This is a genomic window from uncultured Thiohalocapsa sp. (genome assembly GCF_913062725.1).
Lineage (GTDB): Bacteria > Pseudomonadota > Gammaproteobacteria > Chromatiales > Chromatiaceae > Thiohalocapsa.
On the sequence record NZ_CAJXWY010000033.1, the window covers coordinates 1 to 45,922 of the forward strand.

Annotated in this window: 53 protein-coding genes and 1 pseudogene; 31 read left to right on the forward strand and 23 right to left on the reverse strand. The window is 68.0% G+C overall.

Features of this window, described 5'->3' with window-relative positions; all coding sequences use genetic code 11:
• Nucleotides 1-230 precede the first annotated feature (230 nt).
• Nucleotides 231-608 (reverse strand): hypothetical protein, encoded by a 378-nt coding sequence (locus QZ588_RS18120; protein ID WP_366929555.1) that lies wholly within the window; start codon nucleotides 606-608, stop codon nucleotides 231-233.
• A 25-nt stretch (nucleotides 609-633) separates the two neighbouring features.
• On the opposite strand from QZ588_RS18120, the gene QZ588_RS18125 reads away from it, so the two are divergent.
• Both QZ588_RS18125 and QZ588_RS10445 read left to right on the forward strand, forming a co-directional pair.
• Nucleotides 634-774: a transposase gene (locus tag QZ588_RS18125; RefSeq protein ID WP_366929556.1), complete on the forward strand. Its 141-nt coding sequence runs from the start codon at nucleotides 634-636 to the stop codon at nucleotides 772-774.
• A 168-nt stretch (nucleotides 775-942) separates the two neighbouring features.
• Nucleotides 943-1,248, forward strand: coding sequence for a hypothetical protein (locus tag QZ588_RS10445; protein WP_295542532.1), 306 nt, complete (start codon nucleotides 943-945; stop codon nucleotides 1,246-1,248).
• A gap of 267 nt (nucleotides 1,249-1,515) precedes the next feature.
• On the opposite strand, the gene QZ588_RS10450 is transcribed toward QZ588_RS10445, so the two are convergent.
• Nucleotides 1,516-1,950 (reverse strand): DUF86 domain-containing protein, encoded by a 435-nt coding sequence (locus tag QZ588_RS10450; RefSeq protein ID WP_295542446.1) that lies wholly within the window; start codon nucleotides 1,948-1,950, stop codon nucleotides 1,516-1,518.
• Nucleotides 1,934-2,374, reverse strand: a complete 441-nt coding sequence (locus QZ588_RS10455) for a nucleotidyltransferase domain-containing protein (protein ID WP_366929557.1) — start codon at nucleotides 2,372-2,374, stop codon at nucleotides 1,934-1,936. Before QZ588_RS10455 ends, QZ588_RS10450 begins: the two co-directional genes overlap by 17 nt.
• Before the next feature lie 413 nt (nucleotides 2,375-2,787).
• On the opposite strand from QZ588_RS10455, the gene QZ588_RS10460 reads away from it, so the two are divergent.
• Entirely contained in the window at nucleotides 2,788-3,123 is a 336-nt protein-coding gene (locus tag QZ588_RS10460) for a hypothetical protein (RefSeq protein ID WP_295542447.1), read from the forward strand.
• Between the two features lie 147 nt (nucleotides 3,124-3,270).
• Here QZ588_RS10460 and QZ588_RS10465 read toward each other — a convergent pair whose 3' ends face one another.
• Both QZ588_RS10465 and QZ588_RS10470 read right to left on the reverse strand, forming a co-directional pair.
• Nucleotides 3,271-3,630: a hypothetical protein gene (locus QZ588_RS10465; RefSeq protein WP_295542448.1), complete on the reverse strand. Its 360-nt coding sequence runs from the start codon at nucleotides 3,628-3,630 to the stop codon at nucleotides 3,271-3,273.
• Nucleotides 3,631-3,915: 285 nt separating this feature from the next.
• Nucleotides 3,916-4,536: a hypothetical protein gene (locus QZ588_RS10470; protein WP_295542450.1), complete on the reverse strand. Its 621-nt coding sequence runs from the start codon at nucleotides 4,534-4,536 to the stop codon at nucleotides 3,916-3,918.
• Nucleotides 4,537-4,595: 59 nt separating this feature from the next.
• Here QZ588_RS10470 and QZ588_RS10475 point away from each other — a divergent pair, with 59 nt between their 5' ends.
• The 7 genes from QZ588_RS10475 (at nucleotide 4,596) to QZ588_RS10505 (ending at nucleotide 10,730) form a co-directional block, all read left to right on the forward strand.
• Nucleotides 4,596-4,925, forward strand: a complete 330-nt coding sequence (locus QZ588_RS10475; protein WP_295542451.1) for a hypothetical protein — start codon at nucleotides 4,596-4,598, stop codon at nucleotides 4,923-4,925.
• A 126-nt stretch (nucleotides 4,926-5,051) separates the two neighbouring features.
• Complete coding sequence (locus QZ588_RS10480; protein ID WP_295542452.1) at nucleotides 5,052-6,734, forward strand: TonB-dependent receptor; 1,683 nt, start codon at nucleotides 5,052-5,054, stop codon at nucleotides 6,732-6,734.
• A gap of 94 nt (nucleotides 6,735-6,828) precedes the next feature.
• Nucleotides 6,829-7,713, forward strand: coding sequence for a zinc ABC transporter substrate-binding protein (locus QZ588_RS10485; protein ID WP_295542454.1), 885 nt, complete (start codon nucleotides 6,829-6,831; stop codon nucleotides 7,711-7,713).
• A 67-nt stretch (nucleotides 7,714-7,780) separates the two neighbouring features.
• Entirely contained in the window at nucleotides 7,781-8,422 is a 642-nt protein-coding gene (locus tag QZ588_RS10490) for an ATP-binding cassette domain-containing protein (protein WP_295542456.1), read from the forward strand.
• Nucleotides 8,413-9,231, forward strand: coding sequence for a metal ABC transporter permease (locus QZ588_RS10495; protein WP_295542458.1), 819 nt, complete (start codon nucleotides 8,413-8,415; stop codon nucleotides 9,229-9,231). Before QZ588_RS10490 ends, QZ588_RS10495 begins: the two co-directional genes overlap by 10 nt.
• Before the next feature lie 30 nt (nucleotides 9,232-9,261).
• A complete protein-coding gene (locus tag QZ588_RS10500) occupies nucleotides 9,262-9,705 on the forward strand; it encodes a DsrE family protein (protein WP_295542460.1) in 444 nt (147 codons plus the stop codon).
• Nucleotides 9,706-9,836: 131 nt separating this feature from the next.
• Nucleotides 9,837-10,730: a PfkB family carbohydrate kinase gene (locus tag QZ588_RS10505; protein WP_295542462.1), complete on the forward strand. Its 894-nt coding sequence runs from the start codon at nucleotides 9,837-9,839 to the stop codon at nucleotides 10,728-10,730.
• A 72-nt stretch (nucleotides 10,731-10,802) separates the two neighbouring features.
• Here QZ588_RS10505 and QZ588_RS10510 read toward each other — a convergent pair whose 3' ends face one another.
• Nucleotides 10,803-11,390, reverse strand: a complete 588-nt coding sequence (locus QZ588_RS10510; RefSeq protein WP_295542528.1) for an NUDIX hydrolase — start codon at nucleotides 11,388-11,390, stop codon at nucleotides 10,803-10,805.
• Between the two features lie 57 nt (nucleotides 11,391-11,447).
• Nucleotides 11,448-12,263: an MBL fold metallo-hydrolase gene (locus QZ588_RS10515; protein WP_295542463.1), complete on the reverse strand. Its 816-nt coding sequence runs from the start codon at nucleotides 12,261-12,263 to the stop codon at nucleotides 11,448-11,450.
• A 654-nt stretch (nucleotides 12,264-12,917) separates the two neighbouring features.
• Here QZ588_RS10515 and QZ588_RS10520 point away from each other — a divergent pair.
• From QZ588_RS10520 to phoR, 3 genes are all read left to right on the forward strand, one after another.
• Nucleotides 12,918-13,103 (forward strand): hypothetical protein, encoded by a 186-nt coding sequence (locus tag QZ588_RS10520; RefSeq protein WP_295542465.1) that lies wholly within the window; start codon nucleotides 12,918-12,920, stop codon nucleotides 13,101-13,103.
• A gap of 95 nt (nucleotides 13,104-13,198) precedes the next feature.
• Nucleotides 13,199-13,879 carry a phosphate regulon transcriptional regulator PhoB gene (gene phoB, locus QZ588_RS10525; protein ID WP_295542467.1) on the forward strand — a complete coding sequence of 227 codons (681 nt, stop codon included), beginning with the start codon at nucleotides 13,199-13,201 and terminating at the stop codon, nucleotides 13,877-13,879.
• Between the two features lie 75 nt (nucleotides 13,880-13,954).
• Nucleotides 13,955-15,298, forward strand: coding sequence for a phosphate regulon sensor histidine kinase PhoR (phoR, locus tag QZ588_RS10530; protein ID WP_295542468.1), 1,344 nt, complete (start codon nucleotides 13,955-13,957; stop codon nucleotides 15,296-15,298).
• An 83-nt stretch (nucleotides 15,299-15,381) separates the two neighbouring features.
• Here the strand turns inward: phoR and QZ588_RS10535 are convergent, their stop codons facing one another.
• The 15 genes from QZ588_RS10535 to QZ588_RS10605 all read right to left on the reverse strand — a co-directional run bounded on the left by QZ588_RS10535 (nucleotide 15,382) and on the right by QZ588_RS10605 (nucleotide 28,432).
• The gene (locus QZ588_RS10535; RefSeq protein ID WP_295542530.1) at nucleotides 15,382-15,615 is read right to left on the reverse strand and encodes a BolA/IbaG family iron-sulfur metabolism protein; all 234 of its coding nucleotides are present in this window, start codon (nucleotides 15,613-15,615) and stop codon (nucleotides 15,382-15,384) included.
• Between the two features lie 390 nt (nucleotides 15,616-16,005).
• Entirely contained in the window at nucleotides 16,006-16,404 is a 399-nt protein-coding gene (locus QZ588_RS10540) for an H-NS histone family protein (protein WP_295542469.1), read from the reverse strand.
• Between the two features lie 669 nt (nucleotides 16,405-17,073).
• Nucleotides 17,074-18,435: a magnesium transporter gene (gene mgtE, locus QZ588_RS10545; RefSeq protein WP_295542471.1), complete on the reverse strand. Its 1,362-nt coding sequence runs from the start codon at nucleotides 18,433-18,435 to the stop codon at nucleotides 17,074-17,076.
• 133 nt (nucleotides 18,436-18,568) lie between these two features.
• Entirely contained in the window at nucleotides 18,569-20,314 is a 1,746-nt protein-coding gene (ptsP, locus tag QZ588_RS10550) for a phosphoenolpyruvate--protein phosphotransferase (protein WP_295542473.1), read from the reverse strand.
• Complete coding sequence (locus tag QZ588_RS10555; RefSeq protein WP_295542475.1) at nucleotides 20,311-20,580, reverse strand: HPr family phosphocarrier protein; 270 nt, start codon at nucleotides 20,578-20,580, stop codon at nucleotides 20,311-20,313. The genes ptsP and QZ588_RS10555 overlap by 4 nt, the downstream gene beginning before the upstream one ends.
• A gap of 6 nt (nucleotides 20,581-20,586) precedes the next feature.
• A complete protein-coding gene (locus tag QZ588_RS10560; protein ID WP_295542477.1) occupies nucleotides 20,587-21,036 on the reverse strand; it encodes a PTS fructose transporter subunit IIA in 450 nt (149 codons plus the stop codon).
• Nucleotides 21,033-21,896: an RNase adapter RapZ gene (rapZ, locus tag QZ588_RS10565; protein ID WP_295542478.1), complete on the reverse strand. Its 864-nt coding sequence runs from the start codon at nucleotides 21,894-21,896 to the stop codon at nucleotides 21,033-21,035. The genes QZ588_RS10560 and rapZ overlap by 4 nt, the downstream gene beginning before the upstream one ends.
• 60 nt (nucleotides 21,897-21,956) lie before the next feature.
• The gene (gene hprK, locus QZ588_RS10570; RefSeq protein WP_295542481.1) at nucleotides 21,957-22,901 is read right to left on the reverse strand and encodes an HPr(Ser) kinase/phosphatase; all 945 of its coding nucleotides are present in this window, start codon (nucleotides 22,899-22,901) and stop codon (nucleotides 21,957-21,959) included.
• 34 nt (nucleotides 22,902-22,935) lie between these two features.
• Nucleotides 22,936-23,397: a PTS sugar transporter subunit IIA gene (locus tag QZ588_RS10575; protein ID WP_295542483.1), complete on the reverse strand. Its 462-nt coding sequence runs from the start codon at nucleotides 23,395-23,397 to the stop codon at nucleotides 22,936-22,938.
• Between the two features lie 186 nt (nucleotides 23,398-23,583).
• Nucleotides 23,584-23,931, reverse strand: coding sequence for a ribosome-associated translation inhibitor RaiA (gene raiA, locus QZ588_RS10580; protein ID WP_295542485.1), 348 nt, complete (start codon nucleotides 23,929-23,931; stop codon nucleotides 23,584-23,586).
• A gap of 360 nt (nucleotides 23,932-24,291) precedes the next feature.
• Nucleotides 24,292-25,782, reverse strand: coding sequence for an RNA polymerase factor sigma-54 (locus QZ588_RS10585; protein ID WP_295542487.1), 1,491 nt, complete (start codon nucleotides 25,780-25,782; stop codon nucleotides 24,292-24,294).
• Between the two features lie 193 nt (nucleotides 25,783-25,975).
• Complete coding sequence (gene lptB / locus QZ588_RS10590) at nucleotides 25,976-26,701, reverse strand: LPS export ABC transporter ATP-binding protein (RefSeq protein ID WP_295542489.1); 726 nt, start codon at nucleotides 26,699-26,701, stop codon at nucleotides 25,976-25,978.
• Nucleotides 26,701-27,282 carry a lipopolysaccharide transport periplasmic protein LptA gene (gene lptA, locus QZ588_RS10595; RefSeq protein WP_295542490.1) on the reverse strand — a complete coding sequence of 194 codons (582 nt, stop codon included), beginning with the start codon at nucleotides 27,280-27,282 and terminating at the stop codon, nucleotides 26,701-26,703. The genes lptB and lptA overlap by 1 nt, the downstream gene beginning before the upstream one ends.
• Nucleotides 27,279-27,893 (reverse strand): LPS export ABC transporter periplasmic protein LptC, encoded by a 615-nt coding sequence (gene lptC, locus QZ588_RS10600; RefSeq protein ID WP_295542492.1) that lies wholly within the window; start codon nucleotides 27,891-27,893, stop codon nucleotides 27,279-27,281. Before lptC ends, lptA begins: the two co-directional genes overlap by 4 nt.
• Complete coding sequence (locus QZ588_RS10605; protein WP_295542493.1) at nucleotides 27,890-28,432, reverse strand: HAD family hydrolase; 543 nt, start codon at nucleotides 28,430-28,432, stop codon at nucleotides 27,890-27,892. The genes lptC and QZ588_RS10605 overlap by 4 nt, the downstream gene beginning before the upstream one ends.
• 145 nt (nucleotides 28,433-28,577) lie before the next feature.
• Here QZ588_RS10605 and QZ588_RS10610 point away from each other — a divergent pair, with 145 nt between their 5' ends.
• The 10 genes from QZ588_RS10610 (at nucleotide 28,578) to hisC (ending at nucleotide 37,311) form a co-directional block, all read left to right on the forward strand.
• Entirely contained in the window at nucleotides 28,578-29,117 is a 540-nt protein-coding gene (locus QZ588_RS10610) for a hypothetical protein (RefSeq protein WP_295542495.1), read from the forward strand.
• 105 nt (nucleotides 29,118-29,222) lie between these two features.
• The gene (locus tag QZ588_RS10615) at nucleotides 29,223-30,113 is read left to right on the forward strand and encodes an ATP-binding cassette domain-containing protein (RefSeq protein WP_295542497.1); all 891 of its coding nucleotides are present in this window, start codon (nucleotides 29,223-29,225) and stop codon (nucleotides 30,111-30,113) included.
• Nucleotides 30,107-30,889 (forward strand): lipid asymmetry maintenance ABC transporter permease subunit MlaE, encoded by a 783-nt coding sequence (gene mlaE / locus QZ588_RS10620; RefSeq protein WP_295542499.1) that lies wholly within the window; start codon nucleotides 30,107-30,109, stop codon nucleotides 30,887-30,889. Before QZ588_RS10615 ends, mlaE begins: the two co-directional genes overlap by 7 nt.
• Before the next feature lie 3 nt (nucleotides 30,890-30,892).
• On the forward strand, nucleotides 30,893-31,363 hold the full coding sequence (mlaD, locus tag QZ588_RS10625; protein ID WP_295542500.1) for an outer membrane lipid asymmetry maintenance protein MlaD: 471 nt from the start codon (nucleotides 30,893-30,895) through the stop codon (nucleotides 31,361-31,363).
• Between the two features lie 80 nt (nucleotides 31,364-31,443).
• A complete protein-coding gene (locus QZ588_RS10630; protein WP_295542501.1) occupies nucleotides 31,444-32,079 on the forward strand; it encodes a phospholipid-binding protein MlaC in 636 nt (211 codons plus the stop codon).
• A 1-nt stretch (nucleotide 32,080) separates the two neighbouring features.
• Complete coding sequence (locus tag QZ588_RS10635) at nucleotides 32,081-32,443, forward strand: STAS domain-containing protein (protein ID WP_295542502.1); 363 nt, start codon at nucleotides 32,081-32,083, stop codon at nucleotides 32,441-32,443.
• 217 nt (nucleotides 32,444-32,660) lie between these two features.
• Nucleotides 32,661-33,923: a UDP-N-acetylglucosamine 1-carboxyvinyltransferase gene (gene murA, locus QZ588_RS10640; RefSeq protein ID WP_295542503.1), complete on the forward strand. Its 1,263-nt coding sequence runs from the start codon at nucleotides 32,661-32,663 to the stop codon at nucleotides 33,921-33,923.
• Nucleotides 33,924-34,016: 93 nt separating this feature from the next.
• Nucleotides 34,017-34,670 carry an ATP phosphoribosyltransferase gene (gene hisG / locus QZ588_RS10645; protein WP_295542504.1) on the forward strand — a complete coding sequence of 218 codons (654 nt, stop codon included), beginning with the start codon at nucleotides 34,017-34,019 and terminating at the stop codon, nucleotides 34,668-34,670.
• Nucleotides 34,671-34,783: 113 nt separating this feature from the next.
• Nucleotides 34,784-36,082 carry a histidinol dehydrogenase gene (hisD, locus tag QZ588_RS10650; RefSeq protein WP_295542506.1) on the forward strand — a complete coding sequence of 433 codons (1,299 nt, stop codon included), beginning with the start codon at nucleotides 34,784-34,786 and terminating at the stop codon, nucleotides 36,080-36,082.
• A 149-nt stretch (nucleotides 36,083-36,231) separates the two neighbouring features.
• Entirely contained in the window at nucleotides 36,232-37,311 is a 1,080-nt protein-coding gene (gene hisC, locus QZ588_RS10655; RefSeq protein WP_295542508.1) for a histidinol-phosphate transaminase, read from the forward strand.
• A 110-nt stretch (nucleotides 37,312-37,421) separates the two neighbouring features.
• Here hisC and QZ588_RS10660 read toward each other — a convergent pair whose 3' ends face one another.
• Nucleotides 37,422-38,306 carry a DUF1295 domain-containing protein gene (locus QZ588_RS10660; RefSeq protein ID WP_295542510.1) on the reverse strand — a complete coding sequence of 295 codons (885 nt, stop codon included), beginning with the start codon at nucleotides 38,304-38,306 and terminating at the stop codon, nucleotides 37,422-37,424.
• 374 nt (nucleotides 38,307-38,680) lie between these two features.
• On the opposite strand from QZ588_RS10660, the gene QZ588_RS10665 reads away from it, so the two are divergent.
• From QZ588_RS10665 to QZ588_RS10700, 8 genes and pseudogenes are all read left to right on the forward strand, one after another.
• A complete protein-coding gene (locus QZ588_RS10665; RefSeq protein ID WP_295542512.1) occupies nucleotides 38,681-39,220 on the forward strand; it encodes a Na+/H+ antiporter subunit E in 540 nt (179 codons plus the stop codon).
• Nucleotides 39,217-39,501, forward strand: coding sequence for a monovalent cation/H+ antiporter complex subunit F (locus QZ588_RS10670; protein ID WP_295542514.1), 285 nt, complete (start codon nucleotides 39,217-39,219; stop codon nucleotides 39,499-39,501). The genes QZ588_RS10665 and QZ588_RS10670 overlap by 4 nt, the downstream gene beginning before the upstream one ends.
• Nucleotides 39,491-39,784 (forward strand): monovalent cation/H(+) antiporter subunit G, encoded by a 294-nt coding sequence (gene mnhG / locus QZ588_RS10675; protein ID WP_295542516.1) that lies wholly within the window; start codon nucleotides 39,491-39,493, stop codon nucleotides 39,782-39,784. Before QZ588_RS10670 ends, mnhG begins: the two co-directional genes overlap by 11 nt.
• Nucleotides 39,772-40,808, forward strand: a pseudogene (locus tag QZ588_RS10680) (hydrogenase subunit MbhD domain-containing protein). The gene mnhG and the pseudogene QZ588_RS10680 overlap by 13 nt, the downstream one beginning before the upstream one ends.
• Nucleotides 40,809-40,837: 29 nt before the next feature.
• The gene (locus QZ588_RS10685; protein ID WP_366929558.1) at nucleotides 40,838-41,125 is read left to right on the forward strand and encodes a cation:proton antiporter subunit C; all 288 of its coding nucleotides are present in this window, start codon (nucleotides 40,838-40,840) and stop codon (nucleotides 41,123-41,125) included.
• A complete protein-coding gene (locus QZ588_RS10690) occupies nucleotides 41,126-42,619 on the forward strand; it encodes a proton-conducting transporter membrane subunit (RefSeq protein ID WP_295542520.1) in 1,494 nt (497 codons plus the stop codon).
• The gene (locus tag QZ588_RS10695; protein WP_295542522.1) at nucleotides 42,616-44,166 is read left to right on the forward strand and encodes a proton-conducting transporter membrane subunit; all 1,551 of its coding nucleotides are present in this window, start codon (nucleotides 42,616-42,618) and stop codon (nucleotides 44,164-44,166) included. Before QZ588_RS10690 ends, QZ588_RS10695 begins: the two co-directional genes overlap by 4 nt.
• The gene (locus tag QZ588_RS10700) at nucleotides 44,163-45,851 is read left to right on the forward strand and encodes a proton-conducting transporter membrane subunit (RefSeq protein WP_295542524.1); all 1,689 of its coding nucleotides are present in this window, start codon (nucleotides 44,163-44,165) and stop codon (nucleotides 45,849-45,851) included. Before QZ588_RS10695 ends, QZ588_RS10700 begins: the two co-directional genes overlap by 4 nt.
• Nucleotides 45,852-45,922: the final 71 nt, after the last annotated feature.

Below are 45,922 nucleotides of genomic sequence, written 5' to 3' on the forward strand. Positions count from 1 at the left end.
CGCGCGTTTTCGCGAAAAAAGCCCGAATTTTCGCCCCAAATAAACCGATTCGTATATTTTTTGGCAGTAGCACACGGGTTAGACCGAATCCTGAGCCTAAGTCGGACAGGCTCCTAGGGCTCGGTGCTGCGTCTGTGCTCTCGTTCCCACGCTCCCGCGTGGGAATGCATACAGGATACAAAACCATGACTGATGATGAGTTGCGGGAACTGGTGGCCGCGCTGGCTGTTTCACAGGCCAAGACAGACGCCCAGTTGGCCAAGACCGACGCGCAGTTGGCCAAGACCGACGCCAAGTTGAACAAATTGGCGGAGATGTACGGTGGTGTAGGCAACAACCAGGGTAAGGTGGCCGAAGAATTTTACTACAATTCGCTCAAACATCGACCGGTACTGAAGGGTATCAGTTTTGACTTTCTGGAAAAGAATGTCACGCGCAGCAAAGGGGAACTGGAGGAAGAATACGATCTTCTGTTGGTCAATGGGACGGATGTGTTTATTATCGAGGTAAAATATCGCCTGCATCCCAAGGATATCAATCGCCTGCAGGGGCGCAAGTTGACGAACTTCCGCAAACTGTTTCCCGAGTATCGGGACTACCGTATTCACCTGGCGCTGGCGACTTTCTCGGCGGATGACGAGGTCAAGCCTGCGCTACTGTGCCCGCCCGCCGTTCGCCCTCGAACGCCTGGAGCTGCTCGACGCCGAGCACGTCGTCTATCGGTTACCCAAGCCCCAGCGTGATGGCACCACGGCGCTGAGGCTCACACCATGAGCGCTGATCGATCATCTCGCGGCACTCATCCCGCCGCCCCGGCGCCACCGCCATCGCTACCATGGCGTGCTCGCGCCCAACGCGCCGCTGCGTGCCGCTGCCATCGCTTTCGGCCGTGAGGTGGCGGATGCAACAGACTCACCGGCCGCGGTCAGTTCGTCGCCTCCAATGCCGGCCGCCAATGCCCGCTCCCCGGCGCGTTATCTCTGGGTCATGCTGCTGGCCCGGCTGTTCGAGTCGCTGCCCCTGACCTGCCCCAACTGCGGCGCGAACATGCGCCTGATTGCTTTCATCACCGCGGCCGCGCCCGTCGAGCGGATTCTTACTCACATCGGTGAGCCGCCGCGTCCACCGCTGATCACGCCCGCACGCGGACCGCCCGCCTGGGACGATGCTCCCGAGCCGATGCCGGACTGGCATCTGCTCCAACAGCCCGACCCGGACGTCGAGTTCGATCAGCGCATTGTGTGGTAGCCGCCGTCTCTCGCAGGAGACGGCGCAGCCCCACTCGTGTTCCGGCAGCCACGCTGCACCGCAGCTGCGAGCCCTCGCACCCCTCAACGTCCGTGCCTGCACCGCCCCCGACGCCGGTCAGCCCCGCTGTTCGATGTTGACCGCACATCCCGCCCCCGCTATCGTCCTGTTCCGTGCGCACCTGGACGATCAGGGTCGCTTGGATTTCCTATCCGTATCCGTTATCCGTTTTCCTATCCGTCGGTCAACTTCGTGCACGCGCCCGGGCTAGTGGCCGGCCGACGCACCGGTCTCCAGCCGCTCGATGGCCCAAGCCGCAAACGCCCGATACAGCTCCACCGCGGGCTCCACGGCCGCGATGACGCGGTCGGTGTCGATCTCGTCGTACAGATGCGTCAGCACATTACGCATGCCGCAGGCCGCAATCAGGTCACGCGCCATCGCCTCGGGCAGCATGTCCAGCCGCTGCAGCGCGGCGAACACCTCCCGGTAGCTGGCCGGCAAGGTGTCCCCCTGCGCCTTCAGAAACTGCAACGCGATGTCCGAGGCCGTCTCGCACAGTAACTGCAGCAGTCGCTCGATGGCGTAGTGCGCCTGACGCCGGCCCGCATCGTCCAGCAGCACATGCTGTGACAGATCGCGCACGTAGCGGTTGAGATAGCCGAGCTTGCGTTCGACAACCGCCCTATCCAGTTTCGCCAAGAAGCGCCTCCCCCTGCTGCCGCCGGAACCACTCGCTGTCGGCGTACAGGAAGAACGACCGGTCCCGCTCGCGCTCGAACAGCCCCGCCTCCGCCTCCACCAGGCAGCGACCGGCACGGAGAACCTCGAACCGCGTCACCGGCGAGAGTGTCGGGCCGAGCAACAGCAGATCCACCGGCCAGGGCGCCAGCAGCCCCTCCAACTCCGCCTGCCAGCGACCGTGCTCCAGCAGGTCCGGGATTGCCGCCGGCAACACCGCAAGGTCGATGTCCCGGCCATTGGCACCGTCCGCGGTGGAGCCGAACAGCACCACCAGCCGCCAGCCGTGCCGGGCGGCCAGCGCCGGCCAGTCGACGGCGGCGAGCACGTGCTCGGCATCGCCTTGCCGCCCTGAGTCCAAGCCTATTGCATCACTGCTGTTCATGCGCTGATGGTGGACCCTCGTACCGGGCGGGCGTGCACGCGCAGCGGCCTGCGCCAACTATGGCTCCCGCATCCCGGCGCTGAGGCAGGAACTTAGTCGAGCCTGGATAGAAGGTCAATGCCGGGAAACATGGCGGAGCGACCTCGCGCAACGCTCGTTGCAGGCCGACCAGGCGAGGCCCGCACCCGGCAGAACACGCGGCCTTGCCGGGCCGCACGGACCCTGTTTCAGCGCGCCGTTGTTTTCCCGCGTTGAATAAATCGAAGGATGCTCGCACCGAGGCGATGTATCGTCCCGTTGCGAAGCATCGCCGCCCGGCCCAATTGCTCACCGGCGCCACGCTGCATGCGTGGCCCTGGCAGCACCTCGGGGGGTGCACGCAGTTTGTTTTACAGTCTTCGGGAGGTATGGTGATGACCCATCCTGCTCATCACGACAAAGACCGCTATGCGATGGTCATCGGAGGCGCTGGCGCCGTGCTCGGCGCCGTGCTCTTGGCTGCGGGGGGCCTCGCGCAGGCCGATCGCAGCGGCGCCTTCGAGGGTACCGTCGAGCGCGTCTGGGACGACGGCTTCCGGCTCAACGCCGGCTCGCGGCAGGTGACCGTGGACGCCTATGATCTTTGCGGCGACTTTACCCATCGACACGTCGCCGCTGGCGACAGACTCAAGATCACCGGCGAGTTCGATGGCGGCGAGCTCGACGTCTTCACGATGGTGCGTGAGGACGGCGGCAAGGTCTGCGGCTAGCGCAGCCCGGCAGGACGCCCGGGAGCGGGTTTCCCGCTCCCGTCATCGCATTCATCATCGTCTTCGAGGACAACGGGCCAGTTCACCGACGCCGCTCTTCGCCGATTTGGCTCGGGCGGGGGCGGCGACGCCGCGCGGTCAGTGCGCTTAGACCAGCGTCACAGGCCCGTGATCGTCGCAATGGTCGCCGTGCGGGTGATGCAGCCGGCCGTCGACGATGTAGTCGAGGTGATCGCCATGCGGGACGGCCTCGTGGCCGCAGCCGGGGCCGTGGACATGGCCGCTCTCGCAGCAGGCGGTGATGCGGTGGTCACAGCCATCAGGATTGGTCGCGCTCACCTCGATGACGTGCTCGTCGTAGTGCGTCTTGCCGCCCACCTCGTGCGGATGATGCAGGTGGCCATCGTGCAGGTAGTCCACGTGGTCGCCGTGGCGGACGGCCTGGTGGCCGCAGCCGGGGCCGTGCTCGTGGTCGTGATGCGGATGGGTCTTGCAGGGCTCGGTCATCGTTCAGGTTTCCAGGGTCTGGTGCTTGGACAGGTGTGTAGCCGGGGCCGGATGCTGGCGTTGGGCGCCGGTGTTGGGCTCAGCGGTGGCCCCTGATGAACCCCCGATGAACAGGCCCGTGGAGACCCGTTGCGATCAGCGCCCGCGGGGTAACGGCCCCGGTATCCGCAGGCCGGCGCCCACACGTCGGCACGGGCCGGCCCGACATAGCTCAATACTTAAGCTTAGACCAGGACGTCGACGGCTGCGCTGTCTGCGGTCAAGTCGGTCAGCAACCGTTCAGGATCAACCGCCTCGCAGACGCTCGATGCGCGGCTCCAGCGCCTCGATGGCCGCGTCCCGCTCGCCACGCAGTGCCTCCAGGTCCCGCCGCAGCTGGCCGGGGTCAAGATCCCCCGAGTCTCTATCGCCGGCGTCTGTGTCGCCGGGCGCATCTGCGGCGAGGGCACAAGTCGCCCGCGCGCGCATGGCCCGTGCACCTTCGGCGTCGCCGCGGGCATCGGCGAGGCGGGCCGCAAAGATGTCGAGCCCGGCGGGAATCGCCCGACGTTCCTGCGACCCGAGGCGGGCAAGATAGGGGTCGTCGGCGATGGGCGCCGCCGCCAGCAGGCTGCGGAAGAAGTCGATCAGCGGCTCGCCGACGAGGTCGAGCCCTGCCAACCATGGGATGGCGTACCAGAGGCCGAGCCATTCGAGCGGCAGGAAGCCCGCGGCCGGCGAGCCCAGGATCGTGCCCAGCGTGCTCACGCCATAGAGCAGCGGCACCAAGCGTCCGGGTGCCGCCGGGTGTCGCACCAGCCAGCTGCTCAGCACCGCCCGGATGCCCACCCGTAAAAAAGCGGCCGGCGACAACAACACCAGTGCCAGCAACAGCCTGATGGCCAACAGCAAGACCGGCGCCGGCATTTCGATCTGATATGATATAACATCATATCAAGACTTCGGCCTCAGCGATCCCCCGACGCGTGTTCCAAGGCGCCACCTCCGCCCTCCTGTCCAACTTTCGGCATCGCAAGCAGCCGCTCGCGAGCCTGGTGCTGGCCTGTGCCTTGCTGCTGGCACAGACGCTGCTGGCCGCCCATACCTTTGAGCACCCGGCGCATGCGCACGAGGATCTGTGCGAGGTCTGTCTGGCCGGTGCGCCCTTGGGTGCCGCACTCGACGCAGCCCTGCCTGACATTGCGCCCGACGCCACACCAGCCGCGCCGCGGGCGAGCAAGCTCACCCGCCCTGCACTGCCCAGCCCCTTCAATCCGCACCCCGCCCGGGCGCCGCCGCAAGTCGATCCGCGCTGAGCCCAGTCTGCGGCGGCGCTGAGCCGTTGCCGCAGGCCCGCCGAGACCCGTCGAACACCATCGTGCCGGCGCCCGAAGGCGCTGTGGCGGCGCGGTGGGCGGCTTCTTTTCCATCGGAGTGCACACATGAATCAGTCCCTGACGCGGGGCGCCCTGCTCGGCGCCCTGCTTACCCCGGCCACCGCGGTCACCGCCGACGATGCCGACATCGATGCGCTGCGCGCAGAGCTGGCGGCCATGCGCAGCCAGTACGAAAGCCGTATCCAGGCGTTGGAGTCGCGCCTGCACGACACCGAGCAAGCCGCCGAGGCGGCGCGCCGGGCGGCGAACGCCGATGCCCTGTCGCTGCCCATGACGGCGCCCCGGGTGCTGCGCAGCCAAGGCCAGGCGTCCGCGCAGGTGCCCGCCGGCAGCCGCAGCGCCGGGCTGTTCGACGCCGTCACCGCAGGCGCCGCCTTCAATCCGCAGATCTCCGTGATCCTGGACGGCAATTACTATCAGGACGACACCAAGGACGGAAATGGCGCCGCACTGGTGGGGGAGGCGTTCCAGGCCGGCGGTGGCCACGGGCATGACCACGGCCATGACCATGGCGGCGGTGATGACGGCCATGACCATGGCGGCCACGCCCATGCCGTCGCCGAAAACGGCTTCAATTTCCGCGAGGCCGAGATCTCCTTCAGCGCCACGGTGGACCCCTATTTCGACGCGGCCACCTACATCTCCATCGACGGCGATGGCAACGTCGAGCTGGAGGAGGCCTACTTCCAGACCCGCTCCCTGCCCTACGGGCTCCGGGTCAAGGGCGGTAAGTTCCTGAGCGGCTTCGGCTACGCCAACAGTCAGCACCCGCACCAGTGGGATTTCGTGGACCAGAACCTGCCCTACCTGAACCTGCTCGGCTTCCACGGGCTGCAGGACACCGGCGTGCAGGTCACGTGGCTGCCCGAGCTGCCCATCTACACCCTGCTCGGCGCCGAAGCGCTACAGGGTAATCAGGAGGTCTTCGGCGCCACCCTGGACGCGACCGAGCAGGCCGAGCTGAACCTGGGTGATACCGATTCGGGGCCGCGGCTGTTCACGGCCTTCGCCAAGATCGCGCCGGAGATCGGCCGCAACCATGCGCTGCAGCTCGGCATCTCGTACGCCCATGCGACCCAGCAGCAGGCCGTGCAAGAGCACACCCATGCAGTGCATGAGCATGATCACGAGCACGAGGCTGAGCATGGTGCCGAGCATGCCCACGCAGACGAGCATGCCCACGCCGAGCATCACGACGACGTGCATGACCACGGTGACGGCATCACTGAGGAGTTACACCGGGCAGGCCTCGCCGGCGACGCCGATCTGTGGGGCATCGACCTGGTTTATAAATACGACGCCCCCGGCGCCGACGGCCGAGGTGACATCACCGTCCAAACCGAGTATCTGCGCTCCAGCAAGGATCTGACCGTGCGCTCCAGCGCGCATCCCGAGCGCATCGGCAGCAATCGCACCTTCACCACCGACGGCCTCTACGCCCAGGCCACCTATGGCTTCCTGCCGAAGTGGAAGGCGGGGCTGCGCTACGACGTGCTCGGCCTCACCAACAAGGTGAGCGGTGGGCGCAGCGACAGCTTCGGCAGCTCGGAGCGCTGGACGGCCGATGTCACCTGGAGCCTGTCTGAGTTCTCGCAGCTACGCGCCCAATACGCCTACAACGACATCCTGATCGGCGAAGACGATCACGGCGAAGCGCGCGAGCGCTTCAGCGCCTTCTATCTGCAGTTCCTGATGAGCCTGGGGAGCCATGGGGCGCATGAATTCTAAGTACCAAGTGCGGCCTGTGGGGCGTGTCTCTGTGGGGTTGAGGCCGGGCGCTGGTGCTTGGCCTGATGCGGCGGTGATGTGACGGAGGTAACTGATGAAAAGACGATTGACGCGCATGCTGGCGGGGGCAATGGCGCTGCTGGCGGCGCCGGTGCTGGCCCTGGACGTGGTGGCGACGAGCCCGAGCATGGGCGCGTTGGTGCGGGCGGTGGCGCCGGATGCGCAGCTGACGGTGCTGGCGGGACCCGATCGGGACCTGCACAGCCTGCAGGCCAAGCCGAGCATGATCCGGGCGCTGCGCGGCGCGGACCTGCTGGTGGCCGTGGGCGCCGAGCTGGAAATGGGCTGGCTGCCGGCGGCGTCGGCGAGTGCCGCCAATGCGCGCATCCTGCCGGGGCGTGAGGGCTACTTCGAGGCGGCGGCCCAGGTGCCGCTGCTGGACGTCGGCGGCCCGGCGGATCGGGCCATGGGCGACGTCCATCCGGCGGGTAACCCCCATGTGGACCTTGACCCGGTGCGCATGGCGCAGGTGGCCGAGGCGCTGGGCGCGCGGATGGCCCGGCTGGATGCGGCCAATGCCGCACGCTATCGCGCCAATGCGGAGCGCTTCGGCGCGGCCGTCGGGCAGCGCCTGCCGCAATGGCAGGCCGAGCTCGCCAACGCCCCCGGCGCCGTGCTCTATCACCGCGATGCCGTCTATCTGCTGGATCGCTTTGGCGTGCCGCTGCTCGGCACCCTCGAGCCGGTGCCCGGCGTGCCGCCGAGCGGGCGCGACCTGCGCGCGCTGGCCGGCAAGCTCGGCGGGCGCGAGGGCGTCATCATCCACGCGCCCTACCAGTCGCCGAAGGGCCCGCGCAAGCTCGGGCAGGCACTGGGCTGGCCGGTGGAGACCCTGCCGCTGTCGCCGCCGGAGGATGCCGACGGCGACGGCTACCTACGCCACATTGACCGCTGGGTGAGCGCCCTTGGCAAGGCATAATGTTCCAGCGCGTCAGGCCCCGACGCTGGACGCGGTGGCGTCGCCGGGGCCGCCACGCACCGACGGCATGCCGTCCGGCACCGTGCTGGAGCTGGCGGGCCTGATCGCCGGCTGGCGCCGGCCCGTGGTGGGTCCGGTATCGTTGGCGCTGGCGCGCGGTGACGTGGTTGGTGTTTGGGGTGCCAACGGCAGCGGCAAGTCCACGCTGCTCGCGGCCGTGGCCGGGCAGGCGCGCCGCTTCGACGGGCGCCTGCGGCTGGCGCCCGGCGTCGGCCTCGCGGTGCAGCCGCAGGCGCCGGTTCGGCTCGACCCGCTGCCGGTGACGGGCCGGGAGCTCCTCGCCGTCGCCGGCGCCGACCCGAACGCCTGCGACCTGCCCGCGACATTGGCGGCGCTTCTGCCGCAGCGCCTCGACCGCATCAGCGGCGGCCAGCACCAGCTGCTTTGTGTCTGGGCGGCGCTCGCCGGCACCGCAGACCTGGTGCTGCTGGACGAGCCCACCAACAACCTGGATCCGACCCATACCGCCGTGCTGGCCGACATGCTCGCCGAACGGCGCGCCGACCGCGCGGTGCTGCTGGTGAGCCACGAGCGCGCCTTCCTGCAGGCCCATTGCGGCCGCATCCTGGCCCTGGACGCCGCCGGCGCGCTAGCAACGGACCACAGGCCAGCACCGCCGCCGACGGCAGACGATACCGCATGGACCTGAGTACACTCGCCGACCCGCTCTTCCGCCTGCCCTTCGCGGTGGGCCTGCTGCTGGCGGTGGTCCTGCCGCTGCTGGGGGCTCTGCTGATGCTGCGGGACGAATGGCTGGCGGCGCTGGGTTACGCCCACCTGGCCGCGGCGGGGGCTCTGCTCGGGCTCGCCGCGGGCCTGCCTGCCGTGGTGGGCGGGCTCGCGGCGGCGGCCGGCGGCGGCGCTGTCAAGGGGGCGGGCGGCGGCCGCGGCAATGCCGTCTACGGCTTCATGATCCTCGGCGGCTGGGCCGCGCTGCTGCTCATCGGCGCCAACACGGCCCTGGGCGAGCAGCTGGGTCATGCCCTCGTCGAGGGCCAGCTCTACTTCGCCGGCCCCGTCGATCTGGCGGCGGCGCTGGCGCTGGCGCTAACGGCGGCCGTCGCACTGCCCTGGCTGATCCCGCGCCTATTGCGCGCCCGCCTGCTGCCGCAGCACGACACGGCCAATCGCTTGCCGGCCCGGCGCTGGCACCTGGGCTTCGATCTGCTGGCGGCCGCGGGCATGGCGGCGGGCACCGCCAGCATGGGGCTCATGGGTGCCTTCGCGCTGGTGCTGGTGCCCGCCTGGATCAGCTTTCGCGTCGCGGCGAGCTGGCGCTGGAGCCTGATGTGGTGCGCGGTGGTCGGCGCGCTCGGCTATGTCGTCGCTTTCGGGGCCGCGCTGGTGCTGGATCAACCCTTCTCGCCGGTGCTCGTGGCGGTATTGTTGGCCGCCGCCGCAGGTGTCGCCGCCCAACCCGGCGGCCCGCGCCCACGGCGCGAGACACCCGCCCCTTGAGCCAACCGTGACAACGGAGATCGCCAGACCATGACCTCACAGACCTTGCGCATCCGCGGCCTACTGCTTCTGCTGGCCGCAGCCTTGATGCTCGCCTCCGCCACCGTCGGCGCCGCCGACGCGGAAGCCGACGCCGCACCACTGTTCATCAACCTGATCACCGATGATCCGCATCGGGCGCACATGGCCCTGAGCTTCGGCCAAAAGCAGCTGGCGCTCGGGCATCCGCTGACGGTATTCCTGAATGACCGTGGCGTGCTCATCGCGGCCAAGCAGGGCGCCGAGCGTTTCGGGCTGCACCAGGAGATCATCGCCGAGCTGCTCACCGCCGGCGCCAAGGTGATTGTCTGCCCCATGTGCATGCAGCATTACGGCGTCGCCGAGGCGGATCTGCTGGACGGGCTGGCCGTGGGCAATCCCAAGCTCACCGGCGGCGCACTCTTCGCACCCGATACGCGCACCCTCACCTGGTGAGTCTGAGCTGCGAGTACAGTCGCCCGGCGCCGCTGCGGAGACTGCAAGCCCGCGGCGGTATCGCCGGCCCCTTGCAGCACCCGGGCGGCGTCTCTAGCATGCGCCGCTGACCCGCCACCCGAGGTAGCCCCATGCCCTTCGACCCGACCCAGGCACCCGTCGTCTTCGGCGAGGCGCTGTTCGATTGTTTCCCCGACGGCAGCGAGGTGCTCGGCGGCGCACCGTTCAATGTCGCCTGGCACTTGCGCGCCTTCGGTGCGGCGCCGGTCTTCGTCAGCCGTGTGGGCGCAGACGCCTTCGGCGCCCGTATCGAGACGGCCATGCGGCAGCTCGGCATGACCACCGTCGGTCTGCAGCGCGATGCCGCGCACGCCACGGGGACTGTTCAGGTCAAGCTCGAGGCCGGGGAGCCCAGCTACGACATCGTCGCCGGCAGCGCCTACGACTTCATCGATGCCGACGCGCTGCCGCCGCCGCCGCTCGGCGGGCTGCTCTACCACGGCACCCTGGCGCTGCGGAGCACCGACTCCGCGGCGGCGCTGGCGGGCTTGCGCGCCCACACCGATGCGGTGTTCCTGGATGTCAATCTGCGCCCGCCCTGGTGGTCCGCTGAGCAGGTGCGGGCCTTGCTGGACGGCGCGCGCTGGGTGAAGCTGAACGCCGATGAGCTGGCGTTGCTCGCACCCGCGGGCGACAGTCCGGAATCCCATGCCGAAGCGCTGATGGAGCGGCACGACCTCGCGCGAGTCTACGGCACCCTGGGGGCGGCCGGTGCCTTTGCGCTCACCGCCGGGGGTCTCCTGGAGCGGGTCAGCCCCAGGGCCGGCATCGAGGTGGTGGACGCGGTGGGTGCCGGTGATGGCTTCGCGGCCGTGCTCATCCTGGGGCTGCTGCGGGGCTGGGCCTTGGGCGAGACCCTGGAGCGCGCCCAGCATTTCGCATCCGCCATCGTCGCCCGCCGCGGCGCCACCATTGCTGATCCCGACTTTTACGCCGGCTTCACGGAGCTTTGGGGCACGGCTTAGCACCGCCTTGCGGGCCGGCTTTGTCGAAGACACCGCGGCGACTGCGGGTGATGGACCGCGCGGCGAATCACCTCAGCCCGGCTCTGCGGCCTCCGGTGCCCGCGAGCGCAGCAGGGCATCAGCACGGTACAGGCCGACCAGCGTCTTGGCGTCGGTGATGGTGCCATCGCCGCAGCGGGCCAGCGCATCGCTGAGCGGCAGCCAGTGCACCTCGATCACCTCGTCCGCCTCATGGCCCAAGTCCACCTCGCTGAGGCCGCGGGCCAGGAACAGATGAATGACCTCGGCGAAGACACCGGGCGAGGAGTGCATGCGCCCGAGCCCCGTCCAGCTCGCCGCCACCAGTCCAGCCTCTTCCGCCAGCTCGCGCTCGGCGGTGGCCGCCGGCGGCTCGCCCACATCGATCTTGCCCGCCGGTAATTCCCACAACCAGCCACCGGCCACGTGCCGGTACTGGCGCAGTAGGCAGACCCGATTGCGGTCATCGATGGCCACGGCCGCCGCACCGCCGGGATGGCGGATGACTTCCAGCTCGACATCGCGGCCGGTGGGCAGGCGCACCCGCTCCAAGCCGACATCCACGATTTTGCCCTGGAACACCGTACGGCGCTCATCGTCTGCGGCGAGATCGGCGGTGACTGGTGTATCGATGGGCGCCATGGGCATCTCCTGCGTGCCGTGGAAGACGCGTGCGAGTCGGTGCGCCATGCTACCAGCCTACGGCGTCTGGCAAAGGCGCGGTTGGGGTGGCGCCGGCGTGGTCTCGGGTGGGTCGTCGATGACTGCGCCCACGCACTGAGGACGATGGTCCAATGCGAAGCGCTCGCCGGGTCGGGCGACGCGCAGGCCTTGGCCGGCGAGCTGATGACCAGCGTCCGGTGACTCGTAATGATAGAGCACCATACGGGCGATTTGCTCTGGCTTATACTCGCGTCGCAGATCATCGAGCCCGGTGTGGGACGGGTTGCCGTGCAAGGCACAGTCATGAAAGATCCATTCCCCGCGGGCGGCGTGGCGGTTCAGGATCTCGGGAATGGGGCGGGTATCGCCACTGTAAAGAAAGCGTCCCTCCAACGCGAGCCCGAATGCCGACAGGTGCTGGTGGTGGCGCACCGGGAACACCGTGAGCTGCAGCTGATGGTGCCAGAAACACTCCGAGACCGGCACCAGCTGGAACACGTCCCAAAAGTTGCTGCCCCCTTCGGCGAGCAAGTTCGGATAGTCCGCCAGGCGGCGCTGCAGCGTCGGGATCAGCGCCACCGGCACGTACAGCTTGACCGGCACAGCCGCAGGTCCGGTGGCGAGCTTGTAGTAAAGACCTTCGAGACCACCGATGTGATCGAGGTGCGCATGGGTGATGAACACCGCAGGCGGCAGCTGCGGGTAGGCCGCAACGAAGGCGTCGAGCGTCGCCGGGCCGCAGTCGATGAGCAGCACCGGCGCGCCGTCCGTTTCCAGCACAGCGGCGGAAGAGCCGAGGGAGAGGGCGCGGGCATTACCCACACCGAGAAAACGTAGTGCGAGCTCCATCATGGATTCAAACTGCTTGCGGCGCGGGCCGCGGTTGTCCGCATCGGTGGCGCCTCGCCCCCGGCGGGGCGCAGGGCGCGGGCGACGGCAGCGGTGCCCGGATGCGGAGACACCTGTCGCCGATGCATTTTCGGTTGTCGCGGATCATTGGCGCCCGCCGGGGAACGCCGGGCAAACGCCGTAGCAGGCTCGCGGGTGCCTGCCGGCGGTCGCGGGACACCGCCGCCGGCACCAGGACATTGCCATGCATCCAGCAGAGATGGGGGCGACTACCGTGCTTTAACCGATGCCCAGCGCCGAGATCACCAGGGCGCACGTGACTGTCCGTTCGACAGGCAGATGCCTCGGGCTGCGGACGGCCGCCGATGCGCTGGCATGCCCCACGCCAGTTGGCGCCGCACGATTGATCTGCCGCAGATCGTTCTCGACACGGCACACCGGTAGCGCTCATCATGGCGCTGCCGCCAGCATCTGCCCGTCGCATCCGGGTTTGCGGCGTTTGCGGCGTTTGCGGGCCCGAGCGTTGCTGCCGGATATCGATCGACGCCAGGCGTATTACCGTGGCACAGGATGGCACCATCGGTTCGCGCCCGTCATCGTCCGGAACCGCATCGCGGCTCTCTCATCACACCGAACCCTGCGCCAGGAGCCGATACCGTGTCCGACAGTCACACAAGCCAGCGCGCCTGGCACGGCCTCAGCGAGGACGAGCAAACGCGACTGCGCATCGCCTTCGGCCACTACCTGGACCGTCTGCCACCCACATGCTCGCTGCAGACGAAGATCGAGCGCTTTCGCCACTGGCTCGCCGAGCGGGACATCGATTATCCCGACCCCCATTGAGGCAGCAGGTCTCGCTGGCCGTGGCCAGTAACCTATCCGTAACCGCCCGGCAATAAAATCTGCAGTCGGTATGGTATCAGCTGGGCGGGAGTGATATGGCTACGGTACTCATTGTCGATGACGAGCCCGACATCCGGGAAGTCATCCGGTTCGCGCTGGAAGAGAGCGGCTTTCGCGTGCTCGAGGCCGGGCATGCCGACGAGGCGCGCAAGCTGCTCGTCGAGCAGCCGGATCTGGTGCTGCTGGACTGGATGCTGCCGGGGCGCTCCGGGCTGGAACTGGCCGAACAGCTCAAGCAGAGCCCGAAGACACGCAGCATGCCCATCATCATGGTCTCCGCCCGCGGCGAGGAAGAAGATCGTGTCAAAGGCCTGGATACCGGGGCCGATGACTATATCACCAAGCCCTTTTCACCGCGGGAGATGGTCGCTCGGGTCAATGCCGTGCTGCGACGCGCCAAGCCCGGCGAAATCGCCGACGAGATCGAGATCGCCGGCCTGACCATCGACAACGTCAGCCACCGCGTCAGCGCCCACGGTAAGCCCATCGACATCGCCCCCACGGAGTATCGCTTGCTGCACTTCTTTATGACCCATACCGATCGCGCCTTCAGCCGCTCGCAGTTGCTGGACCAGGTTTGGGGCGACCGAGTGTATGTGGAGGAGCGCACGGTAGACGTCCATGTGCGACGGCTGCGCAAGGCGTTGGAGCAGAGCGGACATGAGCATCTGCTGCAAACGGTGCGCGGCGTCGGCTACCGGTTCTCTGGCAAGTGACGACGGCGCGCTGTCAGCTGCTGGCGGCGTCAGACGCTCAGCCATCCAGAGCGCGGGCAGGCTGCGGGGACCGCTGTGACCACGCGCTCTGACGCCGTGGGCTTCGAGCTCGCCGTGCTCTGCGCCGGCGGCGCGCTCGCCGGGCTGCTCCACCTGACGGGGTTACCACTGGCGCAAGCCCTGCTGCTCGTGCTGGCGACCTATCTGCTGCGCCATCTTTACCTGCTATGGCGACTCGCACGCCTGATCCAACGCCAGCACCGACTCGTGCCGCCATTCCCGTTCGGGCTTTGGGGCGAGCTCTACCGCACCGTGGGCCGCTACCAACAACGCTCGCGCAAGAGCCGGAAGCGTCAGCTGCGCTTTCAGCGCCGCTTCCGCGAGGCGGCCAATTCAGTGCCGGACGCCCTCGTCGTGCTGAGCAAGAGCCAGCGTGTCGAGTGGGCGAACCCCGCCGCTGCAGGCCTGTTGGGCGTCCATTGGCCCGCCCACGAGGGCCGGTGCCTCAGCGAGGTCTGTGCGCAAAGCGGTCTTGGCGACTATCTGGATGCCGGCGACTATGCGCGCCCGCTCGAGGTTGCCGCCGAGCATGATCAATCCATCATGCTGTCCGTGCGGGTAGCCCCCTTCGGTGAGCGCAAGCGACAGCGTTTGGTGGTGGGCAGAGACATCACCAAGATCTACCACCTCAACATGATTCGGCGTGATTTCGTGGCCAATGCCTCCCATGAGCTGCGAACACCGTTAACGGTGATCGCCGGCTTCGTCGAGAATCTCTCGAGATCCGCGTCGACGCCGGACTCGCATAAGCGCCCGTTGTCGCTCATGGAGCATCAGACCAACCGCATGCGCAGCATCATCGAAGACCTGCTGACGCTCTCGCGACTGGAACTCGAGGATACGGCGCACAACCTGACCCCGGTGAACATGCCGCAGGAGATCGATCAAGTCGTCGCGGATGCGCGCGCCTTGAGCGCGGGCGACCATCGGATCGTACTCGAGCTCGACCGCGACCTGCTGCTGATCGGCAACCAATCCGAGCTGCGCAGCGCCATATCGAACCTGGTATTCAACGCCGTCAAGCACACGCCACCGGGCAGCCGGGTGCGGCTCGTCTGGCAGAGCGACCCAGGTGGCCCCGTGCTCCAGGTCAGCGATGATGGGCCAGGTATTGCCCCTGAGCACATTCCGCGCATTACCGAGCGGTTCTACCGCGTCGACAAGGCCCGCTCGCGAGCCTCCGGGGGCACCGGACTCGGCCTCGCCATTGTCAAGCATGTCCTGAGCCACCACGATGCGGTGCTCAGCGTCGCCAGCGCGCCCGGGTGCGGCGCGACCTTCACCTGCCGATTCCCGCGCGCGAGCGGGCTGTCACGCCAGAGTCGAGCACGACAGGCATCGCCACTGCCGCCACAGTGACGCCCGCCGGGATCACCGGGCCACAACAAAGCAGCGGTAACCGCCGGCGCAGGGCGATCACCGCCGGCCCTGTGTGTGTGGCATCAATCAGTGGCTTGGGTGGGCGACAGGGTCTTGATGGAGAGCGCATGCAGTTCGCCACTGGCGATCTGCGGCTTCACGGTGTCCATCACCATGCGCTGCTTCTTGATGGGGGTCAAACCGTCGAAGGCCGTACTGACCACGACGGCTTCGAAATGGGCACCGTCACCGGTGACCGTGACCTCCGCGCCCGGCAGGCCGGCTCGGATAAGGTCTGCAACTGCTTCTGGCTCCATCGAATCGATCTCGCGTTGTCGTTTGGGCAGTGCGGCGCACGCCGTCACCGTCAGAGCCTCAACATGGGGCAACACCGGCGATGCTCCAACCGAGTGCGGGGGGCAACTTGTCAGACATCGCCGACACGCGTGGCGCTCGCAACGATCGTACGGTCCCTCTGTCCGACGATGACCCGTCGTGCCAGTTGGGCGTTCGCAGTCGTCGCCGGCTCACCCGTTGGGTGCGGGCCGTGATTCGATCAAGGTCGCGTTGGCACGCGGGGCAGATGCCCGGGTGGCGAGAAAGGCGTATGCGGACGCTTGGGCAGCCCCCCGGAGCCGCCAGTGGCGCCTCGGGGGCGTGACCGCGGCCGTGAGCCGCGCCGGCGCGGCCGGCGCGGCCTTAGCCGATTAGTCCATCGTGGGCTGCAGATAGTTGGCCTTGAACGCTTCCCGATCCTCTCTCAAGGACGGATCGTACCCCTGTGCGGTCATCTTCTCTTTCATCCATTTTGGCAGAACGCCGCGGATGTAGACATTGTTCGGGTTCTCGGGGTCTGCATATCGCGTATAGCTGCGATTGCCTTTCTTGGCGCCTGTGCTAGCGCGCCGGCGCTTGGGCGCCACGAGCTCCAGAATTTCCTCGGGATCGTAGCCGCGGCTGTCGATCATTTCCCGGATCTCGTGCGCGAGCTCGGTTTTGGCCTCGTGCCAGCGCTGATACAAGGTCTTCTCCAAGTCCGCTTTGCTCTGCTCGAGCTGCTGCAACTGTGCCTTCAGCTCATCGAGACTCAGATCGTGATAGTCCAAAATTAACCTCCGACTTCAACAATGAAGGCCTCGAACGAGGCCTGGATGGGCTCAATGCGTCGCACGCCTTCGGCGGGTGCAATGCCAAGCCTTGGTACGTAGCCCGATCGATCACATCACCGCACACCGTCCGCTGCGCCATCGGCGCCGACGGGCCACTGCGGCACTTGCTCGACGCCCGCCCCTGCTCGCCCGTCCCTGCTCGCACATCCCTGCTCGCACATCCAAGCAGACAGGAACGGACGAAAACGATCGGCTGCAATCGGTACCGACCGATGGCGGGCGGGCGATGCTGCCATTGGCTGGGGCTGTGGGTGTCGCTGGGGCTGGGGCTGATGGGCATGACGGTTAGCACGACGGTTAGATGTGCCGGTTAGACCTACCGGACGCAGCCAGGCCGACACAGCGTCGGCGTTGGTACAGTCCACTGCGATCCCGGCATGAGTAGGCACCCGGCACATCGCTCACTCGCCCCGACTTTATAGCAAGGTATAAAAAAGTCAATAGCAAGCGCGCAGATTAGGCGTGACCCGGCACAGTGCGCGCGCTCACTCACTTCGATACGATTGGCTATACGCGACCTACGACACGTTCCAGCGAGGCGTTCGTACAGGGTTTGCGAGCGCACCCATCGGTGCCGCGCGGTGGCGCACGCGCGCGGCTTGAGCCTTAGATCAGAAACAGCGTCGCCAGTCCGAGAAAGGCCAGGAAGCCGACGACATCCGTGACCGTCGTCAGGATGACGCCGCCCGCCAACGCCGGATCGATGCCCAGGCGGTGCAATAGCAGTGGCAGCAAGGCGCCGGAGACGGTGGCAGCCAACAGGTTGATGCTGATGGCGACGGCGATGATCAAGGCGATATCGGTGCTACCGAACCACAGCCACGCGATGGCGGCCACCACCAAGGCCCACACGGCGCTATTGATGAGGGAGACTGCGACCTCCTTGCCCAAGAGCCAACGCATGTTCTTGCCGCTGAGATGCCCGAGGGCGATGCCGCGAATGGCGAGCGTCAACGTCTGCGTGCCAGCGATGCCGCCCATGCTCGCCACCACCGGCATCAGCACCGCCAGCGCGACCACCTGCTGAATGGTCGCCTCGAAGCGGCCGATCACCCAGGCTGCGAGAAAGGCCGTCAGCAGATTGACGCCGAGCCAAAGCGCGCGGCGACGGGCGCTCAGGAGCACGGGCGCGAACATATCTTCGGTCTCGCTCAGGCCCGCCTGGCCCATGAACTGATGCTCGGCCTCCTCACGAATGAGGTCCATGACGTCATCCACGGTCACGCGTCCGAGCACCTGGCCGTCTTCGTCCACCACCGGTGCCGAGACCAGATCCAGATGCTCGAAGCGACTCGCCACATCGCGCGCATCGAGTGTTGCCGTCATGGGTTGCACCTGCAACGTCATCACTTCGGCGACCGAATCGTCCGGGTCATTGGTGAGCAGATCCGCCAGGTACAGCACGCCGAGGTAGCGGCCTTGGCGATTGACGACGATGAGATTGTCGGTGAGATCGGGCAGGCCACCCTTCAGCCGGCGCAGGTAGCGCATCACCACATCCAGGGTCACCTCCGGGCGGACGGTGACCATATCGGTGTTCATCAAGCCGCCGGCGGTGTCTTCCGGGAAGGCCAGCGCCGTTTCCAAGCGCTCGCGGCGCTGCTCGTCCAGTGAATTCAGCACCTCGCGGGTGATGGTGGCGGGCAGATCCTGCACCAGATCGGCGAGGTCATCCGTCTCCAGGCCCTCGAGTGCGGCGAGGATCCGGCTCGGGGCCATATCGCGCAGCAGCTCGTCGCGCAGGTCGTCATTGAGGTGGAGCAGCACCTCACCCTCCACCTCGGCCTCTACCATGCCCCAGACCACCTTGCGTTGCTGCGGCGGCAGCGATTGCAGCACATGCGCCATTTCCGACGGGTGCAGGGCATTCAGCATGCGCGTGGCCTTGACCACAGAGCCGGACTCCAGCACCGCATGCAGGGCATCGAGGCGATCCGCCTCTTGGACGGGCATGGCTTGCGCGTTCATGGTGGCTCCGACGAGGGCGGCGATGGGTGCTGCGGTTGCGCCCGCAGCCGAGCCGGACAGTGTAGCAGCCGGGCTGTCGCTGCCACGGGCTGTCGTGGATGTCCGGACGCCGACGTCGAAGCCCTATGGTGGGTTATGGCTGAATGCAGGCCTCCAACTGCTCCAGCAGGATCTGAGCGGGCATTTCATCGAGCTGATCCAGCAGGCCGTCCACCACTTGCGTCAGCGCACCGACGTCACAACGGCGCACGCGGTCTTTGACCTCCAGCAGCGATCCCGGCTGCATGCTGAGCTCGCGCAGCCCGAGCCCCAGCAGCAACGGCGTGAAACGGGGATCGCCGGCCATCTCGCCGCACATGCTGACCTGGGTCCTGGTACTGGCCGCGGCGTCGATGATGTGCTTGATGAGCCGGACCACCGCAGGATGCAAAGGGTCGTAGAGGTAGCTGACGGTATCGTCGACACGGTCGATGGCCAGGGTGTACTGGATGAGATCGTTGGTGCCAATGGACAGGAAGTCGAGACGCCGTGCCAGCGCGCCCGCCATGAGCGCCGCCGCCGGCACCTCGATCATGCCGCCCACGGGCATCAGGGGATCGTAGGCGAGACCGTCCTGGCGCATCTGGCGGCGGGCTTCGTTGACCAGCCCAAGCACGGCGTTGACCTCCCCCATGCCCGAGATCATGGGGATCATGAGCCGCACCGGGCCGTGCGCGGAAGCCCGCAGAATGGCCCGCAACTGCGGCAGGAAGAGCGCCGGCTCCTGCAGGCACAAGCGGATGGCCCGTAATCCGAGCGCGGGGTTACTGCGCGCGGGATGAAAGCTCGTATCCGGGATCTGCTTGTCCGCGCCCAGATCCAGGGTGCGTATGGTGAGTGGAATGCCGCCCAGGCCTCGGATGATGCCGAGATAGGTGTCGAGATGCTCCTCCTCGTCCGGCAGCGCTTCGCGGTTCATGTACAGGAATTCGGTGCGGTACAGACCGACACCGGCGGCGCCGTTGTCACGGGCGACGCTGACATCTTCCGGCAGCTCCAGGTTCGCCAGCAGCACCACCGGTACACCATCCCGGCTCGCGGAGGGCTTGCGCACCAGCCGGCGCAGCTCACGGCGATGGGCATCGAAGCGCGCAAGCCGGCCGCGGTAGTGCTCCAGCAGCGCACGTTCCACCTCCATCAGCACGGTGCCGGTTTCGGCGTCCACCACCAGGAGCTCGCCGTGGCGAAGGCGCTGCACCGCATGGTGCACGCCCATCACGGCCGGAATGTCGAGACTACGCGCGAGTATGGCCGTATGAGACATCGGGCCACCATGCTCGACGATGAAGGCTGCCACATCCCGGTGGCGCAGCAGGATGGTATCGGCGGGGGTGAGATCCTCGGCGACGATAATGCGCCCGGCGATGTCGGCATCCGCGAGGACATCCGTATCGGCCTCAGCCCCCAGGAACACCTGGATCTGACGCACCACGTGATCGACGTCGTCCCGACGCGTGCGCAGATAGGCGTCCTCCATCCGGTCGAAAATCGCCACCAGCGTATCGCGCTGTGACTGCAGCGCCCAGCTGGCATTCACGGAGCGCTCCTTGATGAGGTCTCGGGTGGCGTCCACCAGCGCCGAGTCGGTCATCATGAGCAGATGCGCATCGACGAGCTCGGCGATGTGCTTGGGCGTGTCCGCCGGGATCTGCCCTCGGATCTCTTCCATGTGGCGACGCGCGCAGGCCAGCGCCGCATCCAAGCGCTCCAGCTCGTTGGATACTTCGTGAGCCGGAATCGCCGCCGGCGGCAGGGACGGCTCGCGACTGAGCAGGAAGGCATCGCCAATGGCCACCTGCCGCGATCCATCGATGCCGACACCGTGCAGCGAGAGCGTCATTCCGCCTCTCCGAAGCGCTCGGCTATCAGCTGCGTCAAGGCTGCCAGCGCAGCCGCTTCGTCGGCGCCGTCCGCCTCCAGGCGAATACTGGTGCCGCAGGCGGCCGCCAGGGTCATGATACCCATGATGCTCTTGCCGTTGACCCGGCGGCCGTTGCGCTCGACCGCAATCTCGCTCTCGAAAGCCCCCGCGCATTTGACGAACTTCGCCGCTGCCCGCGCGTGCAGACCCAGGCGGTTGATGATGTTGAGCTCTTTGCTGACCATAGTGCCTCAGGTGTGGCCGGGGGCATCACGCCCATCCGCCGCGCGCTGCAATGGTGCCATGCAGCCTGCGGCGGGGCACTCCAAGACGCCGTCACGGGCGCCACTCAGGGCTTTGGCGACCATGGCATCGAGTGAGAGCTCGGAGTAGTTCAGCACGCGCACCAGCATCGGCAGATTCACCCCGCTCAGGATCCGCGTACGACCCTGATCGCACAAGCCCGTTGCGATATTCGCGGGCGTTGAGCCGAACAGATCCGTCAGCACCAGTACGCCGTCACCGACATCCAACGCCTTGGCCCAACGACGGGCCTGTGCGCCCATACGCTCGGGGTCATCGCCGTTGCCAATGGCCAAAGCCTCGGCCCGCAGCGGACAGCAGCCGAGCATGCGCGTGGCGGCGGCGAGCAGTTCTGCCCCGATACCGTCGTGGGTGATGATCAGCAGGCCGACGCTCACGGCAGCTCCCGGTGGCGCACCAGCACGCGGTGACCCTGGGCCTGCAAATGCCGGCTCAGGGACTCGACCACATAGACCGAGCGATGCTGGCCACCGGTGCAGCCCACGGCGATGGTGAGATAGCTGCGCCCGTCGGTTTCGAAGCGCGGGATCCAGCGGTCCAGAAACCCTTGCATATCCGCGCACATCTCACCGACCTCGGGGCTGCGCTCCAAAAACGCGATCACCGGTGTATCGCGTCCGCTCAGGCGACGCAGGTCTTCCTGCCAATGGGGATTCGGCAGGCAGCGCACATCGAAGACGAAGTCGACCCCTTCCGGCACGCCGTTCTTGAAGCCGAACGACTGCAGCAGCACCGCGGCCTGCACCGCACCGCCCAGGCGCTCGCGCACGAGATCGCGCAGCTCGTGCACGTTGGTGTGAGTGGTGTCGATGCGGATTTCGGCGATGCGGCCCAGTGGCTCGAGCAGCTCACATTCGCGCTCGATGGCTTCGGCCAGCGACAGCCCGCCCCCGGTGAGTGGATGCTTACGCCGGGTCTCGCTGAAACGCCTGATGAGTGTATGGGTATCCGCGTGGAGAAAGATGATGCGGCAAGCGATCCCCTGCTCACGCAGCTCGTCACTGAGTCTGGGCAGATCCGCCAGGACATCGGGCTGGTTGCGGGCATCGATGCCGACGGCCGCGCCCTGGCGCGTCTCTGTGCCTGCGTTGAGGTGGGTCCGCCGCAGCCCTAACGCCAGCTCACGCAGCAAAAACAGCGGCAGGTTGTCGATACAGTAGTAGCCGATGTCTTCCAGCGTGCGTAGGGCGACGGTCTTGCCGGCACCCGACAGGCCACTGACGATCAGTAGATCCATGATTGCGCACAGGGTGCTCGTAGTGACAAGTGACGGGTCGCCAACATCGAATAGCCGCACTCACCGGCTACCGGCGAGGGCTCGCGCCTGGCGGTCTTCAAGATCGACGCCCGCATCGTAGCCACGGAGGCGCAGAATCTGATTGCGCACCGCGGTCTCCAACAGCACGGCGAGGTTACGTCCAGGCGCCACCGGCAGGGTGATCTCAGGCACCGCAACACCGAGAATGGTCCGCGTTGAGAGGCTACCCCGTAGGCGGTCGATGCTCGCCAACCCTTGATTATCGAAAGACAGCATCTGCACGACGAGGTTCAGTGTCTCGTGCTGACGTACGGCACCCTCGCCGAACATGGCTCGCACGTTCAGCACGCCGAGCCCCCGTACCTCCAGAAAGTCCCGCAGCAGCGCCGGGCAGCTGCCTTCGAGCACCTCAGGCGCAATCCGCGCCAGCTCCGGTGCGTCGTCGGCGATGAGTCGATGACCGCGTGCGATCATCTCCAATGCCAGCTCGCTCTTGCCGATGCCGGCGTCACCGGTGAGCAGGACACCGAGACCGAGCACCTCCAGCAATACCCCGTGCACCGTGACGCGCTCGGCGAGGGCATGGGTCAGAAAGTACTGCAACCGGTCGACGATTTCCGCATCACAGGCCGCAGCGCCCAATAGCGGGGTGCCGGTGTGCTCGGCATATTGAAAATACACAGGCTCCGGCGCGATGTCCGCGGCGAAGATCACCGCCGCCGGTCGTGCCGAAAAGAGCCGCTCGATGGTTTCCTCGTAGGCGGGCGTGCTGAGATCCGCCAAGTGGGCGATTTCCGCCCCGCCGAGCACTTGCAGACGATTGGGGTGGATGCAGTTGAGCGAGCCCACCAGACGCTGGGCGCTCTGCTCGCCCGGCTCGCTCAGCAGCGGGTGCGGCTGGGCCGGCGGCGGTGTCAGCCACCGCAGCTTGAGGCGTGGGCCGATCTGCTCGACCAATCCTTGCAGGGAGAGTACAGGAGTCATCGCACCGACCGCCGCGCTGAGAGGCTGCCATCGGTCAGGGCGCGAAGACGCGCTCGCGAAACACGGCGAGCACCTCGCCACGGCCTTCGGCGGTGCGAAGCGCTGCGCGCACGGCGGCGTCGTTGAACGCGGAGGCCAGCGAGGCCAGCAGCTGCAGGTGCTGCTCGTCGGTGGCGTCCGGCACGAGCAAGCCGAAAGCGAGATCCACTGGCCGGTCGTCGATGGCATCGAAAGCGACGCTGTCGCGCAGTTGCACGAAAGCACCGATGGGCGCCTGGATGCCGTGCATGCGCGCATGCGGCAGCGCGATGCCCTGGCCCAGGCCAGTGCTGCCGAGACGCTCGCGCTCCAGCAGCCGATCGAACACCTGCGTGCCCGACAGGAGACTGTCGCCGTGCGCAAGCAGTGCCGCGAGGGTCTCGAGCAGGCGTTTCTTGCTCGTGACCTCGCAGTGGCTGAGTACCCTCGACTCGGTGATCAGATCGGCAGGCGCCATGGCCCCGAAACCCCGCGCGTGATCGTTGTCTGATTGTTTATGGTCACCATCGCAACGCTGCGACTTCGCAGACCCTTGCATGGCGTCGCCGCAGCAGCCCGCCATTGTCGCGGCAAAAAACCGGAGCAGGCAACGCCTGGCTCCGGTGCATTCGACCCTGCGACGGGATGGTTGGCGGCGCGACGATCAGCTTGGCTGCTCATCCGCCGGCGGCTCCGCCGCCGGCGCAGACTTTGTGTTGTTGCCCCGATGATTCTGTCGCTTCTCTTTATATTTGATCACCTGCCGGTCGAGCTTGTCGATCAGCCCATCGATGGCTGCATACATGTCTTCGTGTACGGCGTCGGCGAAGACATTGCCGCCGTTGACATGGATGGTCGCTTCCGCCTTCTGCCGCAGCTTCTCGACACTGAGGATGACATGGACATTGATCACGTCGTCGAAATGCCGGGCCAGACGGTCGAACTTGGTGTCGACATAGTCTTTGAGGGGCTCGGTGATGTCGACATGATGGCCAGTCAGGTTGATTTGCATAGCGTCACTCCAGTGTTACATGCGCCACTCTCAGGAGGGTCATGAGCGCGTTCCCTGACCTGAGGGGATGCGCAGCGTCATCGGCGTTGTCTGTGCGGGCCAAGAAGACCCACCCTGCTGTGTGGCGTCAGCGGTTGCAAGCGGCTGGGTCCGGCGCCGGTTCTGCCGGTATCCGTCCCATGCCCGAGCCGGATGGGCGACACCTCGGCATATTCCCGGCGGGCTGTGCTGCGCCGTCATCGGCGGCAACCAACACTGCGCACGAGGCACCGTAAGCCTGGGGTCGCCGGCGAATCGCAGCGGCGAGTACCGTGCCATATCACCACCCCGGATGCTCACGCCGGATATGCAGCCGGGCGCTCATGCCAGGCGCTTGCGCTCGTTGGACGGTGGGATACCCATCGCCTCTCGATACTTGGCAACGGTCCGCCGTGCGACATTGATGCCCTGCTCGGTGAGAATGCCGGCGATCTTGTTGTCGCTGAGCGGCTTGCTCGGCGTCTCGGCGGCGACGAGCTTACGGATGAAGGCGCGGATGGCCGTCGACGAGCACTCGCCGCCCGAGGCCGTGTTGACGTGGCTCGAAAAAAAGTACTTGAACTCGAAAGTCCCGCGCGGGGTATGCATGTACTTTTGCGTCGTCACCCGCGACACCGTGGATTCGTGCAGCTCCAGAGAATCTGCCACATCCCGCAACACCAGCGGTTTCATGGCCTCTTCCCCATAGTCGAAGAAGTTTTGCTGTAATTCCACGATTTTCGTCGCTACCCGCAAGACCGTGTCGTTACGGCTCGCCAAGCTTTTGATGAACCATCGGGCCTCCTGGAGGTGCGTCTTCAGGCAGCTGTTGTCCGGACCGTCGTCCGCCCGGCGGATCAGTTTCAGGTAGCCCGGGTTCACCCTTAGTCTAGGCGTTGTTTCCGGATTCAGCTCGACCGTCCAGCTGCCGTTGCGCTTTTGCACCATCACATCCGGAATCACATACTCCGGCCGCACATCCGCCACCAGCGAGCCGGGGCGCGGATGCAGGGACCGGATCAGCGCCAGCGCCTCGCGCAACGTCTCTAACGTGAGCTTGGTATGCCGGCGCAGCTCGTCCAAGTCGTTGCGCGACAAGGCATTGAAGTGAGCGTCACAGATGACGATGGCCTCGCCGCGATAGGGCTGCTCGGGCGGCAGGTAGTGCAGCTGCAGCAGCAGGCACTCACGCAGGGAGCGTGCGCCGACACCGGGGGGATCCAAGGCTTGGATGCGGTGCAGGACCGCTTCCACCTCGTCCGCCTCCACCGCCTCATCGCCGATGTCCTCGGGATCGGCGATGGCGTCGACCACGTCGTCGATGTTTGCACGCAGGTAGCCGTTCGCATCGATCGCATCCAGCAACGCGTCGGCGATGACGCGGTCCCGGGGCTCGAGACGCGAGAGGTTCAGCTGCCACTGCAGATGATCGTGCAGGGTCTGCGGGCGCGAATGTTGGGCGAAGGGGTCGAGCTCGGCGCCGCCGTCGGCGCCCGACCCGCCGCCCGTGCCGCCGGCGCCGGCCGCCATGTAGCCGTCGTAGGTATCGCTCCAGGAACTGTCCACGGGCAAGTCCTCCGGCATGGAGGACTGCTCGGGACGCACTTCGCGCTCCAGCTGCGCATCCTGACTGCGACGCTCAGTCTCCAGCCCGGTGGCCTCGACTTCGGCGTCCGCTTCGTCGGCGGCCTCGAGCATGAGGTTGGATTCCAGGGCCTCCTGAATCTCACGCTGCAGATCGAGGGTGGACAGTTGCAGCAGCTTGATCGCCTGTTGCAGCTGCGGCGTCATCGTCAGCTGCTGCCCCAGGCGGAGTTGAATGGTCTGTTTCATCGCACCCGAAAATGGGGTGGTACGGGAAGTGACTGTCGTTTTGCGTCTAGCCGAACCGGCGGCCATCGATCTTGGCCCAAGGCCGCCACAGCGTCCAGCACCAAGGCACCGCTCCAATGACGCCTATCAGCCCTTGCGCGCAAAGGGGCGCCATCCGTCGGCTCGTGTCGCACACTCACGGCCCCGACTGTGCTCACAGCCGGAAATCTTCGCCCAGATAGACGGCGCGGACGCGGTCGTTCTGCAACAGCTCGTCAGGGGTGCCATCGGCGATGACCGTTCCTTCACTGATGATGTACGCACGATCGCAAATGTCCAGGGTCTCGCGCACATTGTGGTCGGTGATCAGCACGCCGATGTTGCGCCGGCGCAGATGGGTGATGATGGCCTTGATATCGCCGACGGCGATGGGATCGACGCCGGCGAAGGGCTCGTCGAGCAGCATGACCTTCGGCTCGACGGCCAAGGCGCGGGCGATCTCCAGGCGCCGGCGCTCACCACCGGAAAGGCTGATGGCGAGGGCGTCGGCGACGTGGGCGATACCGAGCTCGTCGAGCAGCTGGTCGCAGCGCGCGCGCCGGGCATCGCGACCGAGGTCGCCACGAATCTCCAGTACGGCGAGCAGGTTGTCGCGGGCGGTGAGCTTTCGAAAGACCGATGGCTCCTGCGCGAGGTAACTGAGGCCACGACGGGCACGGGCATGCATGGGTCGCAGGGTGATATCCTCGCCATCGAGCATGATACGCCCGGCATCCACCGGCACCAAGCCCACCAGCATATAGAAGCTGGTGGTCTTGCCGGCGCCGTTTGGGCCGAGCAGCCCCACGACACCGCCGGCCTCCAGCTCCAGACTCACATCATTGACCACACGGCGGCGCCGGTAGCGCTTCGCCAAACCTTGCGCGCGCAGCATGCTCATCAGCCGCCGCCCTCGCCTGCCGTGGCAGCATCGGTCTGCGGCTGCGGCTGCGGCTCGATGCGGATTTTCACGCGCTCGCGTCCGCGGGCGCTCGTGCCCGCCGTCAGCCGCTCGGTGATGCGGTTGTAGATGATCCGGTCGCTCCGGAAGCGATCCTCGCCCTGGATCAGCTCGGCGTCGTCGATCAGCGTAATCTCCTCGCGCTCGGCCTCGTACTCCATGCGCTGCGCCCGCGCCCGCACCGCGTCGGGATCATCCTCCAGCAGCTGACGGTAACGGACAGGGTTGCCGATGGCGATGATCTTGCGTGGCTGGCGATTCGGTTTGTGGTGCACCAGGACCTCATCGGCGCGGATGCGCATGCTGCCCTGCTGCACCTCGACATTACCAAGGTAGAGGCTGATGGCTTGCTTCTCGTCGAATTCTGCCGCGTCCGCTTCGATCAGCATGGGCTGCTCGCTGTCGGCGTCGAGGGCGAGCAGTGGTGGCGTCATGAGCACGCCGATGGCGATCGCCAGCAGCCCCGTCGCCAAGCCCGCCTGCCCCGCGCTCCCGGCACGCCGCCCGCCAGGTCCGCTCATGGCGCGCCAAACGCCTGCGAGCTGCCCTGTGCGGACGCTTCGGCGAACGCCAGATGCTGTCGCACCCGACCGAAGAAACGACTGCGTGCGGGCGTCTCGAGCCAAAGCTGCATGCCATTCGCCGCGGTGAGCCAATCGTCGCCGCGCTCCAGCTCGACGAAGCGGTCCGTCTCGGCGTAGCCAGTCGCCTCCAGCAGCAACAGCTCGCTGGTCAGTATGCGCATGGACGGCTGCTCGATGCTCGCGGCTCGCTCGGCGATGACCCGGCCCTCCAGCAGAACCTCTTCACCCGTGGCCGAGACCCAAGCCTGCTCGGCGCGGATCACCCACTCCGGCTGGCCCGGCTCCAACAGGCGCAGCACCGGCGCATCGAGCTCACTGCCACCGTCCTGCGCATAGTGGCGCAGCTGCGGTGCGCGCAGCCGTCGCAGCGGCTCGCCGTCGGCGGACATGGTCACAGCCGCCACCTGCTCCACCAGATAATCCGGGCGTCCTTGCTGCGGCACCGATGGCACCACCTCCGGCGGCCCGCCTGCGCGATACCACCAGGCGACGAGCCCGGCGGCGGCGAGCGCGACGGCGACGACAAGCTCGCGGCTGGAGAGCATCATCGCAGATCAACAGGGGCGTCGAGGTAGGCATCGACCAAGGCCGCCAGCTTACCCTGCGCGCGCAGGATGAGCTCGCACAGATCCCGGGCTGCACCGCGTCCGCCGGGGCTCGGTGCACACCAGTGGGCGTGCTCGCGCACCAGCGGATGTGCATCCGCCACGGTTGCGGCGAAGCCGACCTGGCGCATCACCGGCAAATCCATCAGGTCGTCGCCCATGTAGGCGCACGCCGGGGGCTCCACGCCGAGCTGCTCGGCGAGGGCCAGAAATGTCGGCAGCTTGTCCTTGCATCCCTGGTGGACGTGCTCGATGCCAAGGCTTTGCATGCGAATCCGCACCACCTCGGAGCGGCGTCCGGTGATCACTGCGAGGGTCACGCCGCTGTCGCGCAACATGGCCATGCCGTGGCCGTCGCGGGAATTGAAGGCCTTGTACTCCTGCCCGTCGTCGCCGAGGTAGAGGCTGCCGTCGGTGAGCACACCGTCGACGTCGAAGATGACGAGCCGAATGCGGCTTGCGCGTTCAAGAAGATCCTGCATATCGGTGGCACCCGCAATGGGTCAGGTCGCACAGTGTCAGGAGGAAAGCGTACCATAGGCACCGACGACGGCCAGCCACAGACAGCCCGGAGCCACCCGCAGCATCGTGCCAAGCACAGGTCAGTCAGGTCCCGCAGCCCCGGTGGTGACCATCGCAGCCGCAGGCTGGTGGGCGCTCACCGACGCCGATACCTACTACCCGGATGACCTCCCCGAGGACTGGCGTCTCGGCTACTTCGCCAATGACTATGCCGCGGTCTATCTGCCGGCATGCGCCTGGGGCAATCAGCGCATCGAGACCATCGGGCAATGGGCCGGGGACGTCAACGAGGCCTTCCGCTTCTTCCTGGAGCAGCCGCAGGCCGATGCGCCGGCGGGGATGACGTCGGCGGGGATGACGCCGCCGGCCATGGCCGCAGCGCTCGGCCAGCGGCTCGGCGGCTGGGTGCGCTGGCACGCCGAGGGGATCGGCACGCTGCTGCGACCAGACGCGGCTACCAGCGCACCTGCGGGGCGTGCCGTGGCCTGCCCGCAGGCGCTTGTGCCGGATCTGCGCGCCGGCGCACGCTGGCTGCGTGCGCAAGCGGCGGCGGCGTTCACTCTGGTCATTTTGACCCGCCCCACCAGCACACAATTGGCGAATTGGCGCCAGATGCAGCAACTGCTCGGGCTTGCGGAGCGCTAGCAGTCCCACTTTTTGCGTCGGGCACAGGCCGATGGGCTTGACGCCCACCGGTGCGCTCCAGACAATGCCGGGCTGTTTCCGCCACCCGCCCTAGGGGGTCACCGTATGGGGAATGGCGTCCCCGACCACCCGGCCACGACCGCTTCCAGTCCCGAGCCACCAGCAGCAGCCACCGCCGGCGGTGCCGAGCCACTGGTGCGCGTTCGCGGCTTGCACTTCAGCCGCGGCGACACCGTGGTGTTCGACGGCGTGGACATGGACATTCCGCGAGGCGCCGTCACCGCCATCATGGGCCCCTCCGGCACCGGCAAGACGACGCTGCTGAAGCTGATCAGCGGCCAGCTCCGGCCACAGGCGGGCAGCATCGAGGTGGACGGCCTGGATGTGCATCGGCTCGGTCTGCAAGACCTGTATCGGCTGCGCACGCGCATGGGTATGCTGTTTCAGAGCGGTGCGCTGCTCGATGATCTGACGGTGTTCGAGAACGTCGCTTTTCCGTTGCGCGAGCACGGGCGGCTGCCGCCATCGCTGCTGCGGCGGCTGGTGCTCATGAAGCTCCAGGCCGTCGGCCTGCGCGGCGCCGCGGACTTGCTGCCGGCGCAGCTCTCCGGCGGCATGGCCCGGCGTGCGGCGCTGGCCCGCGCCATCGCCTTGGATCCGATGATGGTCATGTATGACGAGCCCTTCACCGGCCAGGATCCCATCTCCATGGGGGTGTTGGTCAGCCTGGTCCACCAGCTCAATGACGCCGGCGGCTTGAGCAGCATCATCGTGTCCCACGACGTCCCGGAGACTTTGGGCATCGCCGACCATGTCTACGTGATCGCCAGCGGCCGCATCCTGTGCAGCGGCCCGCCCGCGGCAGTATCGACGCACGCAGATCCCCGGGTTCGCCAGTTCCTCGACGGCGCCCCGGACGGCCCGGTGCACTTCCATTACCCGGCGGCGCCCCTCGCCGAAGAACTGCTCGCCGTCGGGAGACGGCGCCGATGGTGATGGAGGCACTCGCACGACTCGGGCGCTCCGGGCTGGCGGCACTCGCCGGCGTCGGCCGGGCGCACATGCTGCTCGCCGCCGCCATCGCCGGACTGCCCGAGCTGCTACCGCGCCCGCGGCTGCTGTTGGCACAGATCTACAACATCGGCGTGCTGTCGGTGTTGATCATCGCCGTCTCGGGCCTGTTCGTTGGCATGGTGCTCGGCCTGCAGGGCTACTACGTGCTGAATCAGTTCGGTGCGGCCGAAAGCCTGGGGGTCATGGTGGCCGCTTCCCTGGTGCGCGAGCTCGGGCCCGTGGTCACGGCGCTGCTGGTGGCGGGCCGCGCCGGCTCGGCACTGACCGCCGAGATCGGTCTGATGAAAGCGACGGAGCAGCTCTCGGCGCTGGAGATGATGGCCGTGAACCCGGTGCGTCGGGTGCTCACACCCCGCTTTTTCGGCGGCTGTCTTGCGATGCCCCTGCTGGCGGCCATGTTCAGCGCACTCGGCGTGCTCGGCGGCTGGTTCGTTGGGGTCGGTCTGCTCGGCGTCGATGACGGCGCCTTCTGGAGTCAGATGCAGGCCAAGCTCGACTTCCGCGGGGACGTGGTCAACGGCGTCATCAAGAGCCTGGTATTCGGTGTCGTCGTCACCTGGATCGCGCTCTTTCAGGGCTATGACGCCACGCCGACCGCCGCCGGCGTCAGTCGGGCCACGACACGCTCGGTGGTGCACGCGGCGCTGGCGGTGCTGGGGCTGGATTTTATCCTGACGGCTTTGATGTTCGGAGACTGAGGCATGGGCACGACGCGCACGATGGAGATTCTGGTGGGGGCGTTCATGGCGCTGGGCTTCGTCGCCCTGTTCTTCCTGGCCATGCGTGTCAGCAACCTCAGCGCCGCCGGCGCCGGCGACGGCTACGCGCTGATCGCACGCTTCGACAATGTCGGCAGCCTCAAGGTACGCGCGCCGGTGAGCATGGCCGGTGTGCGCCTGGGGCGGGTGGAGTCCATCGGCTTCGACGCACAGACCTATCAGGCGGTGGTGACGCTGCGTATCGAGCCCGCCTACGACCAGATTCCCACCGATACCTTCGCCAATATCTATACGGCGGGGCTGCTGGGCGAGCAATACGTGGCTCTCGACCCGGGTGGCAGTCCGGACTATCTCACCAACGGCGATCAGATCGAGCACACGCAGTCGGCACTCGTGCTGGAACGCATGATCGGCCAGTTCCTCTTCAACCAAGCCCAGGAGGGCGCCCAATGACACTCGCGCAACGACCGACAGGCCGCGTCACGCCCAAGCCCGTGTGCTGCGCTGCGACGGGCGGCGGGGATGGCGGCCCCGTGCGCAGACGACACGGCATCATACCGACCATGCTGGCGGCGTGGCTGACGGCAGCCTTCACGATGCTCGCGATGGGGCTGCCGGCTCCGGCCGCCGCAGACACCGACGCCGAGCAACTGGTGCGGCGCACGGCCGAGGAGACACTGCGCACCCTCGAGAACCGCCGCGACCAGCTCGACGGTAACCCCGCGGCCATTTACGACCTGGTCGGCGACAAGCTGGCGCCGCACTTCGATTTCGAGCTCATCACCCGCTCCGCCGTCGGTCGCGACTGGGCGCGAGCGAGCCCCGCACAGCGTCGCCAGCTGGTATCGGCATTTCGGGCGCTGCTCATCAGCACCTATGCCAGGTCCCTGGCCAGGTACTCCGGCGAAGACGTCATCTATCAGCCCGCGCGTGCCGGTACCCGCGATGGCACCGTGGTCGTGCCCACGGAGGTGACCGGCGGCGGCGGTCCGCCCATCCCCATCGACTATCGCATGCACGACGCGCACGGCAGCTGGAAAGTGTACGATCTGGTCATCGAGAACGTCAGCATGATCTCCAGTTACCGCGGCCAGTTCCGAGCCATCATCGGGCGCTCCGGCGTCGATGGTCTGATCCAAGAGCTGGAGGCCAAGGCCGCAGGCACTTAGCATGGGCCGCAGACAGCACGCGCACGCGGCGCAGCTCATGGCACTGGGTGATGGTCGGTGGCGGCTGGCGGGCGATCTGACCCTCAGCGCCGTCAGTGCACTCGCCACCAAGCGCCTCGAGCCAGGTGAGCAGCAACAAGTCATGCTCGACCTCGCCGGCGTAGGCAAGCCCAGCAGCGCCGGTGTCGCGCTGCTGTTGGAGTGGCAAGCGCAGTTGCGAGCCGATGGTGCGACGCTGGTGCTGCACAACGTGCCACTGGCCATGCAGCGACTGGCAGCGCTCGCCAACGTCGATGCCTTGCTCGGTCTCGGCGAGCAGCCCGACCCCGCCGCGGGGGCGGCGGACGTCGGCGTCCGGGCGTGAAGCGGGTCACGCGCAACCGACGCCGTCTCCAGTGCGCCGGGATCGCGATGGTCGACCCACCCGCCGACGCGAAGCGACAGCACACGTTCAGGCGCCAGACCGGCAGTTCGGGTGACCACAGCACGCATCCGAACGTTGCGCCAGAGTTCACCCCCGCACGCCGGCCGGCCGCCACCGCAACGCCGCCATCACCCTGACCCGACAGGCTCAACGCCACATGGACAAGCTCCTGATCACCGGCGGTAACCGTCTTGATGGCGAGGTGCGCGCATCTGGCGCCAAGAATGCGGCACTCCCCATTTTGGCCGCGACCCTGCTCGCCGCCGAGGGCGAGTGCCTGCTGAGCAACGTGCCGCACCTGCGCGACATCACCACCACCATGGAGCTGCTCGGACGCATGGGTGCGCATCTGACCGTGGGTGAAGGGATGCGCATCCACGTCGATGCCAGGGATGTCACGCGTCTCGAGGCGCCCTATGACCTGGTGAAGACCATGCGGGCGTCCATCCTGGTGCTGGGGCCGCTGCTTGCCCGCTTCGGCGAGGCACAAGTGTCACTGCCCGGCGGCTGCGCCATTGGCGCCAGGCCCGTGAACCTGCATATCGACGGCATGCGGGCCATGGGTGCGGACATCGCCGTCGAGAACGGCTACGTGCGGGCCCGCGCCGAGCGGCTCCGGGGCGCGCGTTATTGCATGGACATCGTCACGGTCACGGGTACCGAGAACCTGATGATGGCGGCGGTGCTGGCCGAGGGACGCACGGTCCTCGAAAACGCCGCCCGCGAGCCCGAGGTCGAGGACCTGGCGCGGTTTCTCAATACAATGGGTGCGCGCATCCAGGGTGCGGGCACCGACACCATTGTCATCGACGGCGTCGACGGGCTGACGGGCTGCGCGTACAGCGTGCTGCCGGATCGCATCGAAACCGGCACCTACCTGGTGGCGGCGGCCATGACCGGTGGCCGGGTCCGCGTGCGCGAGACCCGCGCTGACCTGCTCGAGGCGGTGCTCGGCAAGCTGCGTGAGTGCGGGGCGAGCGTCACCACCGGTGAGCACTGGATCGAAGTGGACATGGCCGGGCGCCGACCGCGGGCGGTGGACATCCACACGGCGCCCCACCCGGCCTTCCCGACGGATATGCAGGCCCAGTTCTGCGCATTGAACAGTATCGCCGAGGGCACGGGCATCGTGACGGAAACCGTATTCGAGAATCGTTTCATGCACGTGCTGGAGCTGCAGCGCCTGGGCGCAGACATCCGCATCGAGGGCAATACGGCCATCTGCCGCGGCGTGGAGCAACTCACGGCGGCCCCGGTGATGGCCACCGACTTGCGTGCATCGGCGAGCCTGGTACTGTCTGGTCTGGTGGCGGCGGGCGACACCCTCGTGGACCGCATTTACCACATCGACCGCGGCTATGATCACATCGAAGAGAAGCTCTCCGCCCTCGGCGCCGTCATCCGACGCGTGCATGCCTGACGAGCAGGCCGAGTTTCGAGGCGCGAGGCTCGGGGCAGCATCGCAACATCACTCGACACCCGTCCTTCGACACGCGTGACTTCGCAAGACACCATGGCTGACACCCTCACCATCGCCCTCTCGAAGGGTCGGATTTTCGAGCAGGCCATGCCGCTGCTGGCGGCGGGCGGCATCCGCGCCATCGAAGACCCGGAGACGAGCCGCAAGCTGATCCTGGACACCAACGACCCGCGGGTAAAGCTGGTCATCATCCGTGCCAGCGACGTCCCCACGTATGTGGAATACGGCGCCGCGGACCTCGGCATCGCCGGCAAGGACGTGCTGCTGGAGCACGGCGGCGGGGGGCTCTACGAGCCGCTGGATCTGGGCATTGCGCGCTGCCGCCTGATGGTCGCAGGTAAGCCGGATGCGCGCCTCGACGGCCGCACGGACTGCCGACGCCAACGCATCGCCACCAAATACGTGCGCTGCGCAGAGCGGCATTTCGCCGCCAAGGGCCAACAGGTGGAAATCATCAAGCTGTACGGCTCCATGGAACTGGCACCCCTGGTGGGCCTGGCGGATCTCATCGTGGACCTGGTGGAGAGCGGCAATACGCTCAAGGCCAATGGGCTGGTGCCCCTGGAGCATATCTGCGACATCAGCTCGCGGCTGGTGGTGAACAAGGCATCGTGGAAAATGAAGCACGCGCGGGTCATGGCCCTGCTGGAAGCGCTGCGCGGCGCGGTGACCCAACAGGCCGCCTGATCACCCCGAGACACCATCACCGCCGAGCCCACACACACTGCCGTCGGAGGGTGCCAGGGATCGGCAACAGACCAAGCGCCCCGCCGTCATCGCACAGACACCGGAGCATCGCCATGCCCAACATCGCCCGTCTCAGCACCGCCGACGCCGATTTCGCCGCACGGCTCGACGCCCTGCTGGCCTGGGAGTCGGTCTCCGACCGCAGTGTGCAGCGCACCGTCGACGACATCATCGACGCCGTGCGCAGCCGCGGCGATGCCGCACTCATCGAGCTCACCGCCCGCTTCGACCGCTGGCAGCCCGCGAGCGCGGCGGCACTGGCCATCCCCGGCGCCCGTTTGGCACAGGCCGCAGAGACCATTCCCCTGGCGCAGCGCGACGCGCTGGCGGCCGCCGCCGAGCGCATCCGCGCCTATGCCGCGCACCAGAAACTGCAGGATTGGAGCTATCACGAGCCGGACGGCACCCTGCTCGGGCAAAAGGTGACACCGCTGGACCGCGTCGGGCTCTATGTGCCCGGTGGCAAGGCAGCCTACCCGTCCTCGGTGCTGATGAACGCCATACCGGCCAAGGTCGCCGGCGTGCCGGAGTTGGTGATGGTGGTGCCCACACCCGACGGCGAGCTCAACGAGCTGGTCCTCGCCGCCGCCCATATCGCCGGTGTCGACAAAACCTTCGCCATCGGCGGCGCCCAGGCCGTCGCCGCACTGGCCTACGGTACCGAGCACGTGCCCGCCTGCGACAAGATCGTCGGCCCGGGCAACATTTACGTGGCTACCGCCAAACGTGCCGTGTTCGGACAGGTGGGTATCGACATGGTGGCAGGCCCCTCAGAGATTCTTATCCTCTGCGACGGCGACACCGACCCGGATTGGATCGCCATGGATCTCTTCAGCCAGGCCGAGCACGACGAAGATGCCCAGTCCATTCTGGTGGCCTGGGATGCGGATTATCTGGACCGCGTCGCCGCGAGCATCGACAAGCTGCTGCCGACGCTGGAGCGCCGGGACATCATCGCTACCGCGTTGCAGGACCGCGGCGCCCTGGTGCTGGCCCGTGATATGGACGACGCCGCCGACGTTGCCAACCGCATCGCCCCCGAGCACCTGGAGCTGTCGGTCGCCGACCCGCAAGCGCTGGCCGGCAAGATCCGCAACGCCGGCGCCATCTTCATGGGGCGTCACACCGCCGAGGCCCTGGGCGACTACTGCGCCGGGCCCAACCATGTGCTGCCGACCTCGGGCACCGCACGCTTCAGCTCGCCGCTGGGCGTCTACGACTTTCAGAAGCGCTCCAGCCTGATCATGGCCTCCCCCGCCGGCGCCGCGGCACTGGCCAGGACCGCATCGGTACTGGCCCGCGGCGAGGGACTGACGGCGCATGCGCGCTCGGCGGAATATCGCGGAGAGTGACGGCGGGCCGGGGCGAGCATCGAGATCGGCGCGATCCATCGGGCAGCCACGGCGCAGCGACCCGAATCCATCCCGCAACCTCCATCCGCCGCCAGGGGCCCGGGCCGGGTCTCCCCCGGCGCCCTGCCATTCGCACCGCGCACTGCACCATGACCCCAGCCGATCTGATCCGCCCCGAGATCCAGGCCCTGAGTGCCTATCACGTCCCCGACAGCGCCGGGCTCATCAAGCTCGACGCCATGGAGAGCCCCTATCCATGGCCCGAGGCGCTGCGCGAGGACTGGCTGACCACCCTGCGCGAGGCGGCGCTCAACCGTTATCCTGATCCCCGGGGCCGCGGGCTGCAAGCCGCCCTGCGCGCGGCCATGGACATCCCGCCGGACATGGCGCTGCTGCTCGGCAACGGCTCCGACGAGCTGATCCAGATGCTCGCACTCGCCGTCGCCCGGCCCGGCCGCAAGGTGCTCTCACTGGACCCGGGCTTCGTCATGTACCGGATGATCGCCCTGTTCGCCGGCATGGATTACGTTGGGGTGGCGTTGCGCACGGCGGACTTCGGGCTCGATCTGGACGCCACCCTCGCGGCCATCGCCCGCGAAGCGCCGGCGCTGACCTATATCGCCTACCCCAACAACCCCACCGGCAACCTGTTCGACGTCGCCGCCATCGAGCAGATCATTCAGGCGAGCCCTGGACTCGTGATCGTCGACGAGGCCTACGCGCCCTTCACCGACCGGAGCTTCATCCCGCGTGTGGGCGAGTGGCCGAACCTGCTGGTGATGCGCACGGTCTCCAAGATGGGCCTCGCCGGGCTGCGTCTGGGTTACCTGGCCGGCCCGCCCGACTGGCTCACCGAGATCGACAAGGTGCGCCTGCCCTACAACATCAATGTGCTCACCCAGGCCAGCGCCACCTTTGCGCTGCGCCACCGTGACGCCTGGCACGCACAGACCGCCGCCATCCGCGAAGCGCGCGCAGCGCTCTTCGACGCCCTCGCCGCCCTCGACGGCATCACGCCCTATCCGAGCGAAGCCAATTTTATCCTGGCGCGCACCGCGCCGGGCCGGGCCGGCGCCGTCTTCCAGGGCCTGCTGGCGCGTGGCGTGCTCATCAAGAAGCTCGACGGCGGCCACCCGCTGCTCGCCGACTGCCTGCGCATCACCGTCGGCACCCCGCGGGAGAATGCCGCACTGCTGCAGGCCCTCGAAGCGGCGATTGGTGCGGCTTGAGCGCGCGGCGCGCGCCGATGCCGGGCCGCCGATCCAACACTGGCGTGTGGATTCCAGAGTCGACGGACAGCGCCGCGCCAGACACCTGCCCCAACCCGTCTGACACGGGGCTAGTCATGACTGCGCGGCGGTCGCGGCAACAGCACCGGCGTGCGCGCCTTGTACGCCTGATACGCCGGCTCGTCCCCCCAACGCGCATCCGCGCGCGACTCCAGCATCGGAATGCCGCTGACCCGGGACAGCAGGAAATACACGAACACCGGCGAGATCAACGTCACGTACTGCCAGCCGGCGAGCGCCGGCAGCGCAATCAACGCAACGCCGCTCCACAGTGTGATCTCACCGAAGTAATTCGGATGCCGCGACCAGGCCCAGAGCCCGGAGTGGATGAACCGGCCCTTGTTGGCCGGGTCGTTGCGAAACGCCTGCTTCTGCGCATCGGCGACGGCCTCGATGCCGAAACCGAGCAGCCACACGGCCAGCCCCACCCAGCCCATCACGCCGAAGGCCGGCGCTGACGCCGTCGTCATCGCCGCCAGCGCAGCACTCAGCGTCAGAGACACCCACAGCCCCTGCAGCGTCCAGGCCATCAGGAAGCGCACGAACGACGGCTTGATGTCATCGAAGCGGGTATCGGCGCCGGCTTTTTGAATCCGCCGGAACAAAAAGGTCCCGAGCCGCGCCGCCCAGAGACACACCAGCAGCGTCAGCAGCAGAGACCGCGCATCGAATCGCCCCGCCAGCAGCAACGTGCCGATCACCACCGTCAGATAGGTCGCACTGCCGGTGATGTCGTAGAACTGCTCCGTCTGCGCCCGATAGGACGGCACGAACACCAGCCACTGGATCGCGAAGGCCACCACGGTGGCCAGCGCGAACAGCGACACCCCGCCGACGCTCAGCCCATGCTGGCTGCCCGCCCAGGCCACACCAGCGGCCACCAGCAGGGCCGCGATGATGGCGATCAAGGCTTCGACGGTGGGATTCTTCATCATGCGCTGAGTCTCGTAAGTTTGCGTGCTTGACACGAAGTCGACCCCAGCGGGGCGCGATGGCCCGACGCGCTCGCCGCTGATGGCAACGTCAGCGATATCCTATCGCGTGACCCATCGGCAGCGACACTCACATTGCCCCCATGACACCCGAGGCACCCGGGCTCGCAGCCAGTCGGCACAGGCCCATCGTGCACCTGCGAGGGCTGGATACCCGTCCATCGGGCCCCATCATATGGGCCGCAGGCGGGCGGCGGTCGCACCGCGATAGGTTGATGGTCAGGAGCCTGATTGTGGTGGAACCGCCCTTGGGAGATCAGACAGGGGGGGCCGACGGCGCGCAGACGGCCGGCCAGTCGTCAAGACGACTGTCGCAGTTGCTCGGAGGATTGGGGCGCTTTGCGCTATTCTTTGGGATTTGGTGGCTGCTGACGGACGCTCGCGCCGATGGCCTGGTGCTCGGCGCACTCTTCGCTGCGATAGCGGCTGCGCTGCCACTGTTGATTCCCGAGCCGCGGGACGCGGGTATGCCGCGTGCCCTGCTGCCGACGGTGCTGCGGGGCCTGTTGCTGTTGCCATTTTTTCTATGGCAGTCGTTGTACGGTGGCATCGATGTCGCGGCGCGGGCCTTCAAGCCGCGGATGCCGCTGGCGCCGGCGATGTTCGACTACCGACTGCGGCTGCCGCCCGGACCGGCGCCGGTGATGCTGGCGAGCCTGGTGAGCCTGATGCCCGGCACCCTGGCCATCGTCAGCGGCGCGCGGCTGCGGGTGCATGTGCTCGATGCCACCCAGGATTGTACCGACGAGCTGGCGTTGCTGGAGGCCCAGGTCGCCTGGATGTTCGGCGTCGCGCTGCGGGCGCCGACGGCCCCGGCGCCGCCCGCCCGGCGGTCCGGCCCGGGATCCGACGCATGACCCTGCTCTATCTCGGACTCGCCGTGTTTCTGCTGCTGACCCTGGCCGCCGGCTTCTGGCGGGTGCGCCATGGGCCGACGGCGGCCGATCGCATGCTGGCCGCGCAGCTCTTCGGCACCACGGCGGCGGCCATCCTGTTGCTGCTGGCGGAGGCGCTGGCACTGCCCGCGCTGCGCGACGTGGCCCTGGTGCTGGCGCTGCTGGCGGTCATCGCCGTGATCGCCTTCACCGCCAGCGTCAAGACACCCACCCCCGATCGGGACAGCGGCCGTGATCCATAGCCTGTCCATCGGCTTGCTGCTCGCCGGCGCCGGCTTCTTCCTCGCCGGCACCGTCGGACTGTTGCGCTTCCCCGATGTCTACACCCGCCTGCATGCCCTCACCAAGGCCGACAACCTGGGCCTCGGGCTCATCGTGCTCGGACTCATGCTACGGGCGGAGTCGGCCGCCGCCGCCGGCAAGCTGCTGGTGATCTGGCTGCTGGTGCTCACGGCCTCGGGCGCCGCGAGCCAGCTGGTGGCAAGCTGGGCCCGGGCACGCCGGATCAAGCCATGGCAGGGCTGAGCCTCCTCGACTGGGCGCTGGATGGCGTGCTGGCACTGCTTTTGCTGTGGCTCGCCTGGCGCACCCTATCCACGCCGGCGCTGTTTCGGGCGGTGGTGCTGTTCATCGCCTTCGGGCTGGTGCTGGCGTTGGTGTGGGCACGGCTGTATGCCGTTGACGTCGCCCTCGCGGAGATGGCCATCGGCGCCGGTGTCACCGGTGCCCTGCTGTTGGCGGCGCTGGCGCGTCTGGAGCCGCCCATCGGCCGTGGCCGGGCCGCCGACGATGGCGAGGGGGACGGGACATGAGCGCGCAACGGGCAACGCCACGGCATGGCGGCGGCGGGGTGCAGGCGCCGGCAGGCGCCGCTCGCCCCGTGCCCGCAGACACGGCGCTGCCGCGCGCCGCGCGGGTGCTGCTGGCGCTGGTGCTGCTCGCCGTCTTCGGCGGCCTGGCGCTGGCGGTGCTGGCGTTGGCGCAGCCGGCACCGGGGCTGGCGGCCGCCGTCGCCGGGCGCATCGACGACAGCGGCGTCTCCCACCCGGTGACCGCCGTGCTGCTGAACTTCCGCGGCTATGACACCCTGTTGGAGCTGGTGGTCCTGGTGCTCGCGCTGGTGGGCACCTGGTCCGTCGGCCGGGCGCGCGGCTGCGCCGGCAATGCGCCCGGGCCGCTGCTGCGCCAGCTGCCACGGCTGCTGGCGCCGCTGATGGTGCTGGTGGCCGGTTACCTGCTTTGGGCCGGCGCCCATGCCCCGGGAGGCGCCTTTCAGGCGGGCTCGCTCCTGGGGGGTGTCGGCATTCTGCTGTGCCTGAGCGGACAACCCCTGCCCGGATGGGCGCAGGCGCTGGTGCTGCGGCTGGCGGTGGTGCTCGGCGTCGCCGTGTTCGCCGCGCTCGGGGCCGCCGCCGCCCTGCTGCCGGGCGGCGCCCCGCTGGACTGGCCGCCGGCGCAGGCGAAGACACTGATCCTCACCATCGAGCTCGCGGCCATGCTCTCCATCGGTGTCGTGCTCGCCGCGCTGTTCGCCGGGGGGCGCCCGTGACCCAGGCCGTATTCTGGGCCCTCATCGGCATGGCGCTGGTGGTGCTCGGGCTCTATGCGCTCATCGTGCACGCCCATCTGCTGCGCAAGGTTCTGGCGCTCAACATCATGAGCAGCGGTGTCTTTCTGGTGTTCATCGGCCTCGCCCGACGCACCCCCGACGCCGACGCGCCCATGGCGGCGGATCCGGTGCCGCAGGCTATGGTGCTGACCGGTATCGTCGTCGCCGTCGCCGCCACCGGCCTGGCGCTGGCGCTGATCGTGCGGCTGCGGGCGCTGACCGGCCGCACCACCCTCGGCGACGACATGGGCGACTGAATGATGCTCCCAGTCTTGGCCGCGCCGGCCTGGATGCTGGCCGTCGTCTTCGTGCCGCTGGCGGCTGCGCTGTTGTGCTTCCTGCTACCGCGGCGTGCGGTCATTCTTGGTCTGGTCGCCGCGGTGCTCACCGCCGCGGTGACGTTCGCGCTGACCCTCGAGGTGGCCGCCGCGGGCACCGCGCACACCCTGCTCGGCGGTTGGGCCGCACCCCTCGGTATTCTCTGGCGCGCCGACGGCCTGAGCGCCGCACTGCTGGCGATGACGGCGCTGGTGGGCGTGACGGTGAGCCTGTATGCGGCGGCCTATTTCCGCGACGACGCGCATGCGCGCGTGTTTTTCTGGCCCCTCTGGCTGCTGTTGTGGACGGCCCTGAACGCGCTCTATCTATCCGCCGACCTGTTCAATCTCTATGTCACGCTGGAGCTGCTCGGCTTCGCGGCGGTGAGCCTGACGGCGCTGGGCGGCGGCGCCGCGGCGCTGACGGGCGCCATCCGCTACCTGCTGGTGAGCGTGCTCGGCTCCTTGTCCTACCTGCTCGGCGTGGCCCTGCTCTACCACAGCTGTGGCAGCGTGGACATCGGCCTGGTGGCGGCCTGCATCCCGGATGCGCCGCGCCCCGCGTCGCAGGTGGCAGCGGCGGCGATGATGGCGGGCTTGATTCTGAAGACGGCGCTGTTCCCGTTCCACTTCTGGCTGCCGCCGGCGCACGGCAGTGCGCCGGCACCGGTGAGCGCGGTGCTCTCGGCGCTGGTGGTCAAGGCATCGTTCTACCTGCTGCTGCGACTGTGGCTGGATGTGCTCGGCGGCGGCGGCCGCTGGGCCGCCGAGCTGCTGGGTCTGCTGGGTGTGGCGGCGGTGCTTTGGGGCTCGGTGCTGGCCCTGCGCCAGGAGCGCCTGAAGCTGCTCATCGCCTACTCCACGGTGGCGCAGATCGGTTATCTGTTCCTGGCCTTACCGCTGGCGGTGGCCGGCGGCGCCGCCGCCTGGACCGGCGCGCTCTACCTGGCCCTGGCGCATGGGCTCGCCAAGGCGGCCATGTTCCTCAGCGCCGGCAACCTGCTGCGCTTCGGCGGCCATGACCGCATCGCCGAGCTCGACAGCGCCGTGCATCGGCTGCCGCTGACGCTGACGGCGTTTGCGCTGGCGGGCGTCAGCATCATGGGGCTGCCGCCGAGCGGCGGCTTCATTGGCAAATGGCTGCTGCTGAAGGCGGCCTTCGCGCAGGGTCGCTTCGGGCTGGTCGTAGTCATCCTGCTGGGTGGGGTGCTGGCGGCGGCCTACGTCTTCAAGGTGGTGGGGCATGCCTTCACGCCCGCCGCGCGGGAGCGCCGCCTGCGCACGGTGCCGCCGGGCATGGAGTGGAGTGCGCTGTTGCTGGCGGCGGCGGCCATCGTGCTCGGGCTGACGCTGCCCCTCATCTCGCCCCTGTTACAGGTGGGCGCCGCGCCGGCGGCGATGGCCACGGCCTTCGCGGCGTGGAGCGCGGCATGAGCGCTCTGTTCGACCCCCGTCTGCCCGCCGATGCGCTGCTGCCCCTGCTGGTGCTGGCCAGCTCGCTGCTGCCGGGCCTGGTGGTCTTCTTTCTGGGCGAGGCGCGGGTCCGCACCCGCACGGCGCTCAACCTGGGTGGGGCCTTTCTCAAGCTGGCCATGGTGGGCTGGATGATCTGGGGCGTCTATCATGGCCAGCGCTACGAGCTGAGGCTGCCCCTGCTGGATGATCTGGACCTGGTGCTGCGGGTGGGCGCACTGTCGCTGCTGTTTCTGGTGCTCTCCGCCGGGCTCTGGCTGGTGACCACGGTCTACGCCGTGGGCTATCTGGAGCACTCGCCCCATCGCTCGCGCTTCTTCGGTTTCTTCAGCCTCTGTGTCACCGCCACCGTGGGCGTGGCCATGGCGGGTAACCTGCTGACCTTCCTGTTGTTCTTCGAGATGCTGACGCTCACCACCTACCCGCTGGTGGTGCACCGCGGCACCGAAGCGGCGCGCGAGGCCGGCGTCGTCTATCTCACCCATACGGTGCTCGCGGGCGCCTTGCTGCTCGCCGGCACCGTCTGGCTCTACACCCTCACCGGCACCCTCACCTTTGCGCCGCAGGGCTTCGTCGGCGACGTCGCCGACAGTCACCCGGCGGCGCTCACCGCGATCTTTGCGCTGCTGATCGGCGGCGTCGGCGTCAAGGCCGCGCTGGTGCCGCTGCACGGCTGGCTGCCCCGGGCCATGGTGGCGCCGGCACCGGTGAGTGCGCTGCTGCATGCGGTGGCGGTGGTGAAGGCGGGGGCCTTCGGCGTGGTGCTCATCGTCTACGACGTCTTCGGCATCGAGCAGGCCGCCGCGCTCGGTGTGACGGGGCCGCTGGCGCTGGTGGCGGCGGTGACCATCGTCTACGGCTCGCTGCGGGCCCTGTTCCAGGACGATCTCAAGCGCCGCCTCGCGTTCTCAACCGTCAGTCAGGTGTCCTACATCGTGCTCGGCGTGGCCATCGTCGGTCCGTTGGCGAGCGTCGGCGGCATTGTGCATCTGGTGCATCAGGGCGTGATGAAAATCACCCTGTTCTTTTGCGCCGGCAATCTGGCGGAGACCCTCGGCATCCATAAGGTCAGCGAGATGAACGGCGTCGGGCGGCGCATGCCCTGGACCATGGGCGCCTTCACCATCGCGGCGCTGGGCATGATCGGCGTCCCGCCCATGGCGGGCTTCATCAGCAAGTGGTATCTCAGCCTGGGTGCGCTGGAGGCCGGCGTCCACTGGCCGCTGTATGTGCTCATCGCCAGCAGCCTGCTCAATGCGGCCTATTTCCTGCCCATCCTGCATGCCGCCTGGATGCGCGAGCCCACCACGCCGTGGCCCGAGCCCGCCACGAGTGCCCAGTCCGGCAGCAGCGCCAGGCGCCTACAGCCGGAGACGGGCTGGCTGTTACTGCTGCCGCCGCTGGTCACCGCCGCACTTTCGCTCCTGATCGGGCTCTTCGCGTCCATGCCGGTCTCGCCGCTGGAATGGTCCCTGCTGATCGCGGAGCGGGAGTTCCACTACCCATGAACGGACCAGGGGCAGACATGGCCTGGCAGTTGCCGGTGCCCTGGCTCACGGTCCTCGCACCGCTGTGGCCCCTGGCCCTGCTCGCCGCGCTGGCGCTGCCGCCGCTGCGCGCACCGGCGCTGCGCCTGGCGCCCTGGGCGGCGCTGCCCGCCCTGCTGGTCGCCATCGCCGCACCGGCAGCGGTGCTGCCGCTGCCGGGGCTGCTGCTGGGCGGGTCACTGCTGCTCGATGCCACCGGACGCTGGCTGCTGGCGGCGGTGGGCCTGCTGTGGCTGGCGGCGGGATGGCTTGCGGCGGACTGGCTGCACACGCCACCCCGGGCAACCGCGTTTCTGCTGGCGATGGCCGGTGCGCTCTGGCTGCCGCTGGCGGCGGATCTGCCGTCCTTCCTGGCCGCTTCGGTCCTCGCCGCCTACCCCCTCTACGGTCTCCTCGGCGGCGGGCGCGGGGGCGGCGGACTGCTGGTGTCGGTGGTGATTGCGGATCTGCTCATCCTGGAGGCGCTGCTGCTGCTGGCGAAGGGCGGCGCGGGATTGGATTTCGGATCGCTGCGAACGGCGCTGGCCGCGGGCGACGACCACGTCATCGTGCTGGCATTGTTGTTGTTGGGCTGCGGCGCCAAGGCGGGCCTGATGGGCCTGCACTATTGGCTGGCGCCGGCCGCCCAAGCGGCGTCGTCGCCGCAACTGGCGCCGATGGTGGCATTCACCCTGGCCGCCGGACTGCTGCCCCTGTGGCGCCTGCTGCCCATCACGAGCGTCCACTGGCCGAGCGCGGCGGCACTGCTGGCCTGGCTGACACTCGGCGGTTGCCTCTGGGCCGTGGTGGCCGGGCTGTTGCAGTCGGCGTCGCGAGCGTTGATCGCCTACCTGCTGTCGGCCTTGGCCGCGCTTTGGCTCGGCCTGATGGGGATGGGGATGGGGCTCGGCCTGGACCCGTCCGCGGCGCCGGATGGCATCAGGGGCTTCCTGCCGGCGGCGTTCGCGCTGTCCGGTATCGGCGTTGCCGCCCTGCTGCTCGCCGACGGCGCTGCGGCTCGCCATGGGCGCCTGGTCGGCTGGGGACTTGCGCTGGCGTGCGCGCTGTTGATCGTCGGCGCCGTGCTGGGGGCCCTGCTGGTGAACGCCGCCGGCGGCGACGCCCCGGAGTTCCCGCTGCTCGGCTCGCTGGTCTGCGTGGGACTGCTGCTGGGCGCGTCGGTGGCCGCCGCCGGCGGGGCTCGGTCGCCGGAACGCGGCGGGGCGCACCGCGTCAGCGCAGCGCTCGTCGCCGTCGGCCTTGTACTGCTGGTGCTCGCGGTCGGGTCGCTGGCGGCCATGGCCGCCGCCGCCGATGCATGGTCCCCGCATCGGCTCGGCGCGCCGGTGGCGGCCCTGCTGGGCGCGCTCGCGGCGGGGCCAGGCGCCGCGGCGCTCCTGGCGCGGCTGCCGCGCATGCCGGCCGGCGACCTGGTGGTGGTGCTCGCCGCCTCGACGGCTCGGCTCGTCGCCGGCTGGGATCGGCTCGGGACCAGCGTCGCAGGCTGGCGCGAGGGGCTCGGCATGGCCGGCGAGCGGATGCGCCACCGCCTGACCCGGCTGCGCACCCTTGAGCAGGCCGAAGCGGGACTGCGGCGCTGGTCCACCGCGACGCTGTTGCTGCTGGTCACGGCAGCCGCCCTGGCACTGCTGGTGCGCTCGGGCTAGGAGGCTGTCCGACTTATCGGGCCGCAGGCCGGGTACAATAGGTCCGGGTTCACGCAGACGCGAGTGTGCAG

Coding starts and splice junctions, on each gene's coding strand:
- QZ588_RS18125 (WP_366929556.1), top strand. CDS start 634: ATGACGAGGTCAAGCCTGCGCTACTGTGCCCGCCCGCCGTTCGCCCTC.
- QZ588_RS10445 (WP_295542532.1), top strand. CDS start 943: ATGCCGGCCGCCAATGCCCGCTCCCCGGCGCGTTATCTCTGGGTCATG.
- QZ588_RS10455 (WP_366929557.1), bottom strand. CDS start 2,374: ATGAACAGCAGTGATGCAATAGGCTTGGACTCAGGGCGGCAAGGCGAT.
- QZ588_RS10460 (WP_295542447.1), top strand. CDS start 2,788: ATGACCCATCCTGCTCATCACGACAAAGACCGCTATGCGATGGTCATC.
- QZ588_RS10465 (WP_295542448.1), bottom strand. CDS start 3,630: ATGACCGAGCCCTGCAAGACCCATCCGCATCACGACCACGAGCACGGC.
- QZ588_RS10470 (WP_295542450.1), bottom strand. CDS start 4,536: ATGCCGGCGCCGGTCTTGCTGTTGGCCATCAGGCTGTTGCTGGCACTG.
- QZ588_RS10480 (WP_295542452.1), top strand. CDS start 5,052: ATGAATCAGTCCCTGACGCGGGGCGCCCTGCTCGGCGCCCTGCTTACC.
- QZ588_RS10485 (WP_295542454.1), top strand. CDS start 6,829: ATGAAAAGACGATTGACGCGCATGCTGGCGGGGGCAATGGCGCTGCTG.
- QZ588_RS10490 (WP_295542456.1), top strand. CDS start 7,781: ATGCCGTCCGGCACCGTGCTGGAGCTGGCGGGCCTGATCGCCGGCTGG.
- QZ588_RS10495 (WP_295542458.1), top strand. CDS start 8,413: ATGGACCTGAGTACACTCGCCGACCCGCTCTTCCGCCTGCCCTTCGCG.
- QZ588_RS10500 (WP_295542460.1), top strand. CDS start 9,262: ATGACCTCACAGACCTTGCGCATCCGCGGCCTACTGCTTCTGCTGGCC.
- QZ588_RS10505 (WP_295542462.1), top strand. CDS start 9,837: ATGCCCTTCGACCCGACCCAGGCACCCGTCGTCTTCGGCGAGGCGCTG.
- QZ588_RS10510 (WP_295542528.1), bottom strand. CDS start 11,390: ATGGCGCCCATCGATACACCAGTCACCGCCGATCTCGCCGCAGACGAT.
- QZ588_RS10515 (WP_295542463.1), bottom strand. CDS start 12,263: ATGATGGAGCTCGCACTACGTTTTCTCGGTGTGGGTAATGCCCGCGCC.
- phoB (WP_295542467.1), top strand. CDS start 13,199: ATGGCTACGGTACTCATTGTCGATGACGAGCCCGACATCCGGGAAGTC.
- QZ588_RS10535 (WP_295542530.1), bottom strand. CDS start 15,615: ATGGAGCCAGAAGCAGTTGCAGACCTTATCCGAGCCGGCCTGCCGGGC.
- mgtE (WP_295542471.1), bottom strand. CDS start 18,435: ATGAACGCGCAAGCCATGCCCGTCCAAGAGGCGGATCGCCTCGATGCC.
- ptsP (WP_295542473.1), bottom strand. CDS start 20,314: ATGACGCTCTCGCTGCACGGTGTCGGCATCGATGGATCGCGGCAGGTG.
- QZ588_RS10555 (WP_295542475.1), bottom strand. CDS start 20,580: ATGGTCAGCAAAGAGCTCAACATCATCAACCGCCTGGGTCTGCACGCG.
- rapZ (WP_295542478.1), bottom strand. CDS start 21,896: ATGGATCTACTGATCGTCAGTGGCCTGTCGGGTGCCGGCAAGACCGTC.
- hprK (WP_295542481.1), bottom strand. CDS start 22,901: ATGACTCCTGTACTCTCCCTGCAAGGATTGGTCGAGCAGATCGGCCCA.
- QZ588_RS10575 (WP_295542483.1), bottom strand. CDS start 23,397: ATGGCGCCTGCCGATCTGATCACCGAGTCGAGGGTACTCAGCCACTGC.
- raiA (WP_295542485.1), bottom strand. CDS start 23,931: ATGCAAATCAACCTGACTGGCCATCATGTCGACATCACCGAGCCCCTC.
- QZ588_RS10585 (WP_295542487.1), bottom strand. CDS start 25,782: ATGAAACAGACCATTCAACTCCGCCTGGGGCAGCAGCTGACGATGACG.
- lptB (WP_295542489.1), bottom strand. CDS start 26,701: ATGAGCATGCTGCGCGCGCAAGGTTTGGCGAAGCGCTACCGGCGCCGC.
- lptA (WP_295542490.1), bottom strand. CDS start 27,282: ATGAGCGGACCTGGCGGGCGGCGTGCCGGGAGCGCGGGGCAGGCGGGC.
- lptC (WP_295542492.1), bottom strand. CDS start 27,893: ATGATGCTCTCCAGCCGCGAGCTTGTCGTCGCCGTCGCGCTCGCCGCC.
- QZ588_RS10605 (WP_295542493.1), bottom strand. CDS start 28,432: ATGCAGGATCTTCTTGAACGCGCAAGCCGCATTCGGCTCGTCATCTTC.
- QZ588_RS10615 (WP_295542497.1), top strand. CDS start 29,223: ATGGGGAATGGCGTCCCCGACCACCCGGCCACGACCGCTTCCAGTCCC.
- mlaE (WP_295542499.1), top strand. CDS start 30,107: ATGGTGATGGAGGCACTCGCACGACTCGGGCGCTCCGGGCTGGCGGCA.
- mlaD (WP_295542500.1), top strand. CDS start 30,893: ATGGGCACGACGCGCACGATGGAGATTCTGGTGGGGGCGTTCATGGCG.
- QZ588_RS10635 (WP_295542502.1), top strand. CDS start 32,081: ATGGGCCGCAGACAGCACGCGCACGCGGCGCAGCTCATGGCACTGGGT.
- murA (WP_295542503.1), top strand. CDS start 32,661: ATGGACAAGCTCCTGATCACCGGCGGTAACCGTCTTGATGGCGAGGTG.
- hisG (WP_295542504.1), top strand. CDS start 34,017: ATGGCTGACACCCTCACCATCGCCCTCTCGAAGGGTCGGATTTTCGAG.
- hisD (WP_295542506.1), top strand. CDS start 34,784: ATGCCCAACATCGCCCGTCTCAGCACCGCCGACGCCGATTTCGCCGCA.
- hisC (WP_295542508.1), top strand. CDS start 36,232: ATGACCCCAGCCGATCTGATCCGCCCCGAGATCCAGGCCCTGAGTGCC.
- QZ588_RS10660 (WP_295542510.1), bottom strand. CDS start 38,306: ATGATGAAGAATCCCACCGTCGAAGCCTTGATCGCCATCATCGCGGCC.
- QZ588_RS10670 (WP_295542514.1), top strand. CDS start 39,217: ATGACCCTGCTCTATCTCGGACTCGCCGTGTTTCTGCTGCTGACCCTG.
- QZ588_RS10685 (WP_366929558.1), top strand. CDS start 40,838: ATGGCGCTGGTGGTGCTCGGGCTCTATGCGCTCATCGTGCACGCCCAT.
- QZ588_RS10690 (WP_295542520.1), top strand. CDS start 41,126: ATGATGCTCCCAGTCTTGGCCGCGCCGGCCTGGATGCTGGCCGTCGTC.
- QZ588_RS10695 (WP_295542522.1), top strand. CDS start 42,616: ATGAGCGCTCTGTTCGACCCCCGTCTGCCCGCCGATGCGCTGCTGCCC.
- QZ588_RS10700 (WP_295542524.1), top strand. CDS start 44,163: ATGAACGGACCAGGGGCAGACATGGCCTGGCAGTTGCCGGTGCCCTGG.